The 40,527-nt window shown below is 41.1% G+C and carries 30 protein-coding genes and 1 pseudogene; 12 read left to right on the top strand and 19 right to left on the bottom strand.

Going from position 1 to position 40,527, the window contains the following annotated elements; all coding sequences use genetic code 11:
- The 3 genes and pseudogenes from AB6735_RS26945 to rfbD all read left to right on the top strand — a co-directional run.
- Positions 1-204, top strand: a pseudogene (locus AB6735_RS26945) (mannose-1-phosphate guanylyltransferase); the annotation flags it as partial.
- Between the two features lie 99 nt (positions 205-303).
- Positions 304-858, top strand: coding sequence for a dTDP-4-dehydrorhamnose 3,5-epimerase (gene rfbC, locus AB6735_RS26940; protein ID WP_370999292.1), 555 nt, complete (start codon positions 304-306; stop codon positions 856-858).
- Between the two features lie 32 nt (positions 859-890).
- The gene (gene rfbD / locus AB6735_RS26935; RefSeq protein WP_370999291.1) at positions 891-1,757 is read left to right on the top strand and encodes a dTDP-4-dehydrorhamnose reductase; all 867 of its coding nucleotides are present in this window, start codon (positions 891-893) and stop codon (positions 1,755-1,757) included.
- Between the two features lie 361 nt (positions 1,758-2,118).
- On the opposite strand, the gene cysN is transcribed toward rfbD, so the two are convergent.
- Positions 2,119-3,363 (bottom strand): sulfate adenylyltransferase subunit CysN, encoded by a 1,245-nt coding sequence (cysN, locus tag AB6735_RS26930; RefSeq protein ID WP_370999290.1) that lies wholly within the window; start codon positions 3,361-3,363, stop codon positions 2,119-2,121.
- A gap of 118 nt (positions 3,364-3,481) precedes the next feature.
- On the bottom strand, positions 3,482-4,387 hold the full coding sequence (cysD, locus tag AB6735_RS26925; protein WP_370999289.1) for a sulfate adenylyltransferase subunit CysD: 906 nt from the start codon (positions 4,385-4,387) through the stop codon (positions 3,482-3,484).
- 333 nt (positions 4,388-4,720) lie between these two features.
- Between cysD and rfbA the strand changes: the two genes are divergently transcribed.
- A complete protein-coding gene (gene rfbA / locus AB6735_RS26920) occupies positions 4,721-5,581 on the top strand; it encodes a glucose-1-phosphate thymidylyltransferase RfbA (RefSeq protein ID WP_370999288.1) in 861 nt (286 codons plus the stop codon).
- On the opposite strand, the gene miaA is transcribed toward rfbA, so the two are convergent.
- The 8 genes from miaA to AB6735_RS26880 form a co-directional block, all read right to left on the bottom strand.
- A complete protein-coding gene (gene miaA, locus AB6735_RS26915) occupies positions 5,576-6,493 on the bottom strand; it encodes a tRNA (adenosine(37)-N6)-dimethylallyltransferase MiaA (protein ID WP_370999287.1) in 918 nt (305 codons plus the stop codon). The genes rfbA and miaA overlap by 6 nt on opposite strands.
- Positions 6,494-6,597: 104 nt before the next feature.
- Positions 6,598-7,257, bottom strand: coding sequence for a hypothetical protein (locus AB6735_RS26910; protein ID WP_370999286.1), 660 nt, complete (start codon positions 7,255-7,257; stop codon positions 6,598-6,600).
- A 34-nt stretch (positions 7,258-7,291) separates the two neighbouring features.
- Positions 7,292-8,710 carry a CCA tRNA nucleotidyltransferase gene (locus AB6735_RS26905; RefSeq protein ID WP_370999285.1) on the bottom strand — a complete coding sequence of 473 codons (1,419 nt, stop codon included), beginning with the start codon at positions 8,708-8,710 and terminating at the stop codon, positions 7,292-7,294.
- A 205-nt stretch (positions 8,711-8,915) separates the two neighbouring features.
- Positions 8,916-9,482: an L-threonylcarbamoyladenylate synthase gene (locus AB6735_RS26900; protein WP_370999284.1), complete on the bottom strand. Its 567-nt coding sequence runs from the start codon at positions 9,480-9,482 to the stop codon at positions 8,916-8,918.
- A gap of 59 nt (positions 9,483-9,541) precedes the next feature.
- Positions 9,542-10,528: a glycosyltransferase family 9 protein gene (locus AB6735_RS26895; RefSeq protein ID WP_370999283.1), complete on the bottom strand. Its 987-nt coding sequence runs from the start codon at positions 10,526-10,528 to the stop codon at positions 9,542-9,544.
- A 98-nt stretch (positions 10,529-10,626) separates the two neighbouring features.
- Entirely contained in the window at positions 10,627-11,442 is an 816-nt protein-coding gene (locus AB6735_RS26890) for a 2,3,4,5-tetrahydropyridine-2,6-dicarboxylate N-succinyltransferase (protein WP_076374254.1), read from the bottom strand.
- A gap of 149 nt (positions 11,443-11,591) precedes the next feature.
- A complete protein-coding gene (locus AB6735_RS26885) occupies positions 11,592-12,314 on the bottom strand; it encodes a LytR/AlgR family response regulator transcription factor (RefSeq protein ID WP_370999282.1) in 723 nt (240 codons plus the stop codon).
- A complete protein-coding gene (locus AB6735_RS26880) occupies positions 12,311-13,378 on the bottom strand; it encodes a sensor histidine kinase (RefSeq protein WP_370999281.1) in 1,068 nt (355 codons plus the stop codon). Before AB6735_RS26880 ends, AB6735_RS26885 begins: the two co-directional genes overlap by 4 nt.
- A 237-nt stretch (positions 13,379-13,615) precedes the next feature.
- Here AB6735_RS26880 and AB6735_RS26875 point away from each other — a divergent pair, with 237 nt between their 5' ends.
- Both AB6735_RS26875 and AB6735_RS26870 read left to right on the top strand, forming a co-directional pair.
- Complete coding sequence (locus AB6735_RS26875) at positions 13,616-15,940, top strand: TonB-dependent receptor domain-containing protein (protein ID WP_370999280.1); 2,325 nt, start codon at positions 13,616-13,618, stop codon at positions 15,938-15,940.
- Between the two features lie 15 nt (positions 15,941-15,955).
- A complete protein-coding gene (locus AB6735_RS26870; protein WP_370999279.1) occupies positions 15,956-16,753 on the top strand; it encodes a DUF4249 domain-containing protein in 798 nt (265 codons plus the stop codon).
- An 81-nt stretch (positions 16,754-16,834) separates the two neighbouring features.
- Here the strand turns inward: AB6735_RS26870 and AB6735_RS26865 are convergent, their stop codons facing one another.
- A complete protein-coding gene (locus tag AB6735_RS26865; RefSeq protein WP_370999278.1) occupies positions 16,835-18,271 on the bottom strand; it encodes an N-acetylneuraminate synthase family protein in 1,437 nt (478 codons plus the stop codon).
- Between the two features lie 378 nt (positions 18,272-18,649).
- Between AB6735_RS26865 and AB6735_RS26860 the strand changes: the two genes are divergently transcribed.
- A complete protein-coding gene (locus tag AB6735_RS26860) occupies positions 18,650-19,063 on the top strand; it encodes an RNA-binding S4 domain-containing protein (protein WP_370999277.1) in 414 nt (137 codons plus the stop codon).
- Positions 19,064-19,223: 160 nt separating this feature from the next.
- Here the strand turns inward: AB6735_RS26860 and AB6735_RS26855 are convergent, their stop codons facing one another.
- Together AB6735_RS26855 and AB6735_RS26850 are read right to left on the bottom strand one after the other, a co-directional pair.
- Entirely contained in the window at positions 19,224-19,703 is a 480-nt protein-coding gene (locus AB6735_RS26855; protein WP_370999276.1) for a nucleoside deaminase, read from the bottom strand.
- A gap of 120 nt (positions 19,704-19,823) precedes the next feature.
- On the bottom strand, positions 19,824-20,417 hold the full coding sequence (locus AB6735_RS26850) for an OmpH family outer membrane protein (RefSeq protein ID WP_370999275.1): 594 nt from the start codon (positions 20,415-20,417) through the stop codon (positions 19,824-19,826).
- 342 nt (positions 20,418-20,759) lie between these two features.
- Between AB6735_RS26850 and gyrB the strand changes: the two genes are divergently transcribed.
- Positions 20,760-22,718, top strand: coding sequence for a DNA topoisomerase (ATP-hydrolyzing) subunit B (gene gyrB / locus AB6735_RS26845; protein WP_370999274.1), 1,959 nt, complete (start codon positions 20,760-20,762; stop codon positions 22,716-22,718).
- Between the two features lie 124 nt (positions 22,719-22,842).
- On the opposite strand, the gene AB6735_RS26840 is transcribed toward gyrB, so the two are convergent.
- The 4 genes from AB6735_RS26840 to AB6735_RS26825 form a co-directional block, all read right to left on the bottom strand.
- Positions 22,843-23,751 (bottom strand): glycoside hydrolase family 43 protein, encoded by a 909-nt coding sequence (locus AB6735_RS26840; RefSeq protein WP_370999273.1) that lies wholly within the window; start codon positions 23,749-23,751, stop codon positions 22,843-22,845.
- A gap of 69 nt (positions 23,752-23,820) precedes the next feature.
- Positions 23,821-24,246, bottom strand: coding sequence for an aspartyl protease family protein (locus tag AB6735_RS26835; protein ID WP_370999272.1), 426 nt, complete (start codon positions 24,244-24,246; stop codon positions 23,821-23,823).
- Positions 24,247-24,367: 121 nt separating this feature from the next.
- A complete protein-coding gene (locus tag AB6735_RS26830; protein ID WP_370999271.1) occupies positions 24,368-26,629 on the bottom strand; it encodes a BamA/TamA family outer membrane protein in 2,262 nt (753 codons plus the stop codon).
- Positions 26,630-26,633: 4 nt separating this feature from the next.
- Positions 26,634-31,841 carry a translocation/assembly module TamB domain-containing protein gene (locus AB6735_RS26825; protein WP_370999270.1) on the bottom strand — a complete coding sequence of 1,736 codons (5,208 nt, stop codon included), beginning with the start codon at positions 31,839-31,841 and terminating at the stop codon, positions 26,634-26,636.
- A 237-nt stretch (positions 31,842-32,078) separates the two neighbouring features.
- On the opposite strand from AB6735_RS26825, the gene dnaE reads away from it, so the two are divergent.
- The 4 genes from dnaE to AB6735_RS26805 all read left to right on the top strand — a co-directional run bounded on the left by dnaE (position 32,079) and on the right by AB6735_RS26805 (position 38,287).
- Positions 32,079-35,663, top strand: coding sequence for a DNA polymerase III subunit alpha (gene dnaE, locus AB6735_RS26820; RefSeq protein ID WP_370999269.1), 3,585 nt, complete (start codon positions 32,079-32,081; stop codon positions 35,661-35,663).
- 579 nt (positions 35,664-36,242) lie between these two features.
- The gene (locus AB6735_RS26815; protein ID WP_370999268.1) at positions 36,243-36,539 is read left to right on the top strand and encodes a hypothetical protein; all 297 of its coding nucleotides are present in this window, start codon (positions 36,243-36,245) and stop codon (positions 36,537-36,539) included.
- 396 nt (positions 36,540-36,935) lie between these two features.
- On the top strand, positions 36,936-37,256 hold the full coding sequence (gene trxA, locus AB6735_RS26810) for a thioredoxin (RefSeq protein WP_370999267.1): 321 nt from the start codon (positions 36,936-36,938) through the stop codon (positions 37,254-37,256).
- 110 nt (positions 37,257-37,366) lie between these two features.
- Positions 37,367-38,287, top strand: a complete 921-nt coding sequence (locus AB6735_RS26805) for a DUF58 domain-containing protein (RefSeq protein ID WP_370999266.1) — start codon at positions 37,367-37,369, stop codon at positions 38,285-38,287.
- A gap of 95 nt (positions 38,288-38,382) precedes the next feature.
- Here the strand turns inward: AB6735_RS26805 and AB6735_RS26800 are convergent, their stop codons facing one another.
- Positions 38,383-39,705 (bottom strand): sensor histidine kinase, encoded by a 1,323-nt coding sequence (locus AB6735_RS26800; protein WP_370999265.1) that lies wholly within the window; start codon positions 39,703-39,705, stop codon positions 38,383-38,385.
- A gap of 12 nt (positions 39,706-39,717) precedes the next feature.
- On the bottom strand, positions 39,718-40,395 hold the full coding sequence (locus AB6735_RS26795) for a response regulator transcription factor (RefSeq protein WP_370999264.1): 678 nt from the start codon (positions 40,393-40,395) through the stop codon (positions 39,718-39,720).
- Positions 40,396-40,527: the final 132 nt, after the last annotated feature.

Below are 40,527 nucleotides of genomic sequence, written 5' to 3'. Positions count from 1 at the left end.
CCATCAGAAAAGGTGATCATGTATGATTCATCCAACTGTATGGTGAATGTACCGGGTGAAAAGCTGGTGATACTGCAGGGGCTGCATAATTTTATCGTAGTAGAATCCAACAACACACTGCTGATCTGTCCGCGAGACCAGGAACAGAATGTAAAACAGGTGGTGGCTGATGTGAAAGCCAAGTTTGGTACTAAGTTTATTTAACATCCAGTTTTGTTCATTTTTGAATAATAGCTCACAACTTTAATAATATGTAATAGCTTTGCATATCCGGTTTTGATCGACGAGAAACATTAATAATATATGACTATTACTCCAACCCCGATTGAGGGGCTTATTGTTTTAACCCCGCGTATTTTTAACGATGACAGAGGGTATTTTTTCGAATCATTTAATGAAAGAACTTTCTGGGATGCCGTAGGGGTTAAAATTCAATTTGTACAGGATAATGAATCATTTTCAACAAAAGGAGTATTACGTGGCCTTCATCTGCAAAAAGGAGAGCATGCGCAAACAAAATTAGTAAGAGTAATACAAGGAGAAGTATTGGATGTAGCTGTTGATTTGCGTAAAAATTCACCAACTTATGGTCAGCACTATAGTGTGGTATTAACGGCCGATAACCATCAGCAGTTTCTTATCCCCAAAGGCTTTGCGCACGGGTTTGTGGTATTAAGTGATACTGCCATTTTTCAATATAAATGTGATAATTATTATAATAAACAGGCCGAAGGTGGTTTACACTATGCCGATCCTGCTTTAAATATTAACTGGCGATTAGGTGCGGATGAGTTGATCGTTGCAGATAAAGATAAAGAATTGCTCTTTTTAAAGGATGTTACCGATCTCGGGTTTTAATAATAAACATCAATTTTTAGACAAGTATAGCTATGCAAAACATTGTGGTTTTTGGTGCCTCCGGTCAACTTGGACAATGCCTTAAAAAGGTTTCGACCGAAAAGGGTGTAGATTTCATCATTTTCCCTCCCGAAACAGAAGCCAATATCCTGGATACTGATGCCATATCAAAAGTATTTGAGCAATACAAACCGGCTTACGTCATTAACTGTGCCGCCTATACTGCTGTTGATAAAGCGGAAGATGACGTGGATATGGCCCGTAAAATAAACAAAACTGGGGCAGCCAACCTGGCGCAGGCCTGTAAGCAATATGGTGCCATATTGGTTCATACCTCAACAGATTTTGTTTTTAAGGGTGATAAGCCTTATCCGCTTGTTGAAACGGATATAGCCGATCCTATTAGCATATATGGTCTTACAAAGTTAGAGGGTGAACAGGATGTTGTAAACCTATTACCCCGGCACTTCATTATACGTACCAGCTGGTTGTACTCTGAATACGGTAATAATTTTGTGAAAACCATGCTCAAATTAGGTGCCGAACGCGATGAGCTCAAAATTATAGCCGACCAGGTAGGAACGCCTACTTATGCCATTGACCTGGCTGCTGCTATATTGGATATCATTACATCGGGCAGCGAAAGTTTTGGAATTTATCATTACAGCAATGAAGGGGTAACCTCTTGGTATGATTTTGCAAAGGGGATATTTGACCTGTCAGGAACCCAGGTGAAAACGTATCCGATACGCACCAGCGAATATCCAACACGGGCCACCCGGCCCGCATTTTCGGTGATGGACAAAGCAAAGATCAAAACTACTTTTAATATCCAGATACCTTACTGGCGGGATAGCCTGATAACCTGTTTAGAAAGACTTAGTCCACCAGCCCCCTGAAGGGGGAGTTTGCCGATGTGCAAATGACAAATTTTAGATGTGCAGATAAAAATGCCATCAAAAAAGAGCCCTGTTTCTTTTGAGAAACAGGGCCTTGTTTTTTAAATCCTAAATAGGTACCCCATTTTGTTAAAAAAGTGGGTTTGCATGATTTTACACTTTTTATGGTTAATATTGATTTATATAATTGATAATCAATTAATTGTGTTTTTTCGAAAAAATTATGTAAACCCCAGTTTATAACAAATTAGTCCGCTTGTTCAGGGATTATGCTTACCCCTATCTTTTAAATACAAAGCCATTTACTAAACCATCTGCACATCCAAAATGTGCACATCTGCACATCAAGAAGCTCAGGGGGTTAAACCAGTATTGTTCCCGCGGCTACGGTTTCGTTAGTAGCCTCGTCAACCAATATCAGTGAGCCGGTGATACGATTTTTACGATACTCATCAAATACAACAGGCTGGGTAGTACGCAGGCGTACGCGGGCCATCTCATTCATTTTAATATCGCCTGCATTTTCCAGTTTTTCCATGGTGTTGATGTCCAGTTTGTAGCTTACCTCTTTAATAATAGCCATTACCTCGCGGGTAGTGGTTTTTAAGTGGTATTTAGCACCAGGGCGTGGCCCTTTAGTGCCCATCCAGCAGAGCATTACTTCCAGGTCCTGACTCACTTGGGGTTCGCTATCGTCTTTTACGATCATATCTCCGCGACTGATATCAATATCATCTTCCAGCGTAATAGATACAGACATGGGCGCAAACGCTTCTTCAACCGGACCGGAATAGGTATCGATAGATCTTATAGACGATGTTAAACCCGATGGCAGAACAGTGATTTTATCGCCCGGCTTAAATATGCCTCCGGCAATCCGGCCAGCATAACCACGGTAGTCGTGATATTCGACCGCGTGCGGGCGTATTACTGTTTGTATCGGGAAGCGGGCATCTGAGTGGTTCTCATCACTGCCTATATGGATAGTTTCCAGGGTATGCAGCAGGCTCTCGCCTTTATACCATGGCATGTTTACAGAGTCGTTTACTACGTTATCACCTTCCAGCGCGCTGATGGGTACATAACGAATGTCGGTAACATCAATCTTGGCTGCAAAATCTTCGTATTGTTCAACTACCTTGTTAAATACTTCTTCGGAATAATCAACCAGGTCCATTTTATTGATACATACAATAATATGAGGAATCTTTAATAACGAAGCGATGAAAGAGTGCCTGCAGGTTTGCTCAACAACACCTTTGCGGGCATCTATCAGCACCAAAGCTAAATTAGCCGTAGATGCGCCGGTAACCATGTTGCGGGTATATTGGATATGCCCTGGAGTATCAGCAATGATGAATTTACGTTTAGGGGTGGCAAAATAACGGTAGGCAACATCAATAGTAATACCTTGTTCTCTTTCAGACCGTAAACCATCAGTAAGTAAAGAGAGATCAATATGCTGTAAGCCCTTTCTTTCGCTCGACTGTTTTACGGCCGCCATCTGATCCTCAAATATCGATTTGGAATCATATAATAACCGGCCAATAAGCGTGCTTTTTCCGTCATCTACACTGCCGGCTGTTGTAAAACGTAATAGTTCCATTTTTTTATGTGGTGGTGGGTATCAAGTAGCTAGTATCAAGTATCACGATTTTTAAAAATGATCAACTCCGTTTAATGAAGCTGTCTTGATACTTGATACTGGCTACTTGATACTCTCTTTAAAAATAACCTTGTTTTTTTCTGTCTTCCATTGATGTATCAGAGCGCTTATCATCGCTTCTGTTACCACGTTCGGTGCTGCGGGTGGCTGATACCTCTGCTACAATTTTTTCCAATGTATCCGCGTCTGATTCAATGCCACCGGTTATGGTGATATCGCCCAGTGTGCGGAAACGCATCAGCTTGTTCTCCACTTTTTCGCCATCACGCAGTACTAAAAACTCTGATGCCGGCAGCCAGGTACCATCACGGTAAACAACCTCGCGGTTATGAGCAAAGTAAAGGGAAGGGATAGCGATGTTTTCCTGCAGGATGTAATTCCAGATATCCATTTCCGTCCAGTTACTGATCGGGAAAACCCTGAAATGTTCACCCATGCGTTTACGGCCATTGAAAATATTCCAAAGCTCTGGTCGCTGGTTCTTTGGGTCCCACTGGCCAAACTCGTCGCGGTGCGAAAAGAAACGCTCTTTTGAGCGTGCTTTTTCTTCATCACGACGTGCGCCGCCAATAGCCGCGTCTATCTTATGACTTTCGATGGTATCCAGCAATGAAACTATCTGGAGTTCGTTGCGGCTGGCGTTAATACCACTTTCTTCAACAGCACGGCCTTTGTCAATAGCTTCCTGTACCGAACCTACTATAAGTTGTACACCCAGGTCGGCCACCAGGTTATCCCTAAAAGCCATGGTTTCAGGAAAATTGTGCCCGGTATCGATATGGATAAGGGGCATAGGTATTTTGGCCGGCCAAAAGGCTTTACGGGCCAGGTGAGTTACCACAATGGAATCTTTTCCACCGGAGAACAATATAGCAGGGCGATCAAACTGGGCTACAACTTCGCGTATAACGTATATAGCCTCTGATTCTAATTCCTGTAGATGAGTAAGATAATATTTATGCATTTTAAAACGAAAATCCGCTAAATCCACCTAAATAGTAGTATTTGGCAATCAAACTGCAATATTAGCAAATTATGCGCATTTTATCGCTATCTAATCTATTTTAAACCTGAAAATTAACGCCATTTTCATGAAACCTGGAAAGAGAGGTAAACCCCAAATAAATTCTTACATATACCTGAAATATGACGGATATGTTATTAGTATATTAAACTAAATGAAGTTAAACAGCAATAATAATATTCTACCGTTAAAATATGTTAGATATAGCAACCTGCGCGTAGGTTATGCGTAAAAAATAACTACTTTTAAAAATCTATAATACAAATCAATCTAATGAAAGGAATTATTTTAGCGGGAGGATCAGGCACCAGACTTTATCCAATTACCAGGGCAATAAGTAAACAGCTGATGCCGATTTATGATAAGCCAATGATCTATTATCCCTTGTCGGTTTTAATGCAAGCCGATATCAGGGAGATATTGATCATCACCACTCCCGAAGATAACGAAGGATTTAAACGCCTGTTGGGCGATGGAGCCGAACTGGGCTGCAAATTTGAATATGCAATACAGGAAAAACCAAACGGTCTGGCGCAAGCCTTTGTAATTGGTGAAAAGTTTATTGGTAACGATAAGGTTGCGCTGATACTGGGCGATAATATATTTTACGGTACCGGCTTTAGCGAATTGATACGCAGCTTTAATGATGTTGATGGCGCGGCTATTTTTGCCTATCACGTGGCCGATCCTGAAAGGTATGGTGTTGTGGAGTTTGACGCGGATTTTAAAGCCGTATCTATTGAAGAGAAACCAACTGCGCCAAAATCCAGGTTCGCGGTACCGGGATTGTATTTTTATGACAATAGCGTTATCCAGATAGCCAAGGATCTTAAGCCCTCGCCGCGTGGTGAATATGAAATTACCGATGTAAATAAATATTACCTGGAGCAGGGAAATTTGCACGTAGGGGTAATGGATAAAGGTACAGCCTGGCTGGATACCGGAACTTTTGACTCTTTAAGCGATGCTACCGAATATGTGCGCGTGATTGAAAAACGTCAGTCGACTAAAATTGGTTGTATTGAAGAGGTAGCTTACCGCCGTGGGTTTATTGATGGTACACAGTTAAAAGTGTTGGTAGCTAAATATATTAAGAGCGGCTACGGTGTTTACTTGCAAAGCCTGCTATCATAAAACTGTATCAATAGTACCGGTCATTTGATCGAGTATATTTGCATCGCTGGCCTTGAACCAGTGAAAGGCATTGTCTTTACGGAACCAGGTGAGTTGTCTTTTGGCAAATCGCCTGGTATTTTGTTTTATCATTTCAATAGCCTTTTCAAGACTGGTTTTACCATCAAAATAATCAAACAATTCGGCATAACCTACGGTGTTCAGCGCATTGAGATGGCGAAAGGGGAGCAACGCCTCTGCTTCGGCTAATAATCCTTGTTGTACCATCAGATCAACCCGGTGGTTAATACGGTTGTATAATACCTCACGGGGCAAGTTAAGTGCCAGTTTAATGATATTAAATGGACGTTTGTTTATGGTAGCCTGCCGGTATGAGGAGAAGGGTTTGCCCGAACTTTCAAAAACCTCCAAAGCCCTGATGATACGTTGAGGGTTACCCAGATCTACCTCGTTATAATAAACCGGATCGACCGATTGTAATTGCTGTTGAAGATAGCCGATCCCTTTTTCTTCCAGTTCCTGGTTTAGTCTTTCTCTGATAGCAGGATCGGCTGTTGGCAGATCATCAAAACCCTCGCATATCGCCTTAATATATAAACCAGAACCTCCGGCCAAAACCACTTTATTGTGTGTCTTAAATAGCTTATCCAACAAAGCAAGGCCCTGTTTTTCAAAATCGCCTACAGAAAAGGGTTCGGTTATAGAATGTGAGTCAATGAAATAATGTTTTACGGCTGCTAACTCCTGTGTATTAGGTTTAGCGGTACCTATACTCATTTCCCTAAAAAACTGCCTGGAATCGGCAGATGCCACTACCGTATTGTAATGCCTGGCCAATTCAATAGCCGCTGCCGTTTTACCCACAGCTGTTGGGCCTGCAATTACGATGAGGGTTTTGTTTTTGGGGATCATAGCTTATGGTTCATAGATCATAGCCGATTTTCTCAAGGCTATAAAAAAATGTATTACCTGACAATGAACCATTAACTATGATCCATGAACTGCGAAGCAACTAATTAATAATCATCGCCACCACCACGGTGCGGACGATCTTCTTCATCAAAGCCTTCGTCGTCGGCAAATTCGTTGCCAAACTCATCTTCTTCCTCTTCTTCGGCTTCGTGTTTTTCTTCGGGCAGATCATCAACTTCAGTATCGGTTACTTCCGAAAAATCCTCGGCATCTTCGGGCGTAAAAGCCATTTCATTCAGGAAGTCGAAATCCTCGTTTGTTGGTGGCAATACGGTTGGGTTAAATACGTTACCGAATTGTTTTGGTGCTTCGCCGACAGATTTTATAACGGCTGGGTAAGTTGTACCTGGTGTTTCATCAAGGATGATCTTCATCAGTTCGACGTGAAAATCAAAAGGGCGGTCGAAGTTAAAAGTGTAGTAAAATTTTTGGTGCGGGTCATCAATAAAACTCAGCAGTTTTACATTGCTCATTAATGATACGCCACGGTCAATCCTTTTTTGATTAGGCAAATAAGTAATTTCTTCACCCTTTGTCCATTGATCATTACTGATATAAAAAGAAGATGAAAACTCGGGATTGTAGCCGGTTGACTGGTGTATTGCGCGGTGGAGATCTTCGAAGGTTTGATTTGATTTAACATCAATCTCTCTCATTACGTCATCATAATCTTCGAAAGTTACCCTGAACCTGTATAGTGCCATTGTTTTTGTGAATTTTGGGAACAAAAATAATCTTTTAATTCAATTTTGTGTCTGCTACAACTTTTAAGCCAATTTCTAAACCTTTACTTATTGTGAAATTTAAAGCTGCTTCTCGGGTGTTTGGAATTTCACCTTCAAGTATGGCTTCACGTATCTGATTTTTGATAATTCCTACCTCACGGCCTTCTTTAAGGCCAAAAAGCTGCATAATGTCATTGCCGGTAACAGGTGGCTGCCAGTTTCTGATGCTATCGCGCTCTTCAACATCTTTTAATTTTTGTTGAACAAGCTCGAAATTGTTACGATACTTTTTTACTTTATATTCGTTTTTGGTGGTGATGTCTGCTTTACACAACAACATCAGGCCTTCAATATCATCTCCCGCCTCAAAAAGTAACCTGCGCACCGCAGAATCTGTAACAATAGACTGTGACAATACAATGGGGCGTAAATGGAGCTGAACCAGCTTTTGTACCTGCTTCATTTTTTCGTTAAGCGGTAATTTTAACTTGGCAAATATTTTGGGCACCATGCGTGCACCGCGATCCTCATGACCATGAAACGTCCAGCCGTGACCGGGTTCAAAGCGTTTGGTGGCCGGTTTGGCAATGTCATGTAATATGGCGGCCCAGCGCAGCCATAGATCTGTCGTGGTTTCGCAAATATTATCCAGTACCTGCAGGGTATGATAAAAATTGTCTTTATGACCCTTGCCGTCGATATAATCAACCCCGTAAAGGTTAGCCATTAACGGAAATATTTTATGCAGCAGGCCGGTATCAAATAAATAATTAAATCCGATAGATGGCACCGGCGAGAGAATGATCTTGTTCAACTCGTCGGTGATGCGCTCCTGTGATATGATGCTGATGCGGTCGGCATTGTTCCTGATCGCTTCTACAGCTATATCATCTATCCTGAAATTAAGCTGTGTAGCAAACCGGATGGCCCGCATCATGCGCAGCGGATCATCAGAAAAGGTTTCATTGGGATTAAGCGGTGTCCGGATCAGTTTCTGTTCCAGGTCGGCTATACCATTAAATGGATCAAGCAGCTCACCAAAAGTATCGGGATGAAGAGAAATGGCCAGCGCGTTGATGGTGAAATCGCGGCGTTTCTGGTCGTCCTCCAAAGTGCCGTCTTCTACTATAGGTTTCCTGGAATCGCGGCGATATGATTCTTTACGGGCGCCCACAAACTCCACTTCCACATCCTGGTATTTAAGTGATGCTGTGCCAAAGTTTTTATACACGGCTACCTTTACTTTCAGTTTAGCTGCTACCGCTTCGGCAAAAGCAATACCGTTACCTATAATAACAATATCAATATCTTTTGAAGGGCGTTTAAGAAAAATATCGCGTACAAAGCCACCAATAGCATAAACCTGCAGATTGTGCTGTGCCGCAAGTTTTGATATGATTGAAAATACAGGGTGCTGAAGGTGGGCTTTCATGTAGCTTAATAAAATTCTGAGTTCTAAAACCTAAATTCTAAAACGAAGGTCAAAGGTAATGGTAATTTTTAAACTCTAAATTCTAAAACCTAAATTCTAAATCAGAAAAAAAGAATCAAGAGTCAAGAGCCAAGAGCCAAGAGTCAAGACACAAAAAGGCGTAGTTATTTTTCTTGATTCCTGGCTCTTACCTCTTGGCTCTCTTCTACCTGCGTATAAACTCAAACCGGCCATCGGGAGCCAGTTTCATAATGGTTGACGGGTTTTTGATCTCTTTGCTATGCTGATCAATATCAACTACATAATCAACACCATCAATGATTTCCTGATCGATCTGTGAAAAATATTGCGGAGATGGTTTGCCGCTTATATTGGCTGAGGTTGACACCAAAGGTTTGCGTAATCGCTGTATCAATTGCTGGCAAAACTGATGACTGGTAACCCGGATACCGATGCTGCCATCGGGGGCTATTAAAGCCGGTGAAATATTTTTGGCGCCCGGCATAACCAGGGTCAAAGGGTTTTCGGCGTATTCGATCAGGTCATAAGCCAGGGCATTAACCTCCTGTACATAGCTTTCCAGCTTGTTTTCGGTATCCAGCAAAATGATCATGCTTTTGGCTTCATCGCGCTGTTTCAGGCGATATATCTTTTGCACGGCTTCGGTATTGGTAGCATCGCAGCCAATACCCCAGATGGTATCGGTAGGGTACAGGATAATGCCGCCTTCCTGTACTATTTTTAGCGCTTTGGCAACTTCGTCTTTAAGCATGGTTGGTATATTTTATTAGAATCAAGAAGAAAATAGTTAAAATATTTTTCTTCTTGATTCTAATATCTTGACTCTTGATTTAACGCGTTTATAATTTGCAATTCATCCAGCAGTTCCATACAACGCGGAACGCCATAAAGCTTGCAGGTATTGCGCACACAAGGTTCGCAGGTTAGTTTACCATAACGCAGTACGGTTAAATTTTGTTTGTTATAAGGGGCCGTGTTATGCTCATTGCCAGCACCAAACAATACGATAACAGGTGTACCCACACTGTTGGCCAAATGAGCCGGACCTGAATCGGTGGTTAATATGGCCGCGCTTTGCGCCATCAGGCTGCATAAACCCGGCAAGTCAGTTTTGCCGGCATAGTTTTCCAGTCTTTCTTGGTTGTCAGAACCCGCAATAAGCTGACGTACAAAGTCTGCCTCCTTGGGCGAGCCGATCAAACCAAAAGTAATATCCGGAAAAGCGGCGGTTAATTGATTCAGCAGCGCTTGTCCTTTATCCAGCGGCATCCTGCGTGAGGATGCTTCGGAATTAAAATTGATCAGCACATGGTTATTTTGCTTGGGTGATGTTATGGGAACATTTAATTTTACCTGTTTATCGGTTATTGTTTTACCGGTAAATTGCTCTAATAAGGATACATATTCGTCAACCCGGTGCAGGTCAGCAGGTTTTTTGAGAGAGCTGGTCAGTAAAAAAAAGCCGCCTTCCTTGCCAAAACCTACCCGCTTTTTTGCTCTGGTAGCCCAGGCCATCACCAAGGATGAAAGGGATTGGGGCAGATTAAAAAAGAGATCGTATTTTTCGGATTTTAGATTTTTACCAAAACGATAAACACCGCCAAGGCCACTAAATTCCTGTTTTGAAAATGGATAGATGCGGGTTAAACCTGGTATAAGCGGGGCTATGTTGCTGAGCTCTTTTTTAATGATCACATCAATCTGAGCATCAGGATAAAGCTGACCAACCGCATTAACAAATGCGGTGCTCATCACCACATCGCCAAGCCAGTTGGGCAGCCTTATCAGTATCTTCATTTTTTGAGATATGGGATATGAGATGTGAGATATGAGATTTTTTACTATTTCGTTAAGAAAGTAGTCTCAAATCCCATATCTAACATCTCATATCTAAATTAAACCGCTACGTTATTTTCCCTTAACGCGTCGTTCAATGATGTTTTTTTGTCAGTTGATTCCTTGCGGGTACCGATGATCAAGGCACAAGGTACCTGGAAATCGCCAGCCGGGAACTTTTTGGTATATGAACCTGGGATAACTACCGAACGTGCGGGTACGCGACCTTTATACTCAACCGGGGTTGAGCCTGTTACATCAATAATTTTGGTCGACGCGGTTAAAACTACGTTGGCACCTAATACGGCTTCATGTTCTACATGCACACCTTCAACCACAATAGCGCGTGATCCAAGGAAACAGTTATCTTCAATAATAACCGGGGCAGCCTGTAATGGCTCCAATACACCGCCAATACCTACACCACCGCTTAAGTGTACATGCTTGCCTATCTGCGCGCATGAGCCTACTGTAGCCCAGGTATCAACCATAGTACCTTCATCTACATAAGCGCCAATGTTTACGTACGATGGCATCATGATAACACCTTTTGCCAGGTATGCGCCATAACGGGCAATGCCATGAGGTACCACGCGTACACCGGCAGCTTTATAATTGGTCTTCAGTTTCATTTTGTCATGAAAAACAAAAGGGCCAACTTTAATTTCTTCCATCTGACGGGTAGGGAAATACAGCACTACTGCTTTTTTTATCCACTCGTTCACATGCCAGCGTGAACCAATCGGTTCGGCCACACGGATCTCGCCTTTGTCTAACCGTTCAATAACGGTTTCTATGGCAGTGGTATATTCATTATAATTCAGCAGATTCCTGTCTTCCCAGGCATCTTCAATCAGTTTTTTAAGATCTTGCATTGGTAAAATTAAACTTTTGGCAAATTAAAGGAATTTTAGGGAGAATTGCTTGAAATTAGGCGATTAGTCCCTAACCTTTTCAAATATGCAAACAATGAAATTTAAAGCTGAATAGTAAAAGTGAACCTTAAATGGTATGGAAAAAGGCTTTACCGGCTTAATATTTTCTTGGTCACAAATTCATCAAAAAAGTAAGAGCGATAAGCATTGCCTATGGATATTTCATATTTGCGTATGTTCACCGTATTATTATCAAAGGCAGTTATTTGATTAATGTTGATGATATAAGATTTGCTGATGCGGGCAAAAAGGTTTTGTGGTAGTTGTTCATAAATGGTTTTTATATTCATGGCGGTTATGATCTTTTGATCATCGGTTTGCATCACCACATAATCTTTAAGTCCTTCTATAAACAGGATGTCTTTAAAGTAGATCTTAATATATTTCCGGTCGGCTTTAACAAAAAAGTAGTCCTCCGCTACATTCTCAATTTTGTTGTTCGAATGATCGGCTTTTAAAATATCCTGGTAAAACTGTGCCCTATTCACCGCTTTCAAAAAGCGTTCATACCGTATGGGTTTAATCAGGTAATCAATAGCTTCAACCTCAAAACCTTCTAAGGCATATTCTGCATAAGCGGTGGTGAAGACGAGTAAGGTTTTTGCTGGTATCATTTTAGCAAACTCCATTCCGCCGATGCCTGGCATTTGAATATCCAGAAAAATCAGATCGACCGCGGTCTCATTAATAAATTTTGCCGCAGCATTGGCGCTTCCAAAACTATTAAGTAATTGTAGATTAGGGGTTTTGTTGATAAATAACTGAATGGCCTCCCGTGCTAAGGGTTCATCATCTACAATGATACAATTCATAAGATAATCTTTAAGTCTACACGAAATTTATCTTTATCATCCTGGATCTGAAAAATATGTTTTTCTGGATAAAGCAGTTCTAATCTCCGTTTTACATTCCCCAGACCCAGCCCTCCATTACCGTTGCTGATCACTTCAATCCTTGGTTTCGAATTGATACAATTAAAATTGATTTCGTTGTACCTAACTTTAAAAAACACATGAATATAGGATGTGTTTTCGGCATCCATGTTGTGTTTTACCGCATTTTCAACAAAGGTAATAAAAAGTGAGGGTGATACCTGTACACCGCTAATATCCCCTTCCCTTGACATGATGAACTCAAAGTTATCACGCCTTATTTTTTCCAGGTTTAAAAAGTCTTCCAAAAAACGGATCTCCGCAGTAAGCAAAACCTTGTTTCGGGTACTGTCATAAAGCTGGTAACGAAGCAGGTCGCTTAATTTCATCACCACTTGTGATGCCTTTTCGGGATCGGTTTGTGTTAGTACATTAACATTGTTGAGCATGTTAAATAAAAAATGCGGATTGATCTGGTTTTTTAATTGTTCCAGTTCGGCCTGTATGGTAACAGTTTCCAGATCATTGATCCGCTGGTTAACTACAATGGAGTGCTGAAATAATTTAATAGCGGCAGAGGCAGCTATCAGGATCAGGAATATCAGCGTAATAAAAGTAAAGAGCAGCACACTGGGGCTTTCGTTGCTGGCCTTATAATGAAATTTAAAATAAGGGTTGATCAGGTATCTTCCGGATACAAAAAATAACAAAGCCACAACAAATAGTACAATTACCCAAATAAAGTATTTTACGTAACTGGCATTGTATACATAACGGGGGATCAATATATACATGTTGATATAAAACAACAACATCAGGATAAGAAAGAAGGTGATTTTTAAATAGGTGTTAACCGGTTCAATAAAGGTATCCCTGGTGCTTGAAAAGATAACTCCGAGAAATAAGATCAGCGCGATATGCCTGTAAACTCTATATTTCGCGCTGCTTAAAAATTGAATCAGCATATCATTATTTAACTGCTTTGTGTCGGTTTCAGGTTTCATTGGATATCTATCTTTTAAAAATAAACATTTTAAACAGGGTGTAAGTTTTGTTTATACCAAATGTGTAAATTATTATACCAAATGTTACTTTAATAATTTTATTAATACCTATCTAAATTTGCTTTACACTCCATTTTTTTAGTATAAGCGATAGTGTACTTGCTATAATTTATACGGGGTTTCGTATAAATTAAAATAGTTTAGTAGTCGATAAAGATACCTTAGCGCTATATGCAAATGGCCAGATCTATCTTTACTATTTTCATAACACTGACCGCCATTGCCGCCTACGCTCAAAAGAAGGCTACCATTAACGGAACCGTTAAAGATGCTGTTACAGGCGAAACCTTAATAGGTGCCTCGGTTACCATTCAGGAATTACCGGCGGTTGGAACGGCTACTAACAATTATGGCTTTTATTCGCTGGCGGTTATTGAGGGAGAATATACCTTATTATTTACCAGTGTTGGTTATAAAAAGATAGCTCAAAAAGTGTCACTTCATAAAAATGAGGTTATTAATATATCCTTATCCCCCAAAAATGATTTGCAGGAAGTTATTGTGAAGAGCAAGCGATTTAGTAATGATAATGTGGTATCGCCTCAAATGGGTGTTGAGAAATTGAACATGACGCAAATAAATCAGGTACCAGTTTTATTAGGGGAAAGGGATATTCTAAAAACTATCACCTTAATGCCAGGTATTAAATCGGCTGGTGAGGGTAATACCGGCTTTTATGTGCGTGGAGGAGGATCAGACCAGAACCTGATCTTGCTGGATGGGGCCCCGATATATAACGCGTCGCACCTGTTAGGTTTCTTCTCAACCTTCAATTCTGATGCTATTAAGGATGTAAGTATCTATAAAGGAGGTATGCCGGCAGAATATGGCGGTCGCCTGTCTTCAGTTCTGGACGTTAAGATGAACGATGGGAATGATAAAGATTTTACGGTGCAGGGCGGTATCGGCCTTATTGCTTCGAGAATTAAAGTTGAAGGCCCGATTGTAAAAGATAAAGGATCATTCATGGTGAGTGCCCGCAGAACATATATTGATCTTTTTTTAAAAGCGGTACCAGACTCAAGCATCAACGGAAGCTCCATATACTTTTATGATATCAATGCCAAGGCAAACTATCAGTTCGACGATAAAAATGCCATTTATATATCCGGGTATTTAGGCAAAGATGTTTTGGGCTTAAAAGACGTTTTTGGAACAAACTGGGGAAACTCGGCAGGAACTATCAGGTTTACCCATTTGTTTGGCAGCAGATTGTTTTCTAATACTTCATTAATCTACAGTAAATATAATTACATGGTAGAAAGCTTTCAGAATAATGATGGTTTTAAAGCCACATCAAAAATAACTGATGCTAACCTGAAAGAAGATCTGCAGTACGCCATTGCCAATAATCATATCGTAAAATTTGGATTTAATATTTTACACCACGACATCGCCCCTGGAGATATAACAACCACTAAGGCGTCGGCTTATAATAACAGGCATGTAGAACAACGCTATGGATATGAAACCGCCGCTTACCTAAGTGATGAGTGGAAAGTGGGTAATCATGTAACGCTATTATATGGAGTAAGGTTTAGTTATATGTTTTTATTAGGCCCCGGAACATTTAAAACCTTTGATAGTAATGGTGCCACTACATCTTCTATAACTTATAAGGCGGGATCGGTGGTGCGGCGGTATTTGAACCCGGAGCCCCGCTTTTCAGCCAGTTATTTAATTAATGACGAAAACTCCCTTAAAGCCTCTTATAGCCGAAATACACAAAATATACACCTGCTCAGTAATTCTACCAGCAGCACCCCTGTGGATCTGTACGTGATGAGCAGTAAAAATATTAAACCCGAGATAGCCGATCAGGTATCTACCGGTTACTTTAAAAAGTTTAACAACAATGCCTATGAGTTTTCGGCCGAAGTTTATTATAAATGGCTACAAAATCAAATTGACTACAAAGACGGTGCCCAGCTTTTAGTTAATCAGGATGTAGAATCACAGTTAACCTATGGTACAGGAAGGGCATACGGCATTGAATTATTTTTAAAGAAAAAGTATGGCCGGTTCACGGGCTGGATAGGATATACGCTATCCAGAACTGAAAGAAAATTTGATGCCATCAACAACGGAAGCTATTATCCTGCACGGCAGGACCGAACACATGATGGTTCTGTGGTGGGTATTTATCAGTTTAGTAAACGCTGGACTTTCTCAGGAACTTTTCTGTATGGTACCGGGAATGCGGTTACCTATCCCACAGGGAAATATAATATAGGTGGGATAACCACTTTTTCCTATTCTAAACGGAATAACTACCGCTTGCCTTCATCAAACAGATTGGATATAGGTGCTACGCTTGAAGGAAAAGAACATAAGCGGTATCACTCCAGCTGGACATTTAGTATTTATAACGTATATGCACACAGAGATCCTTATAGCGTAACCTTCAGGGATAGCAAAACTGATCCAAACATGACGGAGGCTGTTGAAACCAGCATTTTCGCTACGCTGATTCCTTCTGTCACCTGGGATTTTAAATTTTAACTTAAATATAATCATATGAAAACTCCCCTATTTTATTTGATGTTATCCCTTACCCTGCTGACCATTTCATCCTGTGATAAAGTGATTGATGTACGGTTAGACAATGATTCAGACAAACTGGTGATTGAAGGGAATATTACTAATGTTTCAGGTACTCAAACCATAAAGCTGAATACCAATGTTGCCTTTTCAAATACAAATACCTATCCTTCGGTAACGGGGGCGCAGGTGAAGGTGAATGATCAGTATGCTAATGTTTACGCGTTTCAGGAAAGCTCACCCGGTATTTACACCATACCCAAAATGGCAGGAATTACAGGAGGTGTTTATAAATTAAGTGTAACAACTAAAGGTAAAACCTATGAGGCCAATTCCAAAATACCTGTGCAGGTGGCTTTAGATAATGTGAGGGCTTTTAAAGATAATTTTAGCACTGATGAAAACAAGAAAAAGATAACGGTTTATTATACCGACCCCAAAGGCTTGGGCAATCAATACAATTTTTTACTGTATGTTAATGATGTACAGGTTAAACGCGTTTTCGCTAATAATGATGACTTTACAGATGGCAATAAAGTAGCTTTTGATTTAGCGCAGGACGATATAAGTATATATGCCGGAGATAAAGTAACCGTTGAAATGCAGAGTGTTGATAAAACTATGTATACCTACTGGTATACTTTAATGCAACAAGGTTTTAAAGGTCCGATTGGCGGGGTAACGCCATCAAATCCACCTAATAATATTACCCCGGAAGTATTAGGGTATTTTAGCGCCCATACCACCCAAACTAAAACTATTACGGTGAAGTAAAATAAGAGATCTTTACAAGGATAATCCCGTATACTTCTACTTTTAGTGCATGAAAGTAAAAGTATACGGGATTACTATTAATTAGGCCGTTGGCTTCTCTTTATATTCATCACTTATATTTACCCGCAGGCGTTTCATGGGGGCCAGCTCAGATTCGTAAACCCTCTTCTCACCATCACCCAAAGCGGTTTCTATATCGCGGATATCACGTACCAGGCGTTGCAAGCCTTGTGGCTCAACAGAAGCAGCATGATCAGATCCCCACATCGCACGATCGAGCGTGAAATGACGTTCTACAAAGGTGGCGCCCAGCGTAACGGCTGCTACGGTAGTGGCCAGCCCGGTTTCGTGGCCGGAATAACCAATCGGGATACCTGGATATTTGGCTTCCAGTGTTTGTATCATTTTCAGGTTAAGTTCCTGCAGCGGACATGGATAAGCCGAGGTAGAGTGCGCGATGAACAATGGATAATTTTCATCAAATGCCATAATATAATTCATGGTAGCCTCTATCTCTTTGATGGTTGACATACCGGTCGACAGCATTAGCGGTTTACCGGTTTCCAGGATGCGCTGTATCAGTGCGAAATCAGTTAATGATGCCGAGGCCAGTTTATACATAACGGTATCAAACTGTTCCATAAAATCAACTGATGGCACATCCCAGGCAGATACGAACCAATCGATACCCAGTTTTTTGCAATATTGATCTATCGTGGCGTATTCGGCGATGCCAAACTCTGTTTTACGCTTATAATCAATGTAAGTGATACGGCCCCATGGGGTATCGCGCATAATTTCCCACTGATCTTTAGGTACACAGATCTCCGGCGTACGTTTCTGAAATTTAACGGCATCGGCTTTAGCGGCCACAGCTTCGTCAATCAGTTTTTTGGCTGTTTCCAACGATCCGTTGTGGTTAATGCCAATTTCTGCAATGATATAGCTTGGCTGGCCTTTGCCTATCACCCGGCCATTATTTAAGGTAATAGTACCGTTAAGGCTACTGGCCGAAAACGTATTGCTTTTAGTATCGATGATTAGTTCGGCAAATTCGCGGAAGCAGCCTTCACCGCCGTTTAGTGTGCAAATAACATCCGCCTGATTTTTGATGCGGGGTAAGGCATCTGCAGGGCATGCGGTTAAGCCGGCCAGCCTCATTACTTCCAGATCATTATGATCATCGCCTATGTAGGCTATTTCTTCGGGCTTTAAGGCCAAGCGGTCGCATATCTCTTTAAAAACAATCACTTTGTCTTTTATACCTAAATGCAACTCTGTTATTTGTAGTTTTTCGGCTCTTTTAGCTATTGATGGTGATAATTCACCGGTGATGATACTGGTTTGTACACCCGCATATTTGCGTAAACGTTCAACACCCATGCCGTCGCGCATGTTAAATTTTTTCAGATCCTCACCATTGCTGCCGTAATAAACTCCGGCATCTGTTAATACGCCATCGCAATCGGTTATCAGTAATTTGATACCGGCCGCTTTTTGTTTTAAAATTTCATTCATCGGGTTTGTGAATTAAATTGCCAATCGGCATAAGCCTTTCGCAAAATCCATTTTTTAGGTTGTGACCTTCAGGGGTCTTTTATTTTATATAAGTAATATTTTCCTTTACAAACCGGGCAAACCGGATTTATTGTAATTGATTAAATGTAAGGCAGCAGCTTTTACATAATGCGAAGTTTAGATTATGAAATTATTAAGTAATGGCCTGTAAATTAACCCTGTATTTACAAGGTAGGTTTTAGAGTAAGGATATACGGAATAAGGATATAAAGAATAAGGCTTTTTCTTTACTTCCTAAGTCCTTGTTCTTTGCTCCTTATGTCTTTGCTCTAAATAATTGAATGGTATTTCTTAATTTTGGAGTTCGACTTTTTACCCATGCCCGAAAAAGAAAAACTGAGGATAGATAAATACCTGTGGGCCATCAGGCTTTTTAAAACACGTACCCTGGCATCTGATGCCTGCAAGGCAGGGCGCGTAAAACTGGATGGCAAAAACATTAAGCCCTCCTATGAAGTGAAAATTGGCGATACTTACCAGGTAGCTAAAGGAATTGAACGTAAAGTAGTACGGGTAACAGGCTTGCTCGAAAACCGCGTGGATGCCAAAACCGCGGTGAATTTTTATGAAGATATAACTCCAGTGGAACAAACGCAGGCCTTCAAATCCATGTTTCACGCCCCAATATTAAAACGGGACAGGGGTACGGGCCGCCCTACCAAACGCGACCGCCGCGAAATTGACGATCTGAGGGATGATTATTTTGACAAGAAGGAAGAAGGGAGCGAATAGGGTGGCATTTTCTAAAGAATAAAAACAAGGTATCATGGTAAACCTGTCGAACCATGGTAGGCAGGCCTCTGCGCACGAGTCTTCGACGGAGCTCAGACTGACAGGCCCTTCTTATATATTCTTTCCTGAGCGTAGCAAAGGATGACAAGCCTGTTTGTTTTTAATAGTCTGTTTTATTTTCGGTTGTTTCCCAAAGCTTAAAGGCTGTCATGGCCTCATCGCGAAGTAATTGTACAAAAGGTAATTTGCGTTCTGCCATCGGGGTTTCCAGTTCATTATAAATAAAATGATCGTCAAAGCCAATAGCTGCAGCATCGGCCTTGGTATTAGCATAATAAACTTTATCAATACGCGCCCAGTAAATAGCGCCCAGGCACATAGGGCAGGGCTCGCAGCTGGTATATATTTCACAGCCCGACAGATCATAAGTTTCCAACTCCTGGCAGGCCAGGCGTATCACCGAAACTTCGGCGTGAGCAGTTGGGTCATTGGTAGGTACCACACGGTTGGCGCTGCGGGCCACAATCATTCCATCCTTTACTATAACGGCGCCAAAAGGGCCGCCGGTGCCCTGCTTTACATTATATTCAGATAGTTCAATAGCTATCTGCATAAACTTTTCGTGAACCGTATTTTGCATATAATTCTAAATTAAAAAAACCTCAGCCGAAGTTGAGGTTTTTAAAGTTAATATTTTATGATTTTTTGAAGGCGATCTCATCTGCATATTTGCACATCTGAGATCTGCACATCCGAAAACTTACTTCTTGTCTTTGGCGTAAGCTTCGTTCAGGCGTTTTACTACATCAGCAGTAACATCTAATGATGGATCGCCATATAGTACGGTAGGGTTGGCCTTTGAATAGGTTAACACCAGTTTGTATCCTTTTTCTTTGGCATAAGCTTTTGTAAAATCAGCTATCTTATCATATAGCTTAGCGTTTTCGGTGGCCTGCGCATTCTGAAACTCTGCATTGGCATTTTGCTGATAACCTTGTAATTCCTGCTGTTTACGTTGCAGGCGCTGTTCTGTAGCCTGGCGCTGATCGGCAGGAAGAGTAGCTGCATTTTTTTGGTACTCTGCAACCTCACGCTGAAAAGCCTGACCTTTAGCCTGCAGATCGCCTTGTGAAGATTTACCTTTATCCTCCAGGCGTTTTGACATATCTTTAAAATAGTCGTATTTGTTAAGCAAGCTATCTGAATTTACATATACGATAGATTCTTTAACCTCTGCTGGTGCGGTTGTAGCAGCAGGTTTGTCGGCAGTTTTATTTTGATTGCAGGCGGCTATGCTCCCGGCAATTAATATCCCTAATGTGAACTTTGTTAATGTTGAAGCCGTAGTTTTCATTTAATTAATTGATTTTTTCGTGTTTATTAGCTGGCGGTCGTTAAAATTTACGCCTTTATTTATTTTTATCAAACTCCTTTGTGCAATTATAACGTTTTGTGCAGCTGCATACGAAGGTTTATCTTTTTTAAGTAAAATTTTGACAAAGATAATCTTTCATTACAAGTATCCTAATTTGATTGTCTGAATCAGAATTTAAGAATTTTGACGGATCAATTTTGTTAATTCTTTAATTCTGCAAATTCTGATTCTGACAGTATTCCACACAGCGTTTTTTATCAACAACTAATCGTTAATCTCGTGTTAATTTCGTACTTTTGAAGGTTGTTGTACTAAATAAATATGAGCGAAGAAAATCAGGACAAATCCAATTATTCAGCAGATAATATACAGGTATTAGAAGGTTTAGAGGCGGTACGTAAACGTCCCTCTATGTATATTGGTGATACAGGCGTTAAAGGTCTGCACCATTTAGTATATGAAGTTGTCGATAACTCCATTGACGAGGCCCTTGCCGGTTACTGCGATACTATAAATGTTACTATACATAAAGGAAATTCCATTACCGTTGTTGATAATGGCCGGGGGATACCTACCGGCATCAATACTAAAGAAGGTAAATCGGCACTGGAAATAGTAATGACGGTTTTACACGCCGGTGGTAAATTTGACAAGGATACCTATAAAGTATCCGGCGGTTTGCACGGTGTGGGTGTAAGTTGCGTAAACGCGCTTTCCATCCACATGAAAACACTGGTTTACCGTGAAGGCAAAATATTTACCCAGGAGTATGAAAAAGGTAAACCGCTTTTTGAGGTTAAAGAAATTGGTGTATCAGACCATACAGGTACTACCCAAACTTTTCAGCCCGATCCGGAAATATTCCAGTTCACTACCGAATACAAATACGAAACGCTTGCCGGCCGCTTACGCGAACTGGCATTCTTAAATAAAGGTATCCGTCTTACTTTAACTGATGAACGTTTCCCTAACGAGGATGGTTCTTTCCCTTCGGAAGAATTTTACTCAGAAGGTGGCTTACGCGAGTTTGTTAAGTTTTTAGACACAACCCGGGTGTCTATCATTCCTGATCCTATTTACCTGGATGGTATAAAAAATGGCATCCCGGTTGAACTGGCTTTTCAGTATAATGATACCTACTCCGAGAATGTATTCTCCTATGTAAATAACATTAACACTATTGAGGGTGGTACGCACGTTGCCGGTTTCCGCCGGGGATTAACCCGTACGCTGAAAGCTTATGCCGATAAATCGGGCTTGTTGAAAAACATGAAGATCGAAATTACCGGCGATGACTTCCGGGAGGGCCTAACCGCGGTAGTATCGGTAAAAGTTCAGGAGCCACAGTTTGAAGGACAAACCAAGACCAAGTTGGGTAACAACGAGGTAATGGGTGCCGTGGATATGGCAGTGGGCGAAATTTTAGGTAACTTCCTGGAAGAAAACCCAAAAGAAGCCCGGTTGATTGTTAATAAAGTGATACTGGCCGCTACTGCCCGTGCAGCTGCCCGCAAGGCCCGCGAACTGGTACAACGCAAGAGCGTGATGACCGGATCTGGTTTACCAGGTAAACTATCTGATTGTGCTAATAACGACCCTTCACTTTGCGAATTATACCTGGTGGAAGGTGACTCGGCGGGTGGTACCGCCAAACAAGGCCGCGACCGCGAATACCAGGCTATTTTACCTTTACGTGGTAAGATCCTGAACGTGGAGAAAGCCATGGAGCACAAGATATACGAGAACGAGGAGATCAAAAATATGTTTACCGGTCTTGGTGTAAGCCGCGGTACACCTGAGGATGATAAAGCGCTAAACATGTCTAAACTACGTTATCATAAGATCATTATCATGACGGATGCCGACGTGGATGGTTCGCACATTACTACGCTGATCCTTACCTTCTTTTTCCGTTATATGAAAGAGCTGGTTGAAGCCGGTTATGTTTACATCGCTTCGCCGCCATTATACCAGGTTAAAAAAGGCAAAGAAGCAGAGTATTGCTGGAACGATGCGCAACGCGATGCCGCTATACAGCGCCTTAAAGGTGCCGGTAAAGAGGAGAGTGTACAAGTACAACGTTATAAAGGTTTGGGTGAAATGAATGATATCCAACTTTGGGATACCACCATGAATCCGGCAACCCGCACACTGAAACGCGCTACCATTGAAAATGCCGCCGAATGCGACCATACCTTCAGTATGCTGATGGGTGATGAGGTAGCACCACGCCGCGAATTTATTGAGCGCAATGCCAAATACGCCAAAATAGATACATAGACTATTAATTCCTGATGATATACAGATTAAACCCTGCTTTAGCAAAGCGGGGTTTTTTGTGTTTTTTAAGTTTGTATGTAACAAATACTAAGCTGTTAACAGCTTTATACCCGCGATCATATATTTAATTTTCATTTACCCTTGCTACACCTTCAGATGTCATTATTATTCGTTTTATAGTGTCATCGGCGTTGTAGTATAAGTAGTCGATACAAACAGAGCGCCTGTGGCTTCCACCACCTGGCAGTGCGCCGTTATGGTAAAAGAAATAAGTTTTTCCTTTAAAATCAATAATGGCAGGTCGCTTTGTTTCACAATTGCCGGCTATTTCGCTCAGTATCCCTTTAAATTCCCAGGGGCCGTTGATATTCCAGCTCCTCGCATAAGCAACTTTTTCTGGTGAGCCATAACCATAAGAAAAGTAATACCATTGATTTTTTTTGTGCAAATGTGCTCCTTCCATAAATTTTGGCAGTAAGAAAGTTTGGATGGGGCCATCAAGCTCAATCATGTTTTTCTTCAATTTTACATAATAACAAGTTATGCTACCCCAAAACAGGTAAGCCTGGCCATCGTCGTCAATTAAAACAGTGGGGTCCATGTTGGCTTTATTATTATCTGTCGGTGGGATCATATTCTGTGTGATCAGAGCATTTCCAAGTGCATCGTAGAATGGCCCCGAAGGATGATCGGCAACTGCTACACCAATTGCTTTTCCCTCAATAGTGACGTGGGTAACGGCTGCATACCAATAAAATTTACCATTCCGGCTGATCACTTTAGAGGCGTAGGCATCACCGCTTGCCCAGGCAAAGTCTTTAGCTTTTAAAGGAACCGGGTGTTCCAGCCAGTTTACCATATCTGCTGATGAAAAACATAACCAGTCATTCATTACGTAATCATCGATACCTTCAGGAGGTTCGTCATGTCCGGTATATAAATAAACGATATCATTATGCACTAAAACAGTTGGGTCAGCAGTGAATTTATGCCTGATAATTGGGTTTGTGTGGGTTGATTGGACGTCTTTCATACCATTATTAAGCATATTTCATACCGAATAAGTGGAAAACGACATATTTTTGTCGTGAAATTGCTTAAACTATCTGGTTTTCAGCTTTAGCACCTGCTTGCCATAATCAATCACGGCTTTATATTTCATCAATATATCACCACCCAAAACGCCTAATACCTGCGGGTGCCCCATCTGACTGTAAGCTATGTTGATGGTAGAAAGATCAAGCACCGCAACTTCAAAATCAGCGATGGGCATATCTCCTATTAGCATACCGCTGATGACCGCTGTGAATGATTCCATGGTATTGGTACCTAAACCGGTGGAGAGCCTGTCGCTGGTCAACACGGCCATAGTTTCATTCGCTTCGAAAAGTGCTGTGCGGTCAAATGCTGTTTTAGAAGCCCCGGTATCCAATACTACAGTAAAAGCTTTGCCAAATAAATTAACCTCCAACAGTGGATGAAAGCCGTCGTCATGCAGGTCAATGATCTGTAGAGGGATAGATATCATTTATTTATAATTAATGAATTAGTGAGTTAGTGAATTAGTGATTCTCAAAGCTCAACTGTAAAACGAACAAAAATGAACATTTCATTCAATAATTCACTAACTCACTAATTCAATAATTAAATTAAAATGGGTAACCAATAGCCAGGTTAAATACGCTGTAGCGGAAATTCATGTCCCACTCCTTTTTTCCTGGTCGTGAGTAGGGGTATCTAAGCGGTACGCCCAAATCAGTACGTAATACCAATACAGAAAGGTCAAAACGTAAACCAAAGCCCGCGTCTACAGCCATATCATTTAAAAAGTTTTTGGTGAAAACGGCGCCCGGTTGTAAGCCATTGGAGTTTTTTAGCCATATATTACCGGCATCCATAAACAAGGCCCCATATACTATGCTAAACAGCTTGGGCCGGTATTCGATGTTAGCTTCAATTTTGATATCACCCGATTGATCAGGGAAAAAGTTACCAGCCGCCACCTTAACAGCATAGGAACCTGGACCAATAGTTCGTGCCTGAAAACCACGCAGACTGTTAGGACCGCCTATGAAAAATTGCTGGCTGTATGGTAGCTGCGTTGAGTTGCCATAAGGCAGGCCAACACCCACCAATAACCTGCTGGCAAACTTGCTGTTGGGACCTGTTTTATGGAAAAACCTGATCTCGTTCTCTATTTTAACGTACTGGTTAAAGTTGGCGCCGAAAATTTGTTTCGCTTTGCCGTGCACGCTATCAGCTCCGGAAATGATACCATATAGGTTGTTCGATAGACTTACTTTGCCATTGTAGTAAAAAGTGTTGGTACGGGAGTCCTCGGTGGTATTGGTATAAGTATATCCGTAGCTCGGGCCGAAAATAAATTGTTTATCAATAACATGTTTTAAAGCTGGATTGGTATTTTTTGGATTATTAATACTATCCACGTACAACTGTGATATATGTTGAGGATTAACAAAATTGAAATTGAAAATATTCAATTCATGTGAGCGATGGACGGATTCCTTCCATTGATATCCAAAAGAAGCATTAAAGGAATTTAGCCGGTACAGCTTTTGACGATCAACCAATGTGTATCCCAACGTTAAATTAGTATGGGGAATGTAGGCATTATCGGCCTTAGGATAAAAAGGACTTATAAAACGCGGCCACGACAGGGTTGTTTGAATACCCGCCTGGTATACATTAAAGCCGTTATTGTTACCACCAAATTGCACATCGGTGCTACCAAACAGGGTTACCTTTAGTGCCTCGCCACTTTTAAACGCGTTTCGGTTAAGCCAGTTAATATTTACCTGTGTACCGGTATAATTGGCCGATGTAGTACGGCCCAATAATTCGAGTTGTAATGATTTCTTTTTATAGGGTGTTAAAAAATAGTACACATCCAGCTTGGGTGAATCTGTAACATCTTCAAACCGGTTTTTTACAAACTTGTACGGCCCAAGATTAACAAAACGGTTTAAGGAATTATTATGATCGGTACGGTTATATACTTCGCCGGGACGCAGTAAAACGGTATTGGCAAAAATATAGCTGTTCACTGTTTTTCTTTTTTCAACAATGTTGTACCAGCGATATTTTTGTGCTTTATCCAGATTTAAGGAAGTATCACGCAGGGAGTAGCTTGGGTATACATATATGTTATTAATCGTATAAATTTCTTGCGCTCTCTCTGAAATATCGCGTTTAATGGCTACAAAAATATCAACCTGGTGACCAGTTATGGTACTATCAACCCGCATGATCAGGTTTTCGGGGGCGAAGAAATAAAAACCCTCTTCCTTTAGTTTGGCATCAATGCGTATACGTTCATTTTTAATAATATCCAGATTATAGTTGTTCCCCGGTTTCAAGAGCGTTTGCGCGGCTGTTCCGGCCACGGCTGTATCGATACTTTCACTACCTGTTGGGAAGATTACCTTTCGTATTTTGTAGGCCGGGCCGGTTAGCACGGTGTATACAGCTTTAGCCGTTTTTTTCTTGCCAACGGTATCTCCGTTAACCTGGGCCTGAAAATAACTCTCATTCTGCAGCCTGTTTTGTAATATATCGCTATTATTCTCCAGGTTAACAGAACTTACCAGAACGGGGGGTTCGCCAAATTTGGTATTGAGCCAATGAGCAAGGCCCTTGGTTTTTTTTGTACGGGTTTTATTATATATCCAAAGCTTAACCCTTAAACCCAATATAGCACTATTGGGTTTGGGCCGCAGTAGGGTTTGCAGCTCTTCGGTTAGTGCTTTGGCATCACTTTTTTTAATATCCTTATCCTGAATTTTTACTTCGCCGCCGGTATACAATTTCTGACCCGAAGCCAGGTATTTGGTATTGCTGCAGGCGTTCAACAAAACAGTAAATATGAGTATATATCTAAAGTGCTTGATCATAAGCTTAATTTGAGGTAGTTGTTTGTTTTTTCTTTTCCTGCTCTTTCTGTTCCTCAGCTTTTGCCGCGTCGTTAGCTTTATTAGTGGCCTCGTCCTGTGCTTTTTTCTTGTCTTTTTCCTGCTGCAAATATTTGCGGCGCATTTCGCGTTCCTGAGCCGTACGTTTGCGGAATATTTCTCTGAAACGATTATAATCCACGGTGAGCGTGAACCCTAAACCTGTTTCAATGATTTGTCCTTGAAATACAATAAACTCATCGCGACGGTATGCACGCAGCGTATAGCGCCCATCCTTACTCAGCTTATAATTCGCGGATACGTCGCCCGCAATATTGGTTGCTTTTTGGCCTTCCTGATTACCTTCCAGGTTAAAGTTATTACCAACGGTTACCGTAAGCCTGTCGTTCAGAAACCGTTTGGACAATCCAACATTCAGGTCCGTTCGGTTAGTGGCCGTTCCTGTAGAATAGTCTTCACCCGATGTTAAACCGAAGTTCAGATCTACACCTTCAATAAGATCACCCGCCAGTCTGTTTAGCTGATCGCTTAGCAGGCTGCTTACACTATTACGCACAAGACCTTCGGCCGAAAAACCTGCCCCCTGGCTTTGCAATGGATTATCACCTATAAAATGTCCTAACACTAATACACCAAGTACTTGCTTGTTCATTTCATTAGGGTCTTGCCGTACCTGGGCTAAACGCGTATTAATGTTGGCAATTACATCACTTTGTACGTTATAGGAGCTATCAGGCAGTACAATATCAAAGCTGATATCAGGAGTAAGCAGTTGGTTTTTAAGGCTCAGGTTTACATTAAAGGGTAGTTTTTGCTTGTATAGACCAGTGCTCTCAGTACTTTGCTTTTCAACCAGATCAATAGGGGGAACGTTGGCCACATAAATCGCCGTTAAATTGATATTGGCGCTGGTTGGGTCACCGGTCCAAACAATAGTACTGCCTTTTTTAAAGTTAAACTTACGTTTTACAGTAGCATAGGATAATTCATAAGAACCCGAATTTACTTCATAGGTTCCTGTGAGATTGATCTTTCCGCTTGGATCTATAGCTGCATTTAAGCTTGCTTCACCTTTTAAGTGCACCACATCACCATTGTTTTCATCTATAACAACGGTAAAGGCAGCATTTTTATTTACATTGATGGTTGCCGATACATCCAGACCCTTCACATTTGATTTTTTCAATGAATCAAGCTGCCTGGCCAGTAATATGGAATCTAATTTAGGTGCGTTCTGATCAATAAATTCTACCACACCTTTCCGGTCCTCCACGCTCGGATCAGTAGTCGGCAGCACTATTGTCATATCTGTTTTTTCGTTTACTGTCAGGTTGGCATCCACAACCGGTTTATCCATATTTCCCCTCACTTTAATACGGGTATCCAGGAACAATTTTCCATAATACAATTTGTTATCATCCTGGGTAGAGTTCATTGCCCTGAAATTACGGGCGTTGATATCTAAGCCAAAAGCAAAATCGGTATACGTTTTGGTGAAAATGCTGCCACTGACAACGGCTTTGTTGTTCGTAGAATCAACTAAGGTGAAATTATTAAAACGGATGCCTTCGTCGTTAAAAGTGATGCTTTCCTGCGGCATGCGGAAGTACGAATTGAGCATGGCCACATTAAAGCCAACTTTATTAAAGTTAATATCTCCACGCACTGCCGGTGCTGTGGTGGTGCCGGCTATTTTGAGCTGACCGATTATGTTACCCGATGAATTGCGCAGGCTGCCAAAGCTAAAGCCCTCAATGCTTTTCATATTGAGGTTTACGATATTCAGGTTCATATCAAAGCGGCTTTCGGGGTTGGTATAGTAAGTGCCGTTCAGATCAACCTGGTTACCTTTACCCGTAATACTCATGCTGGCGGCATAAGCGTTCTCGGTTTGGTTATTTACTTTAAGGGCTATATTACCCACTGTATCGCCCTTGAAATTAAAGTCTTTAACATCAATGGCCGCTGTAAATAAGGGGGATTTCTGGAAATTACTGATCTCGGCCTTACCATCAATTACGCCGCCAACCAGCAAAGAATCCTGCTTGGCTATTTTGGTCAAAGCTTCGATCCTGAAATTATTGAAGTTAACAGTAACAGGCGCATTAAACTCTTGCGGGTTGCTGTTTACGCTGAGTATTTGATTGGTGTTTGAAATAGTAAAATTATGTGCCAATATTCCTTTAGGGCCATATTGCAGGTAATTGTCGGGACTAACGGACCAGGGTAAATAATCGAGCAGCAGACCATCCTGTGCAAAACTGAACTGGTATTGATTTGGCAAAACGCTGAATATCCCGGCAAGGCGGTACCGGTCTTTTTTGGTCGCGTCACGTACTTCCAAACTCACGTTAAGCTTATTATCCTGTGCCTTGCCCGATATACTGGTGTATAGCAGATCCAAGGATGAGCCTACTTTTATTTCGTCAGCAGCTAAATTGTAGTTCAGCGCATTGTTGTTGGTATTAATGTCAAGCTTGACATTGTTAACCGTATTGGTGCCATAAATAACCTTTGGTATAGAACCTTTAACCACTAATTCGCCCGACTCACTGTTAAAACTACCATTCAGCAGGACAGGATCAAGCTGTTTCAGATCGGGCGCAAATTGGGTAAGCAGCGGCGTTTTAACCAGGCGCGCGTCAAATACAAACTGTTGCGGCGAGGAGTGAGTGGTAAGTGGTGAGTGTTGAGTAGCTGGTTGTGGGTTGTGGGTTATGTGTTCAGTTTTTCCACCTTTCACTTTTACCCTTTCACCTTTGGCCTTTTCACTTGCCAAGGTTGTATTGAAATATTTATTGATCACATCCTGCAGGGCATCGGCTATCTGGGTTAGCTTGTATTTCCCGGCCATGTGAGCTGTCATAATGGGAGTTTTTAAACGCAGGGTACTGCTATCGGCATTAGCGGTTGATTTAAGGCTTACGGTATCCAGCTGTATACGCTGGCCTTTATTAACCACTAACAGATCAGTTGCCAGTATATCCGCGTTCAGGTAATCGGGATCGGCGGTTGGTACATTGGCTACCATTTTGCCATGAAAACGCATACCGTCCTTTACAAAATTCAACTTTTGCAGGTTAATGCTATCAACCAATAAAGTTCCGTTAACCGATGGGTATTTGCGGTTCAAATAAGCTTTGGCATCCAGATTGAAATTAATGTTAGGATCCTTCATGCGGGCAATGGCCGTGTAATTGCCATTTTCAGAGCTGCCTTTCAACACCAGGTTTTGATAGGTATAACCCTTTACATAAGCTTTAGTAAGGTTACCGTTAAACTGTATGCTGGCTTTTTTCGGATCGAGACTTACACCTTTTAGGTTGGCATCCATCGTTATTTTACCAACCATTTGCGGCTGTTTGGTTAAAGCGCCAACATTCAGATCATTGGCCTTGATTTTGGCCGTATAAATTTCTTTGCCTTTATGCTCACCATTTTTCATAGTCGCAACCAGGTCAACCGAGCCATAGCTGGAGCGCAGGCCCATTTTAGTATCAAAGTTGGTCATGCCACCTTTAAATGTACCTTTCAGGTTCATTTTTTCGGGGATGCTTACGTTAGGAGGGATGCTGCCTGCCGGGGCCAGTTTGGCAATATCCATGCTGCTGGTGGTAAAGTCGGCTATGTTAACATCAAAATAGGCTTTATTCACATTGGGTAAACCTTTCATTTTGGCTGATGCCTTAATATGGGTACTGCCTAAGCCGCTTACCTCCATGCTGGGGATATCCAGATTATTCACCTGGCCTTTAACTTTACCGTTTATTTTGAAAACCGTGCCCGGAGAACTTTTAAAAGGTTCCATGGTAGCCATGGTCGGCATCAGGAGCAGCACATCTTTTAAACCTAAACGGCTGCCATCTAAATTAGCATTGACGCCCAGAGCGCCGATGTTTTTGGTGATAGCATCAATAGAAGGATAGCGCACCTGTACCGATTTCTGAAGAATGGTTTGCGGAGTCTCCAGCAGCAGATCATTCATGTAAGCATTGGTTGGTCCATAAAAGAAAGTGGTATGGAACTTATTGATCTTTAACTCGCTTTTTTCACTAAAAGAAAAAGAATTGATCTTGCCAGAGATGGTATCTGGGTTATAAGAGATATTCTCGGCCCCGGCGTTGAGATTCCGGATATCCATGTGTCCAAAATCAAGCCCTTTAGGTATGGCTTTTTGAGCCTCGTTATCAAATTTGATATTATCGTTGGTAAAGTTCACCTTGCCCAAAGTAACGGCCCACCTGGATGTTTGTGGTGACGCTACCAGGGTATCGAGTTTTTTAGCGGCTTTTATAATGACCTTTTGTACCGTTTTGGGTTTAGCAAGGCTCAGGGCCGCCTGGGTATTATTGAGCTCGATACTTTTAATACCCACCTTTTGTTTCTTTAGGTCGATCTTATCCATATTCACCAAAAGCTTGTTCAGATCAACGTTGGCATTCATTTCGCTGCTTTGGTAATCCACTTTTATTTTCGATATGTCAATAACGCCCAAATTCAGATCCATATTTAATGGCGTGGTGGCCGTATCAACAGGAGGAGGGCCGGTCGGCGTTTGGATAATGCGCGCGTTAATATCTGATAGTGTGATCTTTGGTATGGTAAATTTCATTTTATCCATATCAAAATCCTTAATGCGGGTATCAAAATGCCCAAGCAGGAATTTAACGTCGTTACCGGTGATCTTATCTTTGTATTTGATATTAATGCGGTCAAGATTGATCTTATCCAATGAGAACTTCATTGTTGAGGTGGTGTCTTCTGGTTTCACCTCCTTTTTTTGTTCACCCACAAAAGCCTTAATAATGTAATCGAAATTGAAAACACTATCTGCCCCACGGCTTACATTGGCGGTAATGCCCTGCAGATTGATCTCGTTGATCTCTATCTTATTATGAAGTAACTTAAACAGACTGATATCGACCTTTAATTTTTCGCCGGCAATCAAGGTGTCCTTTTTCTGATCTTCAAAATAAACATTTTCTAATACCAGTAGTTTAGGCAGGCCCAGGCTAATGTGGCCTATTTGTACTTTGGTATGAATTTTCCCCTGCAGAAAATTCACCGCTTTATCCTTGGCAAAATTCTGCACAACAGGAACCTGTATCAGAATAACAACAAGCAGCACCAGAAAAATGATACTTGCAATTATCCAGAGTATGGTTTTTAGGGCTATTCGTCCAAACTTTTTCAATTGTATATATTTTTCAAGGGTGGAGATCGTTCACTGTAAAAATAATCAAATAGTCATACTACTAAATGGTTCTTTGATTAGTCCGGTTTAAGTTACAGCTTCATTGGCATAATAACCAAACACCACAACCCATAGATAAAAAAATTATTCGGGCTTAGTTTTTCAACACATGATGCGGCAAAGTTGTTTTATTGATAACTTTGTATTTCTACAGGATTTTGCTGAAAAGGATTCATTATGCCAGATTTTTCTCATTTACACGTACATACCCAATTTTCATTACTTGACGGTGCCGCCGATATAGGAAAACTATATAAAAAAGCGGCAGCTGATGGGATGAAAGCGTTAGCTATAACCGATCATGGTAATATGTTTGGGGTGTTTAAGTTTGTTGCCGAAGCGGGCAAACACAACGTAAAACCTATAGTTGGCTGTGAGTTTTATGTGGTTGAAGACAGACATAAGAAGCAATTTACCAAGGAGAAAAAAGATGTACGCCGCCATCAGCTGATGCTGGCTAAAAACCCCGAAGGTTATAAAAACCTGGTAAAGCTATGCTCCTTAGGCTATATGGAAGGCTTGTACAGTAAATGGCCGCGTATTGATAAAGAGCTAATAGTAAAATACCATAAAGGCCTCATCGCCACTACCTGTTGCATTGGTGCATCGGTACCCCAGGCTATATTACGGGAAACACCCGAAAAGGCTGAAGAAGAATTTAGATGGTGGCTTGACCTGTTTGGTGAGGATTTTTATATCGAGCTGCAACGCCATGAAATTCCAGAGCAAACTACTATTAATAATGTGCTGCTTACTTATGCCAAGAAGTATAATGTAAAGGTGATATGCTCCAATGATTCGCACTATGTGGATCAGCAGGATTCCAACGCTCACGATATTTTGCTGTGTGTAAATACCGGCGATATGCAAAGTACGCCAATTGCTACTGACGAGGAAGGTGGTAAGGGTTACCGTTTCGGTTTTCCGAATGATCAGTTTTACTTTAAAACGCAGGCAGAAATGGGTAGCCTGTTCTCTGACGTCCCTGAATCACTGGATAATACCAATGAAATAGTTGATAAGGTAGAGGTGTTGAAGTTAAAACGGGATATCCTATTGCCAAACTTCGTGATCCCCGATGAGTTTAAGATCCATAATACGCCCGATGCTGATACGCTTAACCAATGGGAGTATTTAAAGCATTTAACATTTACCGGCGCTAAGGAGCGCTATAAAGATATTTCGCCCGAGGTAGAGGAGCGTATCAACTTTGAGTTGTTCACAATCCGTACCATGGGTTTTGCCGGATACTTTTTAATCGTAGCCGACTTTATTAGGCATGGCCGCGATATCGGCGTATTTATTGGGCCGGGCCGTGGTTCGGCCGCGGGCTCGGTGGTGGCTTACTGTACCGGGATCACCAATATCGACCCGATGAAGTATAACCTCCTGTTCGAAAGGTTCCTGAATCCGGATCGTAAGTCGATGCCCGATATTGATACCGACTTTGATGATGCAGGCCGCCAAAAAGTGATCGATTATGTGGTTGATAAATATGGTAAAAATCAAGTAGCCCAGATCATTACCTATGGTTCTATGGCTGCCCGCACCAGTATACAGGATGTGGGTCGTGTATTGGACATGCCGCTGCCCGAAATGGCTGCACTGAAAAAGCTAGTTCCTGATACATTAGGCATTACGCTTAAAGAAGCCATTGAACAGGTACCCGAGCTGAAAGAAATTGTAAAAGGGAACGATTTGCGTGGACAGGTACTGCGCGAGGCCGAAAAATTGGAAGGCTCGGTACGGAATACAGGTGTGCACGCCGCGGGTATTATCATTGCGCCTTATGACTTAACGGATATTGTCCCGGTAGCTACGGCCAAAGACTCTGATCTGTTGGTGACCCAGTATGATGGGCGTGTAATTGAGGATGCCGGCGTTATCAAGATGGATTTTCTGGGCCTGAAAACCCTGACCATTATTAAGGATGCGCTGCGGATGATCAAGCAAAATCATGGCCGGGAGATAGATATTGATTATATACCGCTTGACGATGTTAAAACATATGAGCTTTATCAGCGTGGTGATACCAACGGTACGTTCCAGTTTGAAAGCGACGGTATGCAAATGTATCTGCGCGATCTGAAGCCGGATAAATTTGAAGACTTGATTGCCATGAACGCCCTTTACCGTCCAGGGCCGATAGAGTATATCCCTAACTTTATTAAGCGTAAGCACGGACAGGAACCTATCGTATTCGACCTTCCGGATATGGAGGAGTATTTGGGAGAAACTTATGGTATTACCGTATACCAGGAACAGGTGATGCTTTTATCGCAAAAGTTAGCAGGCTTTAGTAAAGGTGATGCCGACGTACTGCGTAAGGCCATGGGTAAAAAGCAAATTGAGGTTTTGAACAAAATGGAGGCCCAGTTTATGGATGGAGCCATGGCCAAAGGTCACCCCAAAGATAAGCTCACCAAAATATGGACTGATTGGAAGGCTTTTGCACAATACGCGTTCAATAAATCGCACTCCACCTGTTACGCTTTTGTGGCCTATCAAACTGCTTATTTAAAGGCGCATTACCCATCTGAATATATGGCCGCGGTTTTAAATAACCAGAACAATATAGAGAAGATCACCTTTTTTATGGAGGAGTGCCGCCGGATGAATCTTGAGGTTTTGGGGCCGGACATCAATGAATCGGACATGTCATTCGCTGTAAATAAAAAAGGACATATTCGTTTCGGGTTAACTGGAGTTAAAGGCGTTGGTGATAAAGCGGTTGAAAGTATCATTGAAGAGCGCGAGGCCAATGGCCCGTATGAAACTTTATATGATTTTGCACGCAGGTCAAATACCAGGAGTGTAAACCGTAAATCATACGAGAATTTGGTTTATGGCGGGGCTTTTGATGGCTTTGGTGTAAACAGGTCCCAATTTTTTGCAAAAACAGATGTGGGTGTTTTAACCGGTGTGGAACGGTTGATCAAATACGCCAATGATTATCAGAACGTACAAAGCAGTTCACAATCATCATTATTTGGTGGCTCGGTAGCCTCGTATGTGCCTGAACCTGCCATGCCCGAAGCCGAAGAATGGCCGCTGATAGAGAAACTGAAATACGAAAAGATGGTGATCGGTATATATTTAACCGGGCACCCGCTTGATAATTATAAAATTGAGCTGGAGCGGTTCTGCAACAGTACCATCAGTGATCTGAAGCTTGTGCAAAAAGCTCGTACAGGCGAGGGCGGCGAAGAGATCATGAGTGCATTTAACGAGCTGCGAAAACGGGGCGAGATACGCATTGGCGGCCTGGTGGGTAATGTACAGCATAAGATGACTAAAACCGGTAAGCCTTTCGGCACTTTTGTTCTGGAAGATTATAACGAATCGTACGAATTTGCCCTGTTTGGCGAGGATTATGTGAAGTTCCGTAACCTGATGATGGATGGGTACTTTTTGCATATCAAGGGTAACATCGAAGAAAAATTCAGGCAAAAAGATAACTGGGACCTGCGTATACAGGTAATGAGCCTGCTATCGGAAATGCGCGATAAAATGACCAAATCATTAACCGTATGCCTGGATGTGCATAGCCTGAACAGTAAGCTGCTGGATGATATTCAGCAAGCCATTATGGTAAATAACGAAAAATACCCCGTGCAAAACTGTAAGCTGCGCTTTTTGATCAAAGACAGGGAAGAAGCGCTACAGGTTGAGCTGGCCTCCAAATTATTCAAGGTAAATCCCAGCGATGATCTGATGGCTGATATTTTTAATTTAACCAATATACAACCAGTGCTGAATTAAATCGTCTTAAAACCAACTTGTCATCCTGAGTTATAAAATCCGCTGGATTCTGAAGGTGAAATGACGGATCCGGCGCTGATGCCAGATTTACGAAGTTCCAAAAACTTCGTAAGTCTTTACTCAATTTACTAAACACGTCATGGGTAACGCTGTGAAGGATCTGTTTAGCCCGTTGTTTGGTCCTCACCATAGGTGTTCGGAAGAATAAATTGTGACATCACATTTTATAAAGTATCTGAAACAAGCTTGCCCCGTTAGGAGCTACCTGTTTATAGCACCGCATCGCCCTCTTTTATGCCTCGTAGAGGCTACCCTTATACAATTACCTGCTCATTTAGGGTTGCACCTACGGAGCAAAAAGATATTTTGTCTTGTATTTCTACAAACAGGTAGCTCCTAACGGAGCATATCGACAATAAAATGCAATAGGTCTATTTACCCTTTAATCTTCCGAACACCTATAGTGTTATCACCGACCACAGGCTAAGATCAGCATGATATGGTTATTGTAGTTGAGGTTTATGCTGGTTGTAATATCGTATATAACTTATAATTGCAATAAGTGGTGTAATTATAACTATGTTAAATATTCCCAAAGATATAAAGGCAGTGCAGCCGGTTGCGCACTTTATACTTGGTGATAACCCGTATAAGGATATCCAAAATGCGGCAGCCGATAACAGCACATCAAGTAAAAGACTGAGTAAAGTAATTGCCCAAAGTGGTAGATTGATTTGGTCATTTATCCTGCGTGATGAGAACTTCCATTGCAATATGGGGGATGTAAGTATCAGAATTAAGGGAATGATAAAAACTAACATCATAATTGGTTTACATTCATTAATACTAATAGTTATAAAAAGTAACCCTGCTTAGTAAGCCACTTTTCCTCTGAATTATTTGATTTTTATAATTTCTGACTAAATAATTCAAACAGTCAATTATTAAACAAAATGTTGATAACTTGGCTTAGTTAATGATCGGTAATACTTTGCATCTACCATCATAAAGTGGGTTTACACTTATTAGCTTGAAATTTTATTAATTAGTTGATTTTCAGTAAAGTAAGTGAATTTTAACCATGAAATGTGTAAACCATGTAAACCCACTTTTGGGGCTTTAGCCGAACTTATTTTTAAAACTTTACGAAGGGATAGTTGTGGTGGATGTTTAAATTTATATTAATATAATTGTCACATTGTCAGGTTGTAGTTGTGGCAAGCTATTTGAATAGTATATATTTGTAATACAAAAATTTAAAAAATAGAAATCATGGCTTTAGAAATAACTGATGCGAACTTTGACGAACTTGTGCTGAAATCAGACAAACCCGTACTTATTGACTTTTGGGCAGAATGGTGTGGCCCTTGTAGAATGGTAGGTCCGGTTGTTGAAGATATTGCAAAAGAATACGCTGGCAAAGCCGTTGTTGGTAAAGTTGATGTGGACAACAATCCAGGTATATCAATGAAATACGGAATCCGTAATATCCCTGCCTTATTATTCTTTAAAAATGGCGAAATCGTTGATAAACAAATTGGCGCTGTTCCAAAATCAGTTTTAACCGACAAATTGGTTAAGCAATTAGCATAATAACAAAAGGCAAAAAATTAAGTTTATTGATAGCTTAATTCACCATATTTATTACCTTAAAAAAGCGTTACCTATTTGGTGACGCTTTTTTTATACCCTATATTAGCCCTATGTCCCGGTTAAATGATGATCAGCAAATAAGGCAACTGGCCAATCTGGAGCTGCTGGCCCGCCAGGTGGTGGAAGGGTTTATAACCGGCCTGCACCAGAGTCCTTTTCATGGCTTTTCTGTTGAGTTTGCCGAACATCGCTTGTACAATAATGGTGAATCGGTAAAAAATATCGACTGGAAGCTGCTGGCCCGCACCGAAAAATTGTTTGTAAAGCAGTTTGAGGAAGAAACCAATCTGCGTTGTTATTTATTGCTGGACACCTCATCGTCCATGAATTTCCCCGAAAAAGGGTTGAATAAGCTGCAGTTTTCTGTTTATGCAGTAGCCTCATTAATGTATCTGTTTAAAAAACAGCGCGATGCATTTGGCTTATGCCTGTTTTCGGATAAAATTGATTGGCTGAGTGCCGCCAAATCAACCAGTACTCATTTATTCTATTTGTATGCTGAGCTCGAAAAAATGTATAACACTCCAAAGGTAAATACGGTTACCGATATTACTGGCGTACTGCACCATATTGCGCAGGAGATACACCAGCGTTCTATGGTGGTTATCTTTAGCGATATGCTGGAGAATAATCTCAATACCGAAAAGTTACAAGCATTATTTGCGGCCATACAACACTTAAAGTTTAATAAGCACGAAGTGGTTATATTCAATGTCCACGATAAGCAAAAAGAACTCGATTTTGATTTTGATAACCGGCCTCATCATTTTATTGATATGGAAAGTGGCGCCGAAGTAAAAGTACATCCCGGTAAAATACGCGATGCTTACCAAAAATCTTTAGCGGCATACCGGCATGAGCTGGAGCTTAAATGTGCGCAGTATCATATCGACCTGATTGATGCCAATATACAGGAAGGCTATCAGAACATATTGAAAACTTACCTGGTGAAACGGAATAAGATGATATAAAAAAGGCTATTCTTAAATAAAAATAGCCTCTTAATAGGGGTAACACTTACTAAAACTGTTCAAAGTAATAAAGTTTGAATGAAGATTTAGTGAAGTTAAGTGAGGTGGTCAAATATTAGCTTTACAGCAGTTCCCTTATTTTTTACGGAGTTTATTTTAATCTTAATGTTATGGAACGCAGTAATACTTTTTACTATAGCGAGACCCAAACCATAGCTTTCCTTTTCGTCAGTATCAAATTTCTCAAAGCGGTTAAAAGCATTATCAATTTGTTTTTGCTCCATGCCCGCGCCGGTGTCGGCAATGGTAATCGCATAAATGTCATCGGTAAGGTCATCACTAATAGTTATGCTGCCTTTAAGATTGTTGTATTTTATAGAATTGTTGATGATGTTGAACAGTAACGTATGCATAAGCGGGCGGTTACCTTGTATCGAATAAATGTATTTGAGGTGATTGGTAAATGTTAAGTGTTTTTCCTCTATACGATCTTCTAACTCTTCGTGTATTTCTTTAATCACTTCGGCTATCATCACCATATCGCCTTTGTCAAACTGATTGTTTTCTACCTTTGATATGAGCAACAGGCTGTTGATAATTGATTTTAGGCGGTTGAGTGTTTTCAGTGAAGCATGCATCTTATTTTCACTGCCTTCGCTTAAATTATCATGCAGTAATATATTCTCAAGCCTCGAACTGATGATGGAAATAGGAGTAAGTAATTCGTGCGACACGTTGGCTATGAATTGCTTTTCCAGTATAAAAAGATTGGAGATCTTTTTCATTAATGAACTTATACTGTCATCAAGTAATTCAAAATCCTGAGTGGTGGTTTTAATTTTTTCGTAATCAAAATTCATAGGATCGTTCACCTTGATCAGCTTTCGGTCAATGATTTTATAAAATGGAGCAAGTAAAAATTTGGTGAATACCAGGTCGCTAATGAGGGTAAGTACCAAGGCAATAAACAATACCAGCAAGGTAAACTTTTTGATGATGGATTTTAATTCCTCAACAGATTCAATCGTTTCGCCTATTTGAAGCAGATAAGTATATCCGTTAAAATTAAACCGATTAGATAATATACGATAGGTTTCCATATTTTTATCAACCTTCTTCGCCTCGGTAGTAAATATTACTCTGGTGTTAGTATTGGGCTGATATTTGACAGGGGTTATCGTAATAAACTCCTCCTTTAATATATTATAGTCGGTATATACTTTTTGTGCGGCTAAAAAACTGTTGATCTCCTTGGAAGAAAGGCTTCTTAATGTTGCTTCCTTCTTTTCCTCTAAACGTACCTCAATATGATTGTAGGATATTTTTTCTATTGATAGCAGGATAAGCAGGCCCGTAAATAAAATGATGGACACTTTGGTTAACGTATTGTATAGTGCCAGCTTTACCTGAAGTTTCATTTGGCGGGATATTTAAATATTAATGCGGTAACCAATGCTTCTTACGGTTTCAAACCAGTCGATAGGGATGTATTGCGATAGTTTTTTACGGAGGTTTTTAACATGCACGTCTACAAAGTTGGAGTCGGAATTGATCTCCAGTACATCGCCCCAAACATGCTCAGTAAGGTTAGTGCGCGATATTACCCGGTTTTTATTCAGCACCAGATAATTGAATATCTCAAACTCTTTTTTAGTCAGGTTAATGCGCTCTTCATTATACATCACCGTACGGTTCTGAATATTAACGCGTAATCCCTTGATATTAATATCATTACTCTCCAGGCGGTGTTTGCGACGCGTTATAGCGTGCATACGGGCCAAGAGTTCGCTCAGGGAGAATGGCTTTGCCAGGTAGTCGTCGGCGCCTTGTTCCAGGCCCATTACGCGGTCGTCAACAGCTCCGCGCGCGGTGAGTATAATAACGGCATCCTCGCGCTTTTCAAGGCCTTTTAGCATTTTTAGCAGGCCAAAGCCATCTCCATCGGGTAAACCAAGATCAAGTAATATAAAATCATAGTTGTTTACAAATATCTTTTCCTCTGCCGATTTCTTAGTGCGTGCGTGTTCAACCGTAAAGCCTTCATGACTTAAAAACTCATCTACTTCAAGGGCCAAACCCTTTTCGTCTTCAACAATTAATACATTCATACGCCTGCAATTTACAAAAGATATAAGAATCAAGGTGAATTTCGGATTTCGGATGCAGGGCTGACGCATTAGGAATTTGATTTAGCGATTAATGAAAGTAGAAATTTGTGGTTCCAACCGGCCATTTTCCTT

The sequence above is a fragment of the Mucilaginibacter sp. RCC_168 genome (assembly GCF_041355315.1).
Lineage (GTDB): Bacteria > Bacteroidota > Bacteroidia > Sphingobacteriales > Sphingobacteriaceae > Mucilaginibacter.
This window is presented reverse-complemented; position numbering and strand designations above follow the sequence as displayed.

Coding starts and splice junctions, on each gene's coding strand:
- AB6735_RS26885 (WP_370999282.1), bottom strand. CDS start 12,314: ATGAATTGTATCATTGTAGATGATGAACCCTTAGCACGGGAGGCCATT.
- dnaE (WP_370999269.1), top strand. CDS start 32,079: ATGCCAGATTTTTCTCATTTACACGTACATACCCAATTTTCATTACTT.
- AB6735_RS26795 (WP_370999264.1), bottom strand. CDS start 40,395: ATGAATGTATTAATTGTTGAAGACGAAAAGGGTTTGGCCCTTGAAGTA.
- AB6735_RS26875 (WP_370999280.1), top strand. CDS start 13,616: ATGGCCAGATCTATCTTTACTATTTTCATAACACTGACCGCCATTGCC.
- AB6735_RS26800 (WP_370999265.1), bottom strand. CDS start 39,705: ATGAAACTTCAGGTAAAGCTGGCACTATACAATACGTTAACCAAAGTG.
- miaA (WP_370999287.1), bottom strand. CDS start 6,493: ATGATCCCCAAAAACAAAACCCTCATCGTAATTGCAGGCCCAACAGCT.
- AB6735_RS26805 (WP_370999266.1), top strand. CDS start 37,367: ATGTCCCGGTTAAATGATGATCAGCAAATAAGGCAACTGGCCAATCTG.
- AB6735_RS26835 (WP_370999272.1), bottom strand. CDS start 24,246: ATGATATCTATCCCTCTACAGATCATTGACCTGCATGACGACGGCTTT.
- AB6735_RS26890 (WP_076374254.1), bottom strand. CDS start 11,442: ATGCAAGATCTTAAAAAACTGATTGAAGATGCCTGGGAAGACAGGAAT.
- AB6735_RS26910 (WP_370999286.1), bottom strand. CDS start 7,257: ATGGCACTATACAGGTTCAGGGTAACTTTCGAAGATTATGATGACGTA.
- rfbA (WP_370999288.1), top strand. CDS start 4,721: ATGAAAGGAATTATTTTAGCGGGAGGATCAGGCACCAGACTTTATCCA.
- cysD (WP_370999289.1), bottom strand. CDS start 4,387: ATGCATAAATATTATCTTACTCATCTACAGGAATTAGAATCAGAGGCT.
- AB6735_RS26830 (WP_370999271.1), bottom strand. CDS start 26,629: ATGATCAAGCACTTTAGATATATACTCATATTTACTGTTTTGTTGAAC.
- AB6735_RS26900 (WP_370999284.1), bottom strand. CDS start 9,482: ATGCTTAAAGACGAAGTTGCCAAAGCGCTAAAAATAGTACAGGAAGGC.
- AB6735_RS26905 (WP_370999285.1), bottom strand. CDS start 8,710: ATGAAAGCCCACCTTCAGCACCCTGTATTTTCAATCATATCAAAACTT.
- AB6735_RS26815 (WP_370999268.1), top strand. CDS start 36,243: ATGTTAAATATTCCCAAAGATATAAAGGCAGTGCAGCCGGTTGCGCAC.
- AB6735_RS26860 (WP_370999277.1), top strand. CDS start 18,650: ATGCCCGAAAAAGAAAAACTGAGGATAGATAAATACCTGTGGGCCATC.
- trxA (WP_370999267.1), top strand. CDS start 36,936: ATGGCTTTAGAAATAACTGATGCGAACTTTGACGAACTTGTGCTGAAA.
- AB6735_RS26850 (WP_370999275.1), bottom strand. CDS start 20,417: ATGAAAACTACGGCTTCAACATTAACAAAGTTCACATTAGGGATATTA.
- AB6735_RS26840 (WP_370999273.1), bottom strand. CDS start 23,751: ATGAAAGACGTCCAATCAACCCACACAAACCCAATTATCAGGCATAAA.
- cysN (WP_370999290.1), bottom strand. CDS start 3,363: ATGGAACTATTACGTTTTACAACAGCCGGCAGTGTAGATGACGGAAAA.
- AB6735_RS26865 (WP_370999278.1), bottom strand. CDS start 18,271: ATGAATGAAATTTTAAAACAAAAAGCGGCCGGTATCAAATTACTGATA.
- AB6735_RS26870 (WP_370999279.1), top strand. CDS start 15,956: ATGAAAACTCCCCTATTTTATTTGATGTTATCCCTTACCCTGCTGACC.
- AB6735_RS26880 (WP_370999281.1), bottom strand. CDS start 13,378: ATGAAACCTGAAACCGACACAAAGCAGTTAAATAATGATATGCTGATT.
- AB6735_RS26855 (WP_370999276.1), bottom strand. CDS start 19,703: ATGCAAAATACGGTTCACGAAAAGTTTATGCAGATAGCTATTGAACTA.
- gyrB (WP_370999274.1), top strand. CDS start 20,760: ATGAGCGAAGAAAATCAGGACAAATCCAATTATTCAGCAGATAATATA.
- rfbC (WP_370999292.1), top strand. CDS start 304: ATGACTATTACTCCAACCCCGATTGAGGGGCTTATTGTTTTAACCCCG.
- AB6735_RS26895 (WP_370999283.1), bottom strand. CDS start 10,528: ATGAAGATACTGATAAGGCTGCCCAACTGGCTTGGCGATGTGGTGATG.
- rfbD (WP_370999291.1), top strand. CDS start 891: ATGCAAAACATTGTGGTTTTTGGTGCCTCCGGTCAACTTGGACAATGC.